At 74.4% G+C, this 57671-nt stretch carries 46 protein-coding genes and 1 riboswitch (2 of these 47 running past the window's edge); of the genes, 33 read left to right on the plus strand and 13 right to left on the minus strand.

Features of this window, described 5'->3' with window-relative positions; translation table 11 throughout:
• The 3 genes from AB0M43_RS01465 to AB0M43_RS01475 all read left to right on the plus strand — a co-directional run.
• Window positions 1-680, plus strand: the final stretch of a protein-coding gene (locus AB0M43_RS01465; RefSeq protein WP_363720056.1) for an AAA family ATPase. 2197 nt of this gene lie to the left of the window's left edge; only the last 680 of its 2877 coding nucleotides appear in the window; the start codon falls outside the window, past its left edge; its stop codon occupies window positions 678-680.
• A 132-nt stretch (window positions 681-812) separates the two neighbouring features.
• Complete coding sequence (locus tag AB0M43_RS01470; protein ID WP_363720058.1) at window positions 813-1640, plus strand: AfsR/SARP family transcriptional regulator; 828 nt, start codon at window positions 813-815, stop codon at window positions 1638-1640.
• A gap of 109 nt (window positions 1641-1749) precedes the next feature.
• Entirely contained in the window at window positions 1750-2895 is a 1146-nt protein-coding gene (locus tag AB0M43_RS01475) for a branched-chain amino acid ABC transporter substrate-binding protein (RefSeq protein WP_363720060.1), read from the plus strand.
• 216 nt (window positions 2896-3111) lie between these two features.
• Here AB0M43_RS01475 and AB0M43_RS01480 read toward each other — a convergent pair whose 3' ends face one another.
• A complete protein-coding gene (locus tag AB0M43_RS01480; protein WP_363720062.1) occupies window positions 3112-3729 on the minus strand; it encodes an NAD(P)H-binding protein in 618 nt (205 codons plus the stop codon).
• A gap of 111 nt (window positions 3730-3840) precedes the next feature.
• Between AB0M43_RS01480 and AB0M43_RS01485 the strand changes: the two genes are divergently transcribed.
• Window positions 3841-4185, plus strand: a complete 345-nt coding sequence (locus AB0M43_RS01485) for a helix-turn-helix domain-containing protein (RefSeq protein WP_363720922.1) — start codon at window positions 3841-3843, stop codon at window positions 4183-4185.
• Between the two features lie 285 nt (window positions 4186-4470).
• Here AB0M43_RS01485 and AB0M43_RS01490 read toward each other — a convergent pair whose 3' ends face one another.
• Window positions 4471-5055: a snapalysin family zinc-dependent metalloprotease gene (locus tag AB0M43_RS01490; RefSeq protein ID WP_363720064.1), complete on the minus strand. Its 585-nt coding sequence runs from the start codon at window positions 5053-5055 to the stop codon at window positions 4471-4473.
• A gap of 266 nt (window positions 5056-5321) precedes the next feature.
• On the opposite strand from AB0M43_RS01490, the gene AB0M43_RS01495 reads away from it, so the two are divergent.
• Complete coding sequence (locus tag AB0M43_RS01495) at window positions 5322-6215, plus strand: hypothetical protein (protein ID WP_363720066.1); 894 nt, start codon at window positions 5322-5324, stop codon at window positions 6213-6215.
• Window positions 6216-6287: 72 nt separating this feature from the next.
• Here AB0M43_RS01495 and AB0M43_RS01500 read toward each other — a convergent pair whose 3' ends face one another.
• Entirely contained in the window at window positions 6288-9728 is a 3441-nt protein-coding gene (locus AB0M43_RS01500) for a M28 family peptidase (protein ID WP_363720067.1), read from the minus strand.
• A gap of 270 nt (window positions 9729-9998) precedes the next feature.
• Here AB0M43_RS01500 and AB0M43_RS01505 point away from each other — a divergent pair, with 270 nt between their 5' ends.
• Window positions 9999-10916, plus strand: a complete 918-nt coding sequence (locus AB0M43_RS01505; RefSeq protein ID WP_363720069.1) for a hypothetical protein — start codon at window positions 9999-10001, stop codon at window positions 10914-10916.
• A gap of 46 nt (window positions 10917-10962) precedes the next feature.
• On the plus strand, window positions 10963-13968 hold the full coding sequence (locus tag AB0M43_RS01510) for a BTAD domain-containing putative transcriptional regulator (protein WP_363720071.1): 3006 nt from the start codon (window positions 10963-10965) through the stop codon (window positions 13966-13968).
• 75 nt (window positions 13969-14043) lie between these two features.
• Here the strand turns inward: AB0M43_RS01510 and AB0M43_RS01515 are convergent, their stop codons facing one another.
• Window positions 14044-14430, minus strand: coding sequence for a VOC family protein (locus tag AB0M43_RS01515; protein WP_363720073.1), 387 nt, complete (start codon window positions 14428-14430; stop codon window positions 14044-14046).
• A 344-nt stretch (window positions 14431-14774) separates the two neighbouring features.
• Here AB0M43_RS01515 and AB0M43_RS01520 point away from each other — a divergent pair, with 344 nt between their 5' ends.
• From AB0M43_RS01520 to AB0M43_RS01545, 6 genes are all read left to right on the plus strand, one after another.
• Window positions 14775-15458, plus strand: a complete 684-nt coding sequence (locus AB0M43_RS01520) for a hypothetical protein (RefSeq protein WP_363720075.1) — start codon at window positions 14775-14777, stop codon at window positions 15456-15458.
• A gap of 118 nt (window positions 15459-15576) precedes the next feature.
• On the plus strand, window positions 15577-16587 hold the full coding sequence (locus AB0M43_RS01525; RefSeq protein WP_363720077.1) for a hypothetical protein: 1011 nt from the start codon (window positions 15577-15579) through the stop codon (window positions 16585-16587).
• 139 nt (window positions 16588-16726) lie between these two features.
• Entirely contained in the window at window positions 16727-17059 is a 333-nt protein-coding gene (locus tag AB0M43_RS01530) for a helix-turn-helix domain-containing protein (RefSeq protein ID WP_363720079.1), read from the plus strand.
• Window positions 17060-17069: 10 nt separating this feature from the next.
• Window positions 17070-17327: a hypothetical protein gene (locus AB0M43_RS01535; protein ID WP_363720081.1), complete on the plus strand. Its 258-nt coding sequence runs from the start codon at window positions 17070-17072 to the stop codon at window positions 17325-17327.
• Entirely contained in the window at window positions 17328-17759 is a 432-nt protein-coding gene (locus AB0M43_RS01540; protein WP_363720083.1) for a hypothetical protein, read from the plus strand.
• 70 nt (window positions 17760-17829) lie between these two features.
• Window positions 17830-19317, plus strand: coding sequence for an alpha/beta fold hydrolase (locus tag AB0M43_RS01545; protein ID WP_363720084.1), 1488 nt, complete (start codon window positions 17830-17832; stop codon window positions 19315-19317).
• Here AB0M43_RS01545 and AB0M43_RS01550 read toward each other — a convergent pair.
• The gene (locus AB0M43_RS01550; protein WP_363720086.1) at window positions 19314-21668 is read right to left on the minus strand and encodes a GGDEF domain-containing protein; all 2355 of its coding nucleotides are present in this window, start codon (window positions 21666-21668) and stop codon (window positions 19314-19316) included. The genes AB0M43_RS01545 and AB0M43_RS01550 overlap by 4 nt on opposite strands.
• A gap of 241 nt (window positions 21669-21909) precedes the next feature.
• Here AB0M43_RS01550 and AB0M43_RS01555 point away from each other — a divergent pair, with 241 nt between their 5' ends.
• Entirely contained in the window at window positions 21910-23379 is a 1470-nt protein-coding gene (locus tag AB0M43_RS01555) for a hypothetical protein (protein ID WP_363720087.1), read from the plus strand.
• Window positions 23380-23422: 43 nt separating this feature from the next.
• The gene (hrpB, locus tag AB0M43_RS01560) at window positions 23423-25930 is read left to right on the plus strand and encodes an ATP-dependent helicase HrpB (protein WP_363720089.1); all 2508 of its coding nucleotides are present in this window, start codon (window positions 23423-23425) and stop codon (window positions 25928-25930) included.
• 93 nt (window positions 25931-26023) lie between these two features.
• Here hrpB and AB0M43_RS01565 read toward each other — a convergent pair whose 3' ends face one another.
• Window positions 26024-26896: a M23 family metallopeptidase gene (locus AB0M43_RS01565; protein ID WP_363720091.1), complete on the minus strand. Its 873-nt coding sequence runs from the start codon at window positions 26894-26896 to the stop codon at window positions 26024-26026.
• Window positions 26897-27060: 164 nt separating this feature from the next.
• On the opposite strand from AB0M43_RS01565, the gene AB0M43_RS01570 reads away from it, so the two are divergent.
• Complete coding sequence (locus AB0M43_RS01570; protein ID WP_363720093.1) at window positions 27061-29028, plus strand: BTAD domain-containing putative transcriptional regulator; 1968 nt, start codon at window positions 27061-27063, stop codon at window positions 29026-29028.
• A gap of 146 nt (window positions 29029-29174) precedes the next feature.
• On the opposite strand, the gene AB0M43_RS01575 is transcribed toward AB0M43_RS01570, so the two are convergent.
• Window positions 29175-30269 carry an N-acetylmuramoyl-L-alanine amidase gene (locus AB0M43_RS01575; protein ID WP_363720094.1) on the minus strand — a complete coding sequence of 365 codons (1095 nt, stop codon included), beginning with the start codon at window positions 30267-30269 and terminating at the stop codon, window positions 29175-29177.
• Between the two features lie 292 nt (window positions 30270-30561).
• Here AB0M43_RS01575 and AB0M43_RS01580 point away from each other — a divergent pair, with 292 nt between their 5' ends.
• The 4 genes from AB0M43_RS01580 to AB0M43_RS01595 are packed head-to-tail and all read left to right on the plus strand — an operon-like array spanning window position 30562 to window position 35417.
• Window positions 30562-31917, plus strand: coding sequence for a discoidin domain-containing protein (locus AB0M43_RS01580; protein WP_363720096.1), 1356 nt, complete (start codon window positions 30562-30564; stop codon window positions 31915-31917).
• Between the two features lies 1 nt (window position 31918).
• Window positions 31919-33115: an MFS transporter gene (locus AB0M43_RS01585; RefSeq protein WP_363720098.1), complete on the plus strand. Its 1197-nt coding sequence runs from the start codon at window positions 31919-31921 to the stop codon at window positions 33113-33115.
• The gene (locus tag AB0M43_RS01590) at window positions 33112-34053 is read left to right on the plus strand and encodes a hypothetical protein (RefSeq protein ID WP_363720100.1); all 942 of its coding nucleotides are present in this window, start codon (window positions 33112-33114) and stop codon (window positions 34051-34053) included. Before AB0M43_RS01585 ends, AB0M43_RS01590 begins: the two co-directional genes overlap by 4 nt.
• A 20-nt stretch (window positions 34054-34073) precedes the next feature.
• On the plus strand, window positions 34074-35417 hold the full coding sequence (locus AB0M43_RS01595; protein ID WP_363720102.1) for an NAD(P)/FAD-dependent oxidoreductase: 1344 nt from the start codon (window positions 34074-34076) through the stop codon (window positions 35415-35417).
• Here the strand turns inward: AB0M43_RS01595 and AB0M43_RS01600 are convergent.
• Together AB0M43_RS01600 and AB0M43_RS01605 are read right to left on the minus strand one after the other, a co-directional pair.
• Complete coding sequence (locus AB0M43_RS01600; protein WP_363720104.1) at window positions 35389-36504, minus strand: Xaa-Pro peptidase family protein; 1116 nt, start codon at window positions 36502-36504, stop codon at window positions 35389-35391. The two genes, AB0M43_RS01595 and AB0M43_RS01600, sit on opposite strands and share 29 nt — an antisense overlap.
• Window positions 36505-36514: 10 nt before the next feature.
• Complete coding sequence (locus AB0M43_RS01605; protein WP_363720105.1) at window positions 36515-37402, minus strand: hypothetical protein; 888 nt, start codon at window positions 37400-37402, stop codon at window positions 36515-36517.
• A gap of 83 nt (window positions 37403-37485) precedes the next feature.
• Here AB0M43_RS01605 and AB0M43_RS01610 point away from each other — a divergent pair, with 83 nt between their 5' ends.
• From AB0M43_RS01610 to AB0M43_RS01630, 5 genes are all read left to right on the plus strand, one after another.
• Window positions 37486-38175 (plus strand): SDR family oxidoreductase, encoded by a 690-nt coding sequence (locus tag AB0M43_RS01610; RefSeq protein WP_363720107.1) that lies wholly within the window; start codon window positions 37486-37488, stop codon window positions 38173-38175.
• A gap of 183 nt (window positions 38176-38358) precedes the next feature.
• Window positions 38359-40953: a class III lanthionine synthetase LanKC gene (gene lanKC, locus AB0M43_RS01615; protein ID WP_363720109.1), complete on the plus strand. Its 2595-nt coding sequence runs from the start codon at window positions 38359-38361 to the stop codon at window positions 40951-40953.
• Window positions 40954-40974: 21 nt separating this feature from the next.
• The gene (locus AB0M43_RS01620; RefSeq protein ID WP_363720111.1) at window positions 40975-41106 is read left to right on the plus strand and encodes a SapB/AmfS family lanthipeptide; all 132 of its coding nucleotides are present in this window, start codon (window positions 40975-40977) and stop codon (window positions 41104-41106) included.
• Between the two features lie 87 nt (window positions 41107-41193).
• A complete protein-coding gene (locus tag AB0M43_RS01625) occupies window positions 41194-42972 on the plus strand; it encodes an ABC transporter ATP-binding protein (RefSeq protein WP_363720113.1) in 1779 nt (592 codons plus the stop codon).
• A gap of 46 nt (window positions 42973-43018) precedes the next feature.
• On the plus strand, window positions 43019-44887 hold the full coding sequence (locus AB0M43_RS01630; protein ID WP_363720115.1) for an ABC transporter ATP-binding protein: 1869 nt from the start codon (window positions 43019-43021) through the stop codon (window positions 44885-44887).
• Here AB0M43_RS01630 and AB0M43_RS01635 read toward each other — a convergent pair.
• A complete protein-coding gene (locus AB0M43_RS01635; RefSeq protein WP_363720117.1) occupies window positions 44866-45468 on the minus strand; it encodes a response regulator transcription factor in 603 nt (200 codons plus the stop codon). The two genes, AB0M43_RS01630 and AB0M43_RS01635, sit on opposite strands and share 22 nt — an antisense overlap.
• A 94-nt stretch (window positions 45469-45562) precedes the next feature.
• Window positions 45563-46423 carry an SDR family oxidoreductase gene (locus AB0M43_RS01640; RefSeq protein ID WP_363720119.1) on the minus strand — a complete coding sequence of 287 codons (861 nt, stop codon included), beginning with the start codon at window positions 46421-46423 and terminating at the stop codon, window positions 45563-45565.
• Window positions 46424-46575: 152 nt separating this feature from the next.
• Between AB0M43_RS01640 and AB0M43_RS01645 the strand changes: the two genes are divergently transcribed.
• The gene (locus tag AB0M43_RS01645) at window positions 46576-48756 is read left to right on the plus strand and encodes an ATP-binding domain-containing protein (RefSeq protein ID WP_363720924.1); all 2181 of its coding nucleotides are present in this window, start codon (window positions 46576-46578) and stop codon (window positions 48754-48756) included.
• 42 nt (window positions 48757-48798) lie between these two features.
• Here the strand turns inward: AB0M43_RS01645 and AB0M43_RS01650 are convergent, their stop codons facing one another.
• Window positions 48799-49203, minus strand: a complete 405-nt coding sequence (locus tag AB0M43_RS01650; protein WP_363720121.1) for a nuclear transport factor 2 family protein — start codon at window positions 49201-49203, stop codon at window positions 48799-48801.
• A 66-nt stretch (window positions 49204-49269) separates the two neighbouring features.
• On the opposite strand from AB0M43_RS01650, the gene AB0M43_RS01655 reads away from it, so the two are divergent.
• The 7 genes from AB0M43_RS01655 to AB0M43_RS01685 all read left to right on the plus strand — a co-directional run bounded on the left by AB0M43_RS01655 (window position 49270) and on the right by AB0M43_RS01685 (window position 57210).
• Window positions 49270-50052, plus strand: a complete 783-nt coding sequence (locus tag AB0M43_RS01655) for a hypothetical protein (protein WP_363720123.1) — start codon at window positions 49270-49272, stop codon at window positions 50050-50052.
• 142 nt (window positions 50053-50194) lie between these two features.
• A riboswitch (cobalamin riboswitch) is annotated at window positions 50195-50412 on the plus strand.
• Between the two features lie 123 nt (window positions 50413-50535).
• Window positions 50536-52098, plus strand: coding sequence for an ABC transporter substrate-binding protein (locus AB0M43_RS01660; protein WP_363720125.1), 1563 nt, complete (start codon window positions 50536-50538; stop codon window positions 52096-52098).
• Complete coding sequence (locus AB0M43_RS01665) at window positions 52098-53039, plus strand: ABC transporter permease (RefSeq protein ID WP_363720127.1); 942 nt, start codon at window positions 52098-52100, stop codon at window positions 53037-53039. The genes AB0M43_RS01660 and AB0M43_RS01665 overlap by 1 nt, the downstream gene beginning before the upstream one ends.
• A 40-nt stretch (window positions 53040-53079) precedes the next feature.
• Complete coding sequence (locus tag AB0M43_RS01670) at window positions 53080-54834, plus strand: dipeptide/oligopeptide/nickel ABC transporter permease/ATP-binding protein (RefSeq protein WP_363720129.1); 1755 nt, start codon at window positions 53080-53082, stop codon at window positions 54832-54834.
• On the plus strand, window positions 54831-55505 hold the full coding sequence (locus AB0M43_RS01675) for an ATP-binding cassette domain-containing protein (RefSeq protein ID WP_363720131.1): 675 nt from the start codon (window positions 54831-54833) through the stop codon (window positions 55503-55505). The genes AB0M43_RS01670 and AB0M43_RS01675 overlap by 4 nt, the downstream gene beginning before the upstream one ends.
• Window positions 55502-56239, plus strand: coding sequence for a (2Fe-2S)-binding protein (locus AB0M43_RS01680; RefSeq protein ID WP_363720133.1), 738 nt, complete (start codon window positions 55502-55504; stop codon window positions 56237-56239). Before AB0M43_RS01675 ends, AB0M43_RS01680 begins: the two co-directional genes overlap by 4 nt.
• Window positions 56240-56295: 56 nt before the next feature.
• Window positions 56296-57210, plus strand: a complete 915-nt coding sequence (locus tag AB0M43_RS01685; protein ID WP_363720135.1) for a GNAT family N-acetyltransferase — start codon at window positions 56296-56298, stop codon at window positions 57208-57210.
• 37 nt (window positions 57211-57247) lie between these two features.
• Here AB0M43_RS01685 and AB0M43_RS01690 read toward each other — a convergent pair whose 3' ends face one another.
• On the minus strand, window positions 57248-57671 hold the end of the coding sequence (locus AB0M43_RS01690) for a tetratricopeptide repeat protein (RefSeq protein ID WP_363720137.1). 2744 nt of this gene lie beyond the right edge of the window; only the last 424 of its 3168 coding nucleotides appear in the window; the start codon falls outside the window, past its right edge; it ends in the stop codon at window positions 57248-57250.

Below are 57671 nucleotides of genomic sequence, written 5' to 3' on the forward strand. Positions count from 1 at the left end.
ACCTCGACGCCGTACTGGCCCAGGAGTCGCAGCACCCGTCGGCGTACCAGCTGGCCGGCGGGCGCGGCCTGCGGCTCCTGGTCGAGGCGCACGCCGGCCGCGCGGGCTGGCCCGAGTACGAGGACGTGGTGCGGTTCCCGTCGGCGGGGGTGCGGTGGAACCGGCAGTTCGTGCTGTTCGCGCGGGCGGTGCTGCTGGGCCGGTCGGGCCGGCCGGACGCGGCGGCCGAGGCGTTCGAGGAGGCGGTGCTGGTCGCGGAGCCGTTCCCGATGGCCGGGCAGCTGGGCCGCAGGCTGGTCGCGGAGGCGGCGATCACCGACGGCTGGGGTGAGCCTGCGGGGTGGCTGCGGTCCGCCGAGGAGTACTTCCACGGGGCGGGGGTGCCCGCCGTGGCCGGCGCGTGCCGTTCGCTGCTCCGCCGGATCGGGGCCCCGCGTCCGCACCGTCGGCGGGGCATCGACGCGGTGCCCGGGGAGCTGGCCCGGCTCGGGGTGAGCGTCCGCGAGTACGAGGTGCTCGTCCTGCTGGCCGGGTCGGTCGGCAACGTGGAGATCGGCCGGCGGCTGTTCATCTCGCCGCGCACGGTCGAGAAGCACGTGGCGAGCGTCCTGGGCAAGCTGGGGCTCGCCGACCGCGGCGCCGTCCCGGCCCGGGTGCGCGGACTGGTGCCGACCCCGTAGTTGGGGGCCGTGCCCCCATCGGCGGTCCGGTCCGGCGGACGGGACGGGGGGCTCCGACCGATGCCGGTACGCCCGCGCGCGACGAGGCTGGAGGGCGCGCGGCACCGAGCCGCGGGAGGAGGGCGTACCCGGATGATGGTCGAATTCGCGGTCCTCGGGCCGTGTGCCGTGACGGTCGGCGGCGTGCCCACGAGGCTGGGCGGGCCCCGGCCCCGGGCGTTGCTGGCCCGGTTGCTGATCGCCGGCGGCGCGGTGGTCGCGGAGGACCGGATCATCGAGGACGTGTGGGACGGCGCCCCGCCGCGCGGCCCGCGCCCGGCGCTGCACACCTGCGTGGCCGACCTGCGCAAGGCCCTGGAGCCCGGGCGGTCGCCGCGCCGGCCCCCGCAGGTGCTGGTCCGCAACGGTCCGGGCTACGCGCTGCTCGCCGGGAGCGGGTCCGTCGACGCCGTCCGGTTCGTCGAGGCGGCCCGGTCGGGCATGGCCGCCCTGGCCGGCGGGCGCCCGGACCTGGCCGTGACGCTGCTGGACGCGGCGCTGCGGCTGTGGCGGGGCGCGGCCTACGCGGACCTGGCGGAACTGCGGTTCGTCCGCGCGGAGGCGGAGGGTCTGGACGAGTGGCGGTCCCTGGTGCGGGAGGAGCGGGTCGCGGCGCTGCTGGCCCTGGGGCAGCACCGATCCAGTCTGGTCGAGTGCCGCTCGCTGGTCGCGGAGCACCCGTTCCGGGAGCGGGGCTGGGCACTGTGGGCGCTCGCGCTGTACCGCTGCGACCGCCAGTCCGACGCGCTCGCCGTGCTCCGGGAGGCCGCGTGCCGGCTCCGGGAGGATCTCGGGGTGGAGCCGGGGCCGGCGGTGGCGGAGTTGAACCGGCGGATCCTCGCGCACGATCCGGATCTGCGGTGGGAAGGGGCGGTACCCTACCCCGCGACGGCGTTGGCGCGATTCGTAACAGTTTGGTAGTGCCGACCGGCACACGGTTTCCCTCGGCGACGTTCACGGGTAGCTTCCCCGCCGTTACGGAAGGTCCCGCATCCCGTCGGGGGTCAACCACCGAGGAGGGCTCACAGCCTTGAAGCAGAGATTCGTACCGGCCGCCGTGGTACTCGCCGCCACCCTGGCCGCCACGGCCGGCTGCGTGCAGAACAGTTCGGACGGCAGCGCCGCCTCCGGCAAGGACTGCACGGTCAAGATCGCGTTCTTCGGCGCCCTGACCGGCCCGAACGCGGCACTCGGCATCAACGTCCGCGACGGGGCGAAGTTGGCGATCGATCAGTACAACGCGTCGCGGCAGGACACCTGCAAGATCGAGCTGGACAACCGGGACTCCCAGGGCGACGAGAAGGTGGCCCCGGGCATCGCCGACGCGGTGATCCCCGACCAGAAGATCATCGGTGTCGTCGGTCCGGCGTTCTCGGGCGAGTCCAAGGCGGCCGCCGGCAAGCTGTCCGAGAACGGGCTGACGATGATCACCATCGCCACGAACCCGAGCCTGTCCACCAGCGGCTGGAAGACGTTCCACCGGGCGCTCGGCAATGACGCCACCCAGGGGCCGGCCGCCGGACGGTACATCCAGAACACGCTGAAGGCGGAGAAGGTGTTCGTCGTCGACGACACCTCCGAGTACGGCAAGGGTCTCGCCGACGAGGTCCGCAAGGTCGTCCGGCCGGTGGCCACCGGTACCACCAGCAAGGGTCAGACGGACTTCTCCGCCCTGATCTCGGCCATCCGGGCCTCCAACGCCGACGCGGTCTACTACGGCGGCTACTACGCCGAGGCCGCGCCGTTCCTCAAGCAGCTGCGCGGCCAGGGCGTCAAGGCGGCCTTCGTCACCGGCGACGCCGTCAAGGACGACAAGTTCGTCGAGGGCGCGGGCAAGGAGGCCGCCGAGGGCGCGATCATCACCTGCCCGTGCGTGCCGCCGGAGAAGGCGGGCGGCACGTTCGCCGCGGACTTCAAGAAGGCGTTCGGCAGCGAGGCGGGCACCTACAGCGCCGAGTCCTACGACGCGGCCAGCATCTTCGTGGCCGGCGTGAAGGCGGGCAAGACGAACCGCAAGGACATGGAGGCGTTCGTCGACGCGTACAAGGGCAAGGGTGTGACCACGGACTTCGCGTTCACCCCGCAGGGCGAGATCGAGCTGTCGGCCGTCGCGGTGTGGGCGTACCGCGTCGAAGGCGGTCGGATCGTCGCCGTGGAGGAGATCCCGAAGGCCTAGGGTCGGGTCGGGCGGCGGGATCCCCGGTTCGGGGCCCGCCGCTCTTGCCCGTCAAGGTCCACACCGGACAAACCTCTGACGGGTACGTCGACCCGCGCCCGGGCGGTCACCACGTTCGCGATGCCGCCCCGGGTGCGGTCAGCCCGCTCCGCGCGGCCGGTGGGTCGGCGAGGCCGTCAGGCCCGCCTCGCACCCAGGGGTGGGTCCGCCCGGCGGTCAGGCCCGTTCCACGCCCACGTGCACCCCGTGCCGGCTCGGCCGGTCGATCTCGTCGAGGACGGCGACCGCCAGGTCCGGATAGGAGATCCGACTCGCCGCGTCGGCGGGCGCTATCCGGTACCCCCCGGTCCGGTCGGCTTCGTGGTCGAAGTCCCCGGCCGGGCTGAGCACCAGCCAGTCGACCCCGCCGCCGGCCCCGCGCAGCGCGTCGACGCCGGCCGCGTGGCCGAGGTAGAAGCTCCGCCACTCCCGCGGATAGTCCGGGGTGTCCATCAGCGGCACGCCGTCGGCGGTGGCCAGCACGGAGGCCAGCCCGACCACGACCAGCCGGGGCACCCCGGAGCCGGCCAGCGCCCGGGCCGCAGCAGGGAAGAACTCGGCAGGGTCCACAGCGAGGTCGGCCGCCGCGTGCACTGCGGCGTCCTGCCCGACGACCAGGGCCGCGACCGCCGCCGGGTCGGTGACGTCCCCGGCGACCACCCGCGCCCCGGCGGCTGCCGGATGCCGGGCCGGGTCGCGGACCACGGCGGTCACCTCGTGCCCCCGGCGCACGGCCTCCGCCACGGCCGCCCGCCCCGCCCGGCCGCCCGCGCCGAACACGATGATCCTGCTCATTTCCGCTCCTTCCCGATCCGGCGCCCGCCGCCGGCCCGATGTAAGGAAAGCTACGGACAAGGGCGGTTACCTCCGGGGTACCGTGTCCGGGTGGAGCCCCTCGACCCCGACATGTTCGACCCGGTCTGCCCGTCGGACCTGTCGCCGATCCGGATCGGCGACAAGTGGGGCGGCATGGTGATCCGCTGCCTGGAGGACGGTCCGCGCCGGTTCTCCGAACTGCGGGTCCCCCTGCGCGGCATCACCGCGAAGGTGCTGACCCAGGCCCTGCGCGGCCTGCGACGCGACGGCCTGATCTCCCGCACGGAGTACCCGGGCCCACCCCTGCGGGTCGAGTACGCGCTGACGGACCTCGGCCGGAGCCTGATCGCGCCGATGGACGCCGCGTGCGCGTGGACGGCCGCGCACTGGGACGAGCTGATCGACGCCCGGGAGGCCGTACCCGGACCGGTCTGACCCGACGTCACCACCAGGCATAACTCTGGAGTTATGGCCAGTTCGCATGCTCCGGCGGGCCCGAACTGTGTCAGGGTTTTCTCCCACAGGTCCTGTGACCGCCCTCACACCGCTCCCGGAGGTGCCACCGTGGCCGACCCGGCACGCCCTCGGGACGGTCACGGCCGTCGGCCACCGCCACCACGGGTCCCGCCCCCGGACGCGAGAAAGCCGACCGCCCTGCGGCGGCCGGCCCCTCCTCACCCCTCAGAGAGGTCTCTGCCGGTGCGAACAGTGCGCCACGGATCAGGCGTGGACGTGTTCGCGGTCCGGGCCCGGGTAACACTCGGCGGACCACTCCACGGCGGTGTCGCGGCCCACGGGTACCTCGGCGAGTCCGTTGGCGAAGCTCTGGTTGACCCAGTTCGCCTCCGCCGTGCTGGGATTGGAGTTGGTGCACGAGGTGCCCGCGCTGCCGCCCGACATGAGGATCGCGCAGTTGCCGTTGTAGTTGTCCCGCAGCCCGAGGGTGTGCCCCATCTCGTGGGTGACGACCCGCAGCGCCGAGTAGCCCTGGTTGATCTGCTGGACGTCGAGGTAGATGGTGCCGGAACCGTGCCCGATGGTGGCCCGGGACCCGCCACCGCTGACCACGTGGATCCGGATGTTCCCGGAGCCGCTGGCGCGGGACATCCGGATGTTGGGAACCCGGCTGTTCCAGATCCGGGCCGCCTGGTCGGCCTGGGCGCTGTACTGCCCGCCGCCGCTGTAGGTGATGGCCCGGACGTAGCCGGCGGACGGCGCGGCGGCGGCGGGAGCCGCCACCGCGACGAGGGGTACGGCGGCCACGGCCACCGCGAGCGTCAGCTGGGCGATCCTGCGAAGGAGCATCGTGTTTCTCCGTTCTGGGAAACGGGGCGGTCAGGCGGAAGCGCCGGATGCGATCGAATTCCACCGATGACCATCAGGGGCGGGCATGAGCGTAGCGACGAAAGCCGACACCACGAGACGTCGCGCGACAGCTGTGCGTCATCGCTGAACGCGGTGCCGGAACCCGCCGTACTGAGGTCGGAGTTCGGGCTCCTCCGGTCGCCGTATTGAAAGAACCTGGGAATTTCAAGCAACGCGCGAGTACCTGTCGAGATCGGAGGTTGGGCATGCGGCCGTATCCGAGCGCCCACGCCACATTCGGAGCGGCGCTGCGGGCCGCCATCGCCGACAGCGGCCTGACCCTGCACGCCGTCCGGGCGCGCCTCGCCCGCCGGGGGGTCCGGGTCGCGGTGGCGAGCCTCAGCTACTGGCAGTCGGGCCACAACCGCCCGGAGCGGCCGGAGTCCCTGCGCGCGGTGGCGGTGATGGAGGACATGTTCGGCCTGGTACCCGGCGCGTTGACGGGGCTGCTGGGGCCGTCGCGTCCGCGGACCGTGGCGCGGGTGGGCGGCGGTCGGTTCGCCGGACTGCCGAGCGGTCAGGCGGTCGCCGCGTTCGCCGACGAGATCCGCCGCGAGTCCGCCGGGGTGCGGATCCTGTGCACGGAGGAGGAGGCGGTGCTCTCGGCCGGCCGGACGTTGCGCGAGATCCGGACCCGGCTGCTGGGCCAGGTCCACGGCGCCGGGGTCGACCGGTGGGGTGTGGTGAGCTTCGCCGAGCCGGGACAGGACCTCGACGCGATCGGGGTCACGGCGCTGGAACACTGCAGGCTCGGCAGGGTGCGCAGATACCCCACGCAGCGGTTCGTCGGTACCGAGCTGCTGCTCGACCGCGCGCTCGTCCCGGGTGACACCTTCGTGATCGAGTACAGCGTGGTCGTCGGGCAGCGGTGCCCGGAGGGGGAGTTCTTCCGCGCGTTCGCCGAACCCACGGGGCTCTACGTGGCCCGGGTCCGCTTCGCCCCCTCGGAGCTGCCCGTGCGGTGCTACCAGTTCCACGCGCCGCTGCTGGAGGATTCCCGCGACGAACGGGAACTCCGCCTCACGGCCGGCCGGGTCGCGCTGCTGGCCACCCAGGACCCCGGGCCCGGGCTGCACGGCATCCGCTGGGAGTGGGAGTAGGGGACGCGCGCAGGGAAAGGGCCGACCGCGCAGCGGTCGGCCCTTTCCCTCTCCCCTCAGGAGGACCGGGGACTACACGGTGACCGACCAGGTGTCGAGGACCCCGTAGTCACCCGGGCCGTAGTCGGTGACGCCGAGCCGCCAGACGCCGCCCGCCGCGACGACGCCGACCGGCACGGAGTAGGTCCGCTGGCCGCCGAACTGGGTGCACGGGTAGTTGCCGGTACCCGGCGACTTCATGGTGTAGGTCATGCCGTTCGGCGCCATCAGGCTGATCCCGAGGTCCTCGGAACAGGTGTGGTTGATGGTCACCGAGACCTGCACCGGCGACGTCGCGGCGCCGCTCGCGTTGGCCATCAAGGAGCTGACGACCTGGTTGTCCATGATCTGGTAGTCGGTGTTGTTGGTGAAGGTGCGCCCGCTCGGCGGGGTCGTCGGCGGGGTGCCGTTGACGGTCAGGGTGTAGGTGGTGGTGTGCGACACCGCTCCGGCGCCGGTGATCGTGATCGTCGAGGTGCCCGGCGTCGCGTTGCTGGCCACCGCGAACGTCACGGAGGAGTTGGAGCCCGACTGGACCGACGACGGGTTGAACGACACGGTCACGCCGGACGGCGCCCCCGAGGCGCTCAGGTTCACGGTCTGCGCACTGCCCGAGGTGGTGGCCGTGGTGACGGTGGCCGTCACCGAGGAGCCCCGGTTCGCGCTCCCGGAGGCGGGGTTCACCGCGACCGAGAAGTCGTTGGTCGGGGTGGACGTGCCGACGGCGAGGTTCCAGATGGCGTAGGCGATGCCATCCGCGCCCCGGTTGAGCGCCGTGGCGTTGATGTTGCTGGTCGTGTCGCACGCCGCGTGGTAGCAGGGGTCGTACGCGGCGGCGGTGCCGCCCCACTTGCTCACCTGCGCCGAGGTCTTGCGGGCGGAGGCGCCGGTGGCGTACCCGCTGGTCGCGATGCCCGCGTTCTTGAACGAGGCGTCATCGGAGCGACCCTGGCCCTCGACGTTCTCCTCCGGCTGGAGGCTGAGCGAGTCCCAGTAGGCCTTCAGCGGCGCCGAGGTGGCCGTGGTGATGTTGTTGATGAAGTACCCGGCGTTGGTCGAGGCGATCATGTCGAAGTTGTAGTACCCCTTGATGGCGGTCTTCTGGGCCGCGCTCAGGGAGTTGACGTAGAACTTGGAGCCGTTGAGGCCCTGCTCCTCGTCCGTCCACCAACCGAACCGGACGTGCTTCGTCATGGTCGGGTTGGCACTGGCCAGGGCCAGCGCGCTCTCCAACAGGGCGGCCGAACCGGAGCCGTTGTCGTTGATGCCCGGACCCGCGCTCACCCCGTCGAGGTGCGCGCCGAACATGACCGTGTTGTTGGTGTCACCACCGGGCCAGTCCGCGATCAGGTTGTTCGACGGGTAGGTGCACGAGGAGCAATTCTGCTCGGTCACCGTGTACCCGGCGGCCTGGAGTTTGCCCTTCACATACGCCACGGAGGCCGTGTACCCGGCGCTGCCCGCCCGGCGGTTGTTCCCGTTCTGCGAGGCGATCGTGCCGAGCTGGGTCAGGTGCGCCTGCACCTTGGCGACGTCGATGTCGGGCACGGTCGGGTTCGGATTGCCGGTGCCCACGGTCAGGCTGTAGGTGGCCGTGTGGCTCACCGACCCGGTCCCCGTCACCGTGATCGTGTAGCTGCCCTGCGCCGTGGAGGAGCTGGTCGAGATCGTCATGGTGCTGTTGGAGCCGGACTGCACCGACGACGGGCTGAACGACACGGACACGCCCGACGGCGCCCCCGAGGCGGACAGGTTCACGGTCTGCGCGCTGCCCGAGGTGGTGGTCGTGTTCACCGTGGACGTGACCGACGAGCCCGGCTGGACGGTGCCCGAGCCCGGGTTCAGCCCCAGGGTGAAGTCGTTGCCGGGCGTGGAGGTGCAGTTCGGCTCGTTGGACTGGGCCGGCACGCTCACCGCGTCCCAGGCGGCCTTGACCTTCTGGTACTGGCCACAGCTCGGGTCGAGGTTCTTCGCCGAGGTGAGGGTGTTGACCCGCCACTTCGGGTACGTCATGCCCGAGGTCTTCGTCAGCATCGCGTTGTAGACGATCTTGCCGGCCGGCTGGATGCCGATCCCGGTCAGGGTGGTGCTGTTGCAGGTCGCGCTGACCGGCTGGCCGTTGGTCGGGTTGGTGCCCTCGGCGAGCAGGTAGAACCAGTGGTTCATCGGCCCGGCGGAGGCGTGCTCCGAGGACGGCAGGCTGGTGGAGTAGCAGTCGGGGTGTCCGGAGATCTTCGACGGCTTGTACATGTACCGGATCGGCCCGCTGCCCGACAGGTTGACCTTCTCGCCGACCTCGTAGTCCGGCGCGTCGGTCGCGTTGTTCAGGTAGTACTCGGTGAGCGCGCCGAAGATGTCGCCCACGGCCTCCTGGGTGTCGTGCCCGGAGATGCCGCCCGGGGTCTTGGCGTCGAGCCCGTGGCCGTACTCGTGCGCCACGACGTCGATCGCGGTGATCCACTGGTTCGCGTTGTTGCGGCCGAACACGACCCCGTCGGGGTTGCTGGTCTGGCCCCAGTACGCGTTGACCTCGGGCAGCCCGACCTCGGCGTCGACCCAGTTGCCGTTGCCGTCCAGACCGTTGCGGCCGTACCAGTTCTGCAGGATGTCCCACATGGCGGATCCCGCGTACAGGACGTCCACGCAGCCGGAGACCTTGTCCGTCTTGGACGTGCTGCCCCAGACGTCGTCGGTGTCGGTCAGCGCCGCGCTGGTGCTCGACGCGCTGGTGTAGTCCGTGCACTCCAGCTTCGGCCGGCTCGGGTGGCTCATCCGGTAGCTGCCGCTGGAACCCGACGTGCCGATGGTCAGGTTCGGTCCGCTCCAGATCCCGGTGCCCGTGCCCGCCGCGATCTCCTCGGTGGAGTGCGCGACCCTGCCGCTGGCGGCGTCGACGTACACGTTCTGCCGGGACGCCTGCCCGCCGTGGTGCCCGTCGCCGGTCGCGGTGCCCGACACCACCACGTGCCAGGCGAGGACGGGCTTCGGCTGGTTCAGCGTGAGCACCACCAGCCTCGGGTCGGTGGCGTGGTCGGCCCTGAGCAGATGGGTACGGGCCGCCGCGGCTGCCTGCTGGGCCCCGATCCCCGGCCGGGTGTCCACCGCGATCGGCGTGTCGCTGCCCGACACCGTGCTCAGCACCCGGCCGGCGGCGTCGGTGGCCACGACCGCGTCGCCGCCGACCACCGGCAGTCCCCGGTAGGTGCGGTCGTAGGACACGTAGTACAGCGCGGCTCCGGGGTCGCCCCCCGTGTAGACGGCCCGGCGGTCGAACTGCTCGTCGGGGCCCTTGCGCAGCGCGTCCAGCCCGCTGGAGGCGGCCCTGTCCGCGGCGGCGACGGCCAGCCCGACGGGATCGGCGGCCTGCGCGGTGGGTGCCTGCGCGGTGGACCAGGACAGCGCGGCGGCCGTCCCCGCGACCAGCGCGAGGGCCAGCCCCGCCGCCAGGGCCGGTGGCCGGGTTCTGTGTCTCATGGGGTGCTCCTTGGTGCGAGGGGGTCCATCCATGGAATTCCACCGATGGCCAGGTGAGGGTGAGGAGGAGCGTAATGACGGCCCCCGATACGGCAAGACGTCGAACGATCACCGTCAGTAGTCACTGAACGGTCGGCGGGGACTATTCCGGCGCGACGGTGAAACCCACCGCCGGAGAACGGGGAACCCGGACGCCCGTTGAAAAAACTCGGGATTTTCAAAGCTGCGCGGACCCGGCGCGCGGGACCATCATGGGAACGGAGGTTGACCATGCGACCACGGGCACCCGTCACGTTCGAGACCGCGCTGCGATCGGCGATCGGCGAGAGCGGCCTGACCCTGCACGCCATCCGGGGCCGCCTGGCCCGCCGGGGGGTACATGTCGGAATCGGCACCCTGAGCAACTGGCAGACCGGCCACAACCGCCCCGAACGGTCGGAGTCCCTGCGGGCGGTCACCGCGCTCGAGGAGCTGTTCGCCCTCGCCCCCGGCGCGCTGACGGCCCTGCTCGGCCCGCGTCGCGCCCGGGGACGGCAGGCCGTCGGGGCCACGGAGCGCCTCCGGTTCGACACCGTGCCGAGCGGCACCGCGATCGCGCGGATCGTCGGCGAGATCTGCCCCGAGATCCCCAACGACGTGCGGGTGCTGTACACCGAGGAGGAGGTCGTTCTCGGCGCCGGACGGATCCTGTCCGAGATCCGGACCCGGTTCCTGGCCCGCGCGGAGGTGAACGGGGTGGACCGGTGCTTCGCGGTGAACCTCGCCGAACCCGGCTACGACCTCGACACGATCCGCGTGTCCGCGGTGCGCAACTGCCGGCCGGGCCGGGTGCGCCGCGACCACGCCCAGTGGCTGGTCGGCACCGAACTGCTCCTCGACCGGGTCTACAACGCGGGCGAGACGTTCCTGATCGAGTACACGGCGGTCATCGGCCAGCCGATCGGCGACCACGAGTACTACCGCGCGTTCGCCCGCCCGATCGGGCTCTACGTGCTCCGGATCCGGTTCGCCCCCTCCGAGCCGCCCCGGCGGTGCCACCAGTTCCAGGCCGCGAACGCCGACCAGCCGCGCGGCGAACGGGAGCTCGCCCTGACGGACGCGCGGATCGCCCTGGTGGCGGCGCAGAACCCCGGGCGCGGGGTGGTGGGCGTCCGCTGGGAGTGGGACCCGGTCCCCCCGATCCAGTAGCCTGCACCTCCTCAGGCCAAGCCGCGTCGGGTACGGGAGGGCGATCGTGCAGTTCGGGATCCTCGGACCGCTGCGGGTCCTCGACGGTTCCGGGCCGGTCACGCTGGGCGCGCGCAACCTCCGGGTGCTGCTGGCGACGCTGCTGTGCCACCCGAACCGGGCCGTGGACACCGGCACCCTCGTGGACGCGATCTGGGAGACCACGCCGCCCAGGTCGGCCGCCAAGAACCTCCAGGTGTACGTCCACCAGCTCCGCCGCCGCCTCGGGGACGCCCGCGTGGTCCGGTACCCGCACGGGTACGGCGTCCTGGTCGGCGACGGCGAGCTCGACGCGGACGAGTTCGCGGCGCTGGCCGACCGTGGCGACCGGGCCGTGCGCGCCGGGGACCTGGAGCGGGGCCGGGCCCTGCTGGCCGAGGCCCTCGGGCTGTGGCGCGGGCCGGCCTTCGCCGACGTCGCCGAGGCCAGCGCGGTGCGGGAGTCCGTCGCGGGACTCACCGAACGGCACACCGGCGTGCTGGAGGACCGGATCGACGTCGACCTCGCGCTCGGCGCGCACCACGCGGTCATCGCCGAGCTGAACGCCCTCGTGCCGCAGCACCCCCTCCGCGAACGGCTGCGCGGCCAGCAGATGGTGGCCCTGTACCGGTGCGGACGCCCCGCCGAGGCGCTCCAGGCGTACCAGGAGGGCCGCAGACGCCTCGTCGAGGAGCTGGGCGTCGAGCCCACCGAGGAACTGCGCGCCATGCAGGTGGCCGTCCTCCGGGGCGTCGACCCGGGGCGCGGCGTCCAGGCCTCGGGAGCCCGGGCCCCGGCGGCGGACGCGGGTCCGAGCACCCTCCCCCGCGACATTCCCGACTTCACCGGCAGGGTCGAGGAACTCCGGCGGCTCGACGCGCTCTCGGCGGCACCCGGCGGCGGGGTCGTCGTCGTGGTCCGGGGCATCGGCGGCGTCGGGAAGACCGCGCTGGCCGTCCGCTGGGCCCGCACCGCCCGGGAACGCTTCCCCGACGGCCAGTTCCACCTCGACCTGCGCGGTCACGGGGACGGGGCGCCGGTCGGCTCCGGGGAGGCGACCCGGCTCCTGCTCCGGATGCTCGGCATGTCCCCGCAGGCCGTCCCGGACACCGACGAACACGCCACGGCCGTGTACCGGTCACTCGTCGCCGACCGGCGGATGGTCGTCCTGCTCGACAACGCGTCCACGGTGGACCAGGTCCGCCCCCTGTTGCCGGGCGGCTCCGGCAGCCTCGTCCTCGTCACCAGCAGGGCGCGGCTGGGCGGCCTCGTCGCCCGGGACGGGGCGCACCGCCTCGACCTCGGCACGCTCGCCGACGCCGAGGCGGTCGAACTCCTGGGCGACGTCGTGGGCCGGCAGCGGGTGCGCGCCGACCCGACGGCGGCCCTGGAACTGGCTCGGGCCTGCGGCAACCTGCCCCTGGCACTGCGGATCGCCGCCGCGAACCTCGTCGACGGCCGGCGGAGCCTCCGCGAGTACGCCGATGTGGTCGCGGGCGGGGAACGGCTCGACGCGCTGAGCGTGGAGGGGGACCCGCACAGCACCGTGCGCGCCGTGTTCGGCACCAGCCTCGACCGGCTCACCGGGGACACCGCCGTCCTGTTCCGCCGGATCGGACTGCTCCCCGTCGCGGAGGCGGGGCACTGGATCGTGCCGGTGCTCATCGGCTGCTCGGCGAGGGACGGCGACCGGTTCGTCGAGCGGCTGTCGGACGCCTCGCTGCTGACGGCGGGACGCGACCGGGGCCGGTTCGCGGTGCACGACCTGGTGCAGCTCTGCGCCCGCGAACACGCCGACCGCGAGGACGTCGCCGCGCTCCGGCGCTGCTACGAGGCGCTGCTGCGGGCCGCGCTGCGGGCGGACGCGGCCCTGCCCAGCAAGAACTACCCCACCCCGGCCTGGTCCGGCCCCGACGCCGCCGACTCCCCCGGCGACGCGGATCCGGCGGAGTGGCTGCGCGCCGAGTACGACCTGCTGTTCCGGGCCGCGCGGGACGCCACCCGGCGCGGCTGGCCGGACCTGGCGTGGCGGCTGGTCACGAGCATGACGAACTTCGCCGGGCACCGCAGCTACCTCAGCGAATGGACCGAGGTCGCCGAGGAGACGCTGGCCACCACCGGTGACCCGGAGGGCGTCGCCGCGCTCCTGCTCGGCCTCGGCGGGATGTACCAGGCGCGCGGCCAGCTCCCCCGGGCCTTCCCCCTGCTCCGGCGGGCCCGGCGGATGTTCGTCCGGGCCGGCCGTCCGGCGCTGGCCGCGACGGCGGCCACCCAGCTCAGCATGGCCTACCGGGCGACGGGCAACTGGACGGCCGCCCGGGCCGCCGTCAACTGGGCGATCCGGCACCTCGCCGACGTCCCGACCGCCGCCGCGCAGCGCGGCCTCGCCCAGGTCGCGCTCGGCAACCTGCTGCGGACGTCCGGGGCCGCGCCGGCCGTCGCGCTGGCGACGTTCGAGCAGGCGGTGGCCAGCATGCGGACCGCCGGCAACCGGGTCGGCGAGGCGAACGCGCTGGTCTGCCTGAGCCAGTGCCACGCCGCGCTCGGCCAGCTGGACGAGGCGCTGGCGATGTGCCGGACGGCGGTCGACATCCTCACCGGGGCGCAGGACCGGACGGGCCTGGTCATCGCGGCGTGCCACCTGGGCCGGACGTACCTGTCGATGGGTGATGTCGCCTCCGCCTGGACCCACGCCAGCAGCGCGCTGGACGCGGCCCGGGAGTCCAACCACCCCCACGGCCTGCGCACCGCGCTCGGGCTGGCCGGCGAGATCGCCGCGCGCCGGGGCGACGTCGACCTGGCCCTGCGGCTCCTGGGGGACGCGGTCGCGGCGGCGCGGTCCACCCAGTCGCCGGTCGCGACGGCCACGGCGCTCCTCCAACTCGCCCGCGCCCAGGTCGCCGCCGGGGACGTGCCGGCCGCGCTCACGACGGGCGGGGAGTGCGTGGCCCTGCATCTGGCGTGCGGGACCGGCAGGGAGCGGGAGGTCACCGACTGGCTGGCGACCCTCCGGGACGGGCGGTCGGGCGGCTGAGCCGGGGCGACACGCGGCGCCCGGTCCGTGCTCCGGCGTCCTGAACTGCGGCCGCGCGCTCGCGGCACCGCCGGGTCAGGACGGGGAGGCGTTCTGCCACAGGCCGACGGTGTTGCCCTCGCTGTCGGCGAAGTACCCGGTGAACCCCATCCCCATCACCTCCTGGCGGCCCTCCACCACCGTCCCCCCGAACTCCACGACCCTGGCCAGGGCGTCGTCGATGTCGGGCACCTCGATGGTCAGGACCGGGCTGGTCAGCGGGCCGCGCCTCGGGGCCAGGCCGCCGTTGATCGCGCCGGGCTCCGTCGGCCTGCCCTGCTCGTCGGACTCGACGGTGCCGGCCATGGCGTACTCCATGTCCGGGACGGCGTCGACCTTCCAGCCGAACGCGCGGGCGTAGAAGGCGCGGGCGCGGTCCTGGTCGTCGGTCGGAATCTCGAAATGTACTACTTTTCCGCTCATGATCGCATCGTAAACCGGGGCGGTCGGCTGGCGGGCGCGTTGCCGGGGTTCGGTCGTGGGCCGCCCGGAGGACGTGGCCGGCGCGCCCGTTCCGGTGCCGCCCGACAGGTGGCCGGCGCACCGGGCACGCACCGCTTCGCGCCCGATCCGGCCCCGGCGGGCACGAGGGGACCACCCCGGGGCACCAGGGGGCCGACCCCGGACACGAGCGGACCAGCCCCGGGCGCGAGGCGACCGGCCCTGGGCGCGAGGCGACCGGCCCTGGGCGCGGCATCGACGCCGCTCGTCGGACGGCCCGATTTCCGGTCCGGTCGCCACCCGCCAGGTATGGCAGGATTCCGTACATGATGGACTCTGGGATGCTCGTCTACCTCGTGGCCACGGTGATCGGCCTGGCGATGCTCAACGGCGTGATCTGGGCCTCGGCGACGATCCACGTGAACGGCAAGAACTCGGTGCTGGCCCTGCTCGGCTGCCTGGCGATCATGTTCAGTGCCCTGGTCTTCGCGTTCGGCTACCAGGTGGTCCGCGAGTTCACCGACCGGCAGACGGCCCAGGTGGCGACGTTCGCCCTGTTCGGATCGAGCGCCCTGTTCGGGCTGGTCATGCTGATGTGCGGCGCGTTGTTGCCGCGCCGGCCGGGGCCGTCGAACCCCCGGCCGTTCCCGACCCAGCCCGCGATCCCCGCCCAGCCCGGCTACCCGGGTCAGCCGGGGCCCGCCGCGCAGCCCGGATATCCGGGTCAGGCTGGACCCGCCGCACAGCCCGGCTACCCGGGTCAGCCCGGGTTCCCCGGTCAGCCCGGATTTCCGGCGTCCGCGGCACCGGCCCACACGTCCACCACCGGGCAACACCCGGTCCTCGCTCCGCACCCCGGCCCGGGGCAACCTCCGACGTCCGGGCCGCCCGCCACCGGACCGGCCTCCCCCTCCGGCCCGCAACCGGGTGCGGAACAGCCCGGTCCCTCCGGAGCGCGACCCGACCCCGGGGACACACCCACCCACCTGCTCCCGGGCCAGCCCACCTGAGGCGGCCCGACCCACACCCAAAGACCGCAGACATCGACGGGTACGAGGCCGGGGCCGCAATTCGGTGGTCTCTTCGGGGCGGACGGGCGATCATGGTGGGCATGGCCAGGTACCGGACGTGAGGTTGCCCCTGCAGGGCGGGCTGCCCCCGTCGGACGCGGTGGCCGGTGCCGTCGTGGAGATCGCCTGTGACGAGTCCGGGTTCTCGGGTACCAATCTGCTCGATCCGACCACCCCGGTGATCACGCACGCGAGTGTCGACCTGCGGGCCGACGAGGCGGCCGGGCTGATCGCGGCGCTGCGGTCGGGGTTCCGGTTCTCGCCGAACGAGTTCAAGTCCGGCCAGTTCCTCCGGGGTCCGGGGGCGGCGGAGGCGCTGGAGTGGTTCCTGGCGCGGCTGGCGGGCCGGGCCCACGTGCACCTGATCGACAAGGAGTACTTCCTCGTCACCCGGATCGTGGACCTGCTGCTGGCCGAGCCGACCTACGCGGCGGGTACCCGGCTGACCCAGGACCGCCGGCCCGCCGCCCTCGCCGTGTACCGGGCCGGGCGGGCCACCGGTCACCACTGGGCCGCCTTCCTGGAGGCCTTCGTCGACCTGGTCCGGACCAAGCGGCGGCCCCGGCCGGACGCCGGGGCGTTGGAGCGGTTCTTCGCGTCCCGCGACACGTTGGTGCGCGACGGACTCACCCCACGGGCCGCCGGCGTCCCGGACGGGCTCGCCCCGCAGGCCGCCGGGGTCCTCGACGGGCTCGACCGGGCCCGGGTGTGGGACATCCTGACCCGGCTCAGCGACGACGACCGGTCGGTGCCGCCCCCGCTGGAGCCGATGCTGCCGGCGCTCGCCGAGACGATCCTGTTCTGGAGCGCCGGACACCGACGGGTACTGGTGACCCACGACGAGCAGAGCGCCCTGACGGCGGGCCGACTCCGGCGCGTCCAGCAGGTACTGACCGACGGCGCCGGGCTGTCCCCGCTGGCCGGGCTGGTGATGGCCGACTCCCGCGACGACCCGCGGGTCCAGGTCGCCGACCTTCTCGCGGGCGTCACCCGCCGGCTGTCGGGGACTGTCGACGACGGGCCGCTGCGGCCGTTCCTGTCGCCGACGTCCCTGCGCGCCGTTCCGTAGTACCCCGCCACGGCCGGCCGGGACCCGTGCCGGGCCGCCGGCGATCCCCCGTCGACCGGGCCCGGACGAAGCCGGCGTGACGCAGTACCCCCCTGTTGAAGGTCTTGACGTGCTGTCATGTGTCAGAGATAGTTGACACATGACAGCAGGGGAGCCCATCAACCCCGGGGACCGGTTGCTGGCGATGTTGACGGCGCTGGCCAATCCCCACCGACTGCGGATCATCGGGGCGCTGGCCACCGGTGGACGCAACTACGTCAGCCAGCTCGCCCGCGAACTCGGCATCGGCCGGCCACTCCTGCACCTGCACCTGAAGAAGTTGCAGGACGCGGGGCTGGTCGTCAGCGAGCTGGAGCTGACCGAGGACGGCAAGGCCCGCAACTACTACGACGTCAGCGACTTCGCCCTGCAGCTGGACCCGGCCGCCATCGCCGCGTCGGCCCGGCACCTGACCGCCAAGCCCGACAAGTGAGGGAAACGCCATGTCCACACCCGTGTACTTCGCGACCATCGGCCTGTTCCTCGGCACGATCCTGGCCGTCTTCGCCATGCGGTACGTGGCCGCCAACCGGCGGGCGAAGGCCCAGCTGGCCCAGGAGCTGACCTACCGCGACCTGGCCGCCGCCGCGACGGCCACCCAGGCCGAGACCGCCGCCGCGGTCACCGCCGTCCAGGCGGGCCTCGCCGACATCTCCGCGCGCCTGGGCGCCATCGAGAAGACCCTGAAGGAGTTCGACTAGATGACGACCTCGACGATCGCACCCCCACCGGCGGCGACGCTGTCACCCTTACGCCTCAACCTGATGCGGGTCGGATACCTGATCCTCGGCGGCGGGCTCGCCGTGGTGAAGTGGCCCACCCTGCTGCACGCCGAAGACTGGACCCTGATGGGCGGCGTGGTCACCAGCATGCTCGTGGCGCTGTCCGTCCTGGCGCTCCTCGGGCTGCGGCACCCGCTCGCGATGCTCCCCGTGCTGCTGTTCGAACTGCTCTGGAAGGCGATCTGGCTCGGCTTCGCCGCCCTGCCGACGTGGATCGACGGGACCACGGACGCCGGCACCGCCGGGGTGGCCAGGGACTGCGCGTTCGTCGTCGTCATCGCCCTCGTCATCCCCTGGGACCACGTGTACCGGAAGTACCTCGCCGGCCCCGGGGACCCCTGGCGCCGGTAGCGCCCGCTGTACCCATCCCGGGTAGCAGGCGGTATGTCCGAGATGGACCCCCCGCGCATACCGTTGGATCATGAAGCGAAACGTCCTCACCGCACTCGCGGTCGGCGCGGGACTGCTGGTCACCGCGACCCCGGCCTCCGCCGCCCGCGACGACCTGGCCCGCTACCACCAGCAACGCCTGACCTGGGTCTCCTGCGCCGACCCGGCCCTCGACGCGGCCGGCGCCCGGTGCGCCGACGTCACCGTGCCGCTGAACTACGACGAGCCCCGGGGCCGCACCATCACCGTGGCCGTGTCCCGGCTGAGGTCACCCGAGCCCCGACAGCGCCGAGGGGTCATGCTGTCCAACCCGGGCGGCCCCGGCGGCCCGGGCCTGCGCACGATGCTCCAGATCCGGGCCAGCATGACCCCGCAGGTCCTGGCCCGGTACGACCTGGTCGGGATGGACCCGCGCGGGGTCGGCCGCAGCTCCCCGGTCGACTGCGGCTGGCCGGTGGCCTTCTCGATGCGCTCGGCCGGCGCGGACCGGGCCGGCTTCGACCGCGACGTGGCCCTCCAGGCCGACCTGGCCCGCCGGTGCGCCGAGCGGGAGGGCGACCGGCTGGCCCACATCACGACGCGCAACACGGCGCGGGACATGGACGTCGTCCGGGCCGCGCTGGGCGAGCGGAAGATCAGCTACTTCGGCCGGTCCTACGGCACGTACCTGGGCGCGGTGTACACCCAGATGTTCCCGGACCGTGCCGACCGGGTCGTCCTCGACAGCGCCGTCGACCCGGACCGCTACGGCCCCCGGATGTTCCAGGACCTGGGCGCGCCGAACGAGGCGGCCCTCGACGACTGGGCGGCGTGGACGGCGCGCCGCGATCCCGAGTACCACCTGGGCGCGACCGGGCCGCAGGTGCGCGCCCGCCTCCAGGGGCTGATCGACGGCCCACCGGTCACGGTCGGCGGCCATGTCGTCGACGAGCACGTGGTCGCGCTGCTGGTGTTCGGCCCGCTGACCGGCCGGCACCAGTACCCGCAGATCGCGGCGGACGTCCGCACCCTGGTCGACACGGCCGCCGGTCGGCCCACTCCGGCCAACCCGGCGTTGGCGGGCTCGCTGGACTACCTGCTGCGCTCGGGACCGGACGCCGGAGGTGACGCGCAGTCGGCCGTGCTGTGCGGCGACGTGGCCTACCCGCGCGACCCGGAATGGTACTGGCGCACCATCCAGCGGGTCCGGGCCACCCAGCCGGTGTTCGGGCCGCTGACCAGCAACATCACGGCCTGCGCGTTCTGGGCCGCGCCCCGGGAACGGGCGACCGTCGTGCGCAACGACCACCCGGCGCTGATCGTGCAGGCCACCGGCGACACCCGGACCGTCTACGGGCACGGCGTCGCCATGCACCGGGCCCTGACCGGCTCGCGACTGGTGACCGTGCGGGACGTGATGGCGCACGGCGTGTTCGGGTCCCTTCCCAACGCGTGCGTGGAGGGGGCCGTGAACACGTACCTCGCCACAGGCGCCCTGCCCAAGGCCGACGTGACCTGCCGGGACGACGCCGCCCGCTAGTCCCACTCCCAGAACAGGCCCCAGTCGCCGGGATCCACCCGCCCCACCGCCATCAGGGCGGTGTGGTCCCGGCCGATCGGCACCTCGCGCACCACCCGGATCGGCGAGTCCAGGGTGGGCTGGGTGAACTCGAAGCACCGCACCGGCACCGCGTCCGGGTGGAAGTGCACCTCGGCGACGAACTGCGCCCCGCCCACCGCGAACCCCCGGTGCCCCCGGTACTCGGACGCGCCGCCGGGGGCCATCGCCACCGAGTACTCGGCCATCATCACCTCGCCCCGGGCCAGCGGGGCGTCGAGGAGCAGCTCGGCGAGCATCACGCCGGACGGCTCGTCGAGGAGCACCCGGCCGGTGTGGCAGCCGCGCAGCCCCTTCACCTGGGGGCTCCGGCTGGCCAGGTCCTCCACCGCGAACATGACCCGGTACCGGTCGACCGCCGCCCGCGCCCGGCCGACGTGCGTCACCCGCAGCAGCGACTCCGCGCCCGCGGCGTCCAGCTCGTAGACGTCGTGCACGCTGAGCCACTCGACGGCCGGGTTCAGCGGCAGGCCGGGCAGCCCCAGTTCGCGCAGCAGCCGCCCCACCACCTCGTGCTTCTCCAGGACCTGTTCGAACGGCACCGGGTCGGGCCGCCGCCGGTACCTGCCGAGCCCGGCCCGGAGCGCGAGCAGGCCGGCCAGCGTGCCCGGCGGCTCGCCGAGGACCTTCTCCAGGACGGCGACGGCCCGGGTGGTGTGGGAGCTACGCGGGGCGGCCAGGCCGCGCCGCCACCGGCTGAGCATGCCCAGGGTGACCGCCACGTCCTCGGCCATCAGCATGCCCTGGAGCTGCTCCAGGCTCAGGGACCGCCGTTCGATCGCCTCGTCCAGCACGTCGGCGAACGTCCGGACCGCGACGGGCGGCCGGCGGATCCGGGCGGCGCTGTCCTTCGCGCGGAGCATGGCGGCGTCGGCGACCCGCAGCGCCTCGTCGGGCGGGCGGTTCGCGTCGTAGCGGGCCAGGCCGTAGCTGAGGGCGACGGGGGTGCCGGGTACCAGGCCCGCCCACTCGTAGCCGGCCATCGTGTCCGAGAGCCGGCCGGCCACCCGCTCGGCCTCGGACAGTTCCGTGCCGGGCAGCACGAGGACGAACTCGTCGCCGCCGTAGCGGGCCAGGTAGTCCCCGGCCCGCAGGCCGCCGGTCAGGATCCGCCCGACCTGCTGGAGGACCAGGTCGCCGACCGGGTGGCCGTGCCGGTCGTTGACGCCCTTGAAGCCGTCCAGGTCGGCGACGCACAGCACCCCGTGCCCGCCCCGGGCGCCGGCCAGGTACCGGTCGAGATGGCGGCGGTTCGGCAGGCCGGTCAGCGCGTCGGTGTGCGCCTCGCCCGTGGTGTGTTCGAGGTCGCGGCGCAGCTCGTCCTGTTCCAGGGTGGCCGTCACCCCTTCCAGCAGCAGTCCGGGCAGGGCGCGGGCCGGCCCGGTGATCTGCGCGGCGACCTGCCGGTCGGCCTCCCGGGCCCGGCGTTCGTCGCCCGCTGCGGCGTGGGCCAGCGCGCGCAGCCGGGGGACCTCGGCGGGACCGACGGGGCACGCGGCCGGGTCCAGGGGCTCCAGCCACCGCAGGGCCGCCGGGCCGTCCCCCTGGGCGATGGCCCGGCACGCCTCGCCCAGCGCGGTCAGGTAGCTCCCGTCGGCGCGGACCGTGCCGTCCGCGGTCCCCTCCCCCAGGGCCGCGAGCCGCAGACCCGCGTACTCCACGAAGGGTTGTTCCTGGGGCAGGACCCCGCGCAGCGCCGCGATGTCCCGCAGTGCGGCCGCGCACCCGGCCGGGTCGCCCGCGTGGTCCAGGGCCAGCGCCCGGCGGGTCAGCACCCACGCGGCGACGTACCTGCGCGGGTTCAGTCCGGCGCGCTCCGCCATGCGGGTGGCCAGCTCCGCGGTGAGCGCCGCCTGGTCGTGGAACCCGGCCAGGGAGTACACCGCCGCCTGTTCCCGCAGGATCAGCACCCCGGGCCGGCCCGGTTCCGGCACGGCGTCGAGTGCCTGCCGGCCCCGCACCAGACGCACCAGGGTCTCCTGCACCACCCCCCTGTCCAGGGCCGCCCTCGCCGCGAGGGTGTGGAACCGGGCCTGGACGATCCGGTCGCCGGACAGTTCGACGAGTTCGGTCAGCTCGGCCAGCACGCGCTCGTGCCCGCCGCCGCCCAGCCGCAGCAGGCCGGCGAGTTCCAGCAGCAGCAGCCGGGCGCGGTCGGCCGGCACCACCGCGCGCGGGAGCACGGCACGCACCTGCGCGACCAGACGCGCCGGGTCGTCCTCCGGCAGCCCTTCCAGTCGCCTGATCCGGGCAGACAATGTGTGATCGGGCAAATAGCGCATCCTTTGCAGCTGAGCCGGCCGAGCGGACCCGGTCACCGACCGGCCCCACCGATCCACTCTCCCATCGTCGGGCCGCTCCCGCCGCCGAAGCTCCCGGCCCGCCGTCCTCACGTGGCGTGACGGCCGGTAGTGCGCCCGTCCAGCCCGGCGGCCCGGCCGCGCGAAACGGGACTGCGCACGGTGACGTCGTGGCGCTAGCATCGGTCGCCACCCGCACTCAGAAAGGCACGACGTGACCCACCCCCAGGACCAGCCGGATCCGTGGTCGGCACAGGGCGACCCCGTCATCGGGTACGAACAGCCCGCCGCCCCCGGCTTCGCCCCGCCGGCCCCGCCGCCCGCCCCGCCCCGCCGGAGCCGCACGGCACTGTTCGTCGCCCTCGGGGTCACCGTCGCCGTACTCCTCGGCGGTGGCGCGTTCGCGGCCGTCCGGCTGTGGACCGCGCCCACCGGGGTCGAACCGGAGCAGGTCATGCCCGGCACGGTCGCCGCGTTCGCCCGGATGGACCTCGACCCGGCGCTGAGCCAGCAGAAGCAGCTGCTGAACCTGGTGCGCAAGTTCCCCGGCCGCTCGGGCAGCACCGCCGACGTCAAGCGCGACCTGCTGGAGGAGGCCGACATCCCCGGCCTGACCTACGACGCCGCGAAGCCCTGGCTGGGCGACCGGCTCGGCGTCGCCCTGTGGAAGACCGACGGCGGCTACGTCACCCTGTACGCGCTGGCCAGCACCGACGACGCGAAAGCCAGGAAGGCGCTGACCGGCGCGCAGGCGAACTTCGAGCTGACCGACGGGTACGCCCTGATCGCCGTGCCCGTGGGTTCCGCGACCGCGCGGACCGCCGCGCACGACGCCGTCCGGGTGTCGAAGAAGCTGGCCCAGACGGACGCGTACACCGCCGTGGTGCGGAAGTTGCCCGCCAACCAGGTCGCGATCGGCTGGGCGGACGGCCCCGGTGTCCTGGCGGCCGGCAAGTCACTGCAGGAGGGCTTCCCCGCCACCACCCTCGACGGCCAGACCGTCGGCCAGGTGGCGCTGGGGCTCCAGGCCGTCCCCGACGGGGTGGAGCTGCGCGTCGCCCAGAGCGTCCCGCCCACCGTGGTGCCGAAGGCCGACCTGGTCAAGCAGCTGGAGACCCTGCCGGGCAACGCCGTCGTCGCGGCCGTCGTCCAGCCGCTCACGGACAGCCCCGACGTGCGCAAGGCCCTCGACAACTCCCTCGACCAGCAGGTCGACGCCCAGCTCGGCGCCCTGAAGGGCCTGCTCGACAAGGAGACCGTCGACGCGATGCTCGGCGGGATCAAGGGCCTGTTCGGGGCGACCCTCACGGTCGCGGTCACCGACCTGGCGCACCCGGCCGGGCGGCTCACCGCCGACGGTCCCGACGCGGAGACCGCCGGCCGGCTGCGCGGCGTGCTCGGCCTGTTCGGGTCGATCCTCAAGGTCGAGGGCGCGGGGCAGAAGACGACCGTCACCTACGGCTCCTACCAGCCGCAGGGCACGCTCGCGGACAACGAGGTGTACCGCAGGGCGATGGCCGGGCGGCCCGCCACCACGTCCGTGGTCGCCTACGTGGACCTGCGCAAGGTGTTCGCGGCGAGCACGTCGATGACCGAGAAGGAGCGCGAGGACCTGGCGCCGGTCCGGGCGCTCGGGGTGATGGTGGGCGCGGACGGCGCGGTCGTCCGGCTCGTCATCGAATAGCGGGGCGGGCCCGGGGCACGGCCCCTCGTGCGAAGCTGTCGGCATGCTGCCGCCGCCGGGACCGGACACCGACCTGCCGATCCGGGCGGTGCTCGCGTCCCTGCTGGGTGCTTTGGAGCACCACCACGCGGGGGTACTGGTCGCCCCGCCCGGTACCGGCAAGACGACCCTGGTGCCCCTGGCCCTGGCCGGCGCGGTGACCGGGAAGGTGATCGTGGCCGAGCCCCGCCGGGTGGCCGCCCGGGCCGCCGCGCGCCGGATGGCGGCCCTGCTGGGCGAGCGGGTCGGCGAGTCCGTCGGGTACGTGGTGCGCGGCGAGCGCAAGGTCGGCCCCCGGACCCGGATCGAGGTCGTCACGACCGGAGTGCTCGTCCGCCGGCTCGGCCGGGACCCGGACCTGCCCGGGGTCGGGGCGGTGATGCTCGACGAGTGCCACGAACGGCACCTGGACACCGACCTGGCCCTGGCGTTCACCGTGGACGTCCGCGCGGCCCTGCGCCCCGACCTGTGGCTGCTGGCCACCTCCGCGACCGCCGAGGCCGACCGGCTGTCCCGGGTGGTCGGCGGGCCGGTGGTGTCGGCGGACGCGGCACTGCATCCGGTGCGGACGGTGTGGTGCCCGCCCGACCGGCCGATCCCGCCGCCGCACGGGCTGCGGGTCGATCCCCGGTTGCTGGACCATGTCGCGGCCACGGTCCGGCGGGCGCTCCGCGAGGCCGAGGGCGACGTGCTGGTGTTCCTGCCGGGGGCGGGCGAGATCGCGGGGGTCGCCGGGCGCCTGGCGGGGCTGACCGACGGGACCGGGCCCGTGGAGATCGTCACCCTGCACGGGCGGCAGGCGGCCGGTACCCAGGACGCGGCCCTGCGGCCGAGCGCGCACCGCCGGGTCGTCCTCGCCACGGCGGTGGCCGAGAGCAGCCTCACCGTGCCCGGGGTGCGGATCGTGGTGGACGCCGGCCTGGCCCGTTCGCCCCGGATCGACCTGGCCCGGGGGCTCGGCGCACTGGTCACCGGCCGGGTGTCGAAGGCGTCGGCCACCCAGCGCGCCGGCCGGGCGGGCCGCGAGGCGGAGGGCCGGGCGTACCGGTGCTGGTCGGAGGGCGAGCACGACCGCCTCCCCGCGCACGCCGAACCGGAGGTGGCCGTCGCCGACCTGACCGCCTTCCTGCTCGAGCTGGCCTGCTGGGGCAACCCCGGCGGCGTCGGACTGGAACTACTGGACCCGCCGCCGGCCGCCTCGGCGGAGGTGGCCGGGGCGACGCTGCGGGCGCTCGGCGCGGTCGACGACGCCGGACGGGTCACGCCCCGGGGCCGGGCGATCGCGGCCGTCGGCGCGCACCCCCGGCTGGCCCGGGCCCTGCTCGACGGGGCCGGGCTGGTCGGCGCGCGCCGGGCGGCCGAGGTGGTGGCGCTGCTGTCGGAGGAGGCGCACACGACCGACGACCTGGCGGCGGACTGGCGGCGGCTGCGGGACGACGTGGACCGCGCGGCGACGGCCCGCTGGCGCGACGAGACCCGCCGCCTGCTGCCGGAGGAGCCGACCACCGGAGCCCGGGGACGGGACGCGTGGGTGCCCGACGAGGCCGCCGCCGGGATCGTCGTGGGCCTCGCGTTCCCCGAGCGGCTCGCGCGGCTCCGCCGGGCCGGTGGCCGGGAGTACCTGATGGCCGGCGGCACCGGGGCCGACCTGAACGAGGGCTCCCCCCTGACCGGCCTCCCCTGGCTCGCCGTCGCGACCGCCGACCGCCCGACCGGCCGCGCGTCGGCCCGGATCCGGCTCGCCGCCCCGCTGGACGAGGCCACGGCCCGCGAACTCGCCGGCCCCCTGGTCCGCACCGAGGAGCAGGTCACCTGGGCCGACGGCGACGTCGTGGCCCGCCGGGTGGAACGGCTCGGCGCGATCGTCCTGGTGGAGCGCCCCCTGCCGTCCCCCGATCGCGAACTGGTCGCCGAGGCGCTGCTCATCGGCCTGCGCAAGGAGGGGCTGGGCCTGCTCGACTGGTCGCCCGCCGCCCGGGCCCTGCGCGACCGGCTGGCCTGCTGCCACCGGGCGCTCGGGGGGCCGTGGCCGGCCGTGGACGACGTGTCCCTTCTGGAGCGGGCCGGCGAGTGGCTCGGACCGGAGCTGCGCAAGGCGACCCGGCGGGGCCAGCTGGCCCGGACCGACGTGGCCTCCGCGCTGCGCCGCCTGGTGCCGTGGGCGCAGGCGGCCCGGCTCGACCAGGTGGTCCCCGAGCGGTTGGCCGTCCCCAGCGGGTCGATGGTGCGCCTCGACTACGCGGACCCGGCCGCGCCGGTACTCGCCGTGAGGGTCCAGGAGGTGTTCGGCTGGGCGGCGTCGCCGACCGTGGCCGAGGGCCGGGTGCCGGTCGTCCTGCACCTGTTGTCCCCCGCCGGGCGGCCGGTCGCGGTCACCGCCGACCTGCCGTCGTTCTGGCGGAACGCGTACCCGCAGGTCAGGGGTGAGTTGCGGGGGCGGTACCCCCGGCATCCGTGGCCGGAGGACCCGACCACCGCCCCGCCGACCCGACGGGTGACGCCCCGGAAGTAGGCGCGCCGGTGCGCCGTGGGCCCGTCGACGGACCCACGGCGCGGTCGGGACGGGACGGGCGTGGCCCCTCAGCCCCCGCCCGTCACCCGGCCACTAGCAGTGCTCGAAGCCCGACGTGTAGCTCGAGCCGCCCGCGCTGCCGCCCCACTTCACGCAGTTGGGCGAGGTGCGCACCACCGGGCCGGCGTACTCGGTGAAACTCCCCGAGTCCGTGGTCCGCGACGCGCCCTGTGGTTCCAGGAACGCGCTGGTGGCGGTACCCGTGCCGACGCTGGACATCTTCAGGGTCACCGCGCAGTTCTGCGAGGTGGAGCCCTTCCAGAGCAGGTTCGCCGTGCCGGCGGTGCCGAGCTTCACCGAGTCGGTCATCTCGAACCCGGCCCCGCACACGGTCGCCGGGTCGCGCTGGGTGGCGCAGTTGTTGCTGGTCGGGGTGGAGTTCGGGTAGCCGAACGTCGAACCGTTGAACACGGCCTTGATGATGTGCGACTGGGAACGGTCCGGGTAGCGCACCTCGAAGTGCAGGTGCGGGGAGATGCCGTTGCCCGGCTTGCTCGTGTTGCCGACGGAGCCGATGGCCTGGCCGCGCAGGACGGACTGGCCGGCGGTCACGGCGCGCTTGTTGAGGTGCGCGTAGTAGGTGTAGTAGCCGCCGCCGTGGTTGAGGACGACGAGGTTCCCGTACCCGTTGACGGAGCCCTGGTGGGCCGAGACGTCGACGGTGCCGGCGGCGGCCGCCACGACGGTGTCGCCGAGGTCGGCGTTGGCCGAACTCCCCCGGTTGAAGTCCAGCTCCCAGGAGACGTGGGCGCTGCTGTTGTCGCTGTCGCCGTTCCAGGCCTGTCCACAGGGGAACGGCATCTGGAACGCCGGGGCGGCCGCCGAGGCGGGTTGGCTGGCCAGGAACACGCTCGACAGGCCGACGATCAGGGCGGCTGCGGCTCGCAGCGCCGGGCGGAGGCGCATGGTGGGCTCCTTTCGCGCGGTGGGTCCGCTGCTGCGCGGGGTGCGCCCAGCCTCACGCCCGGACCTCCAGGCGACCTCCAGAATTCCTCCACCCGACACTGGTCCGGAAGATCCGCCCCCGCTAGGCTCAGCCCCATCGATCATGAATCGTGGGTGATGTGTCGATGTCGGACGGCTTCGAACTGCGGATCCTCGGCCCGTTGGAGCTGGTCAGGAACGGGGTCCTCGTCACCGTCGAGGGCCGCAAACCCCGCCAGCTGCTGGCCACCCTCGCCCTGCACCACGGCCGCACCGTGTCCGTGGACCACGCCGTCGAGGTGCTCTGGCCCCAGCGGCGGCCCCGGTCGGCGGTGGCCAACGTGCACACCTACGTCAGCTACCTGCGCGGCCTGCTCGGCGACGAGCGCCTGCACCGCCAGCCGCCCGGCTACCGGCTCCAGCTGGGCGACGGCGAGCTGGACGCGGCCCGGTTCGACGCCGCCGACCCGGACGCGCTGCGCCTGTGGCGGGGCGAACCGCTGGAGAACCTGCCGCCGTGCCCGCTGTGGGCCCCGGAGGTGGACCGGCTCGTCGAGCGCTGGCGGGGCATCCGGCAGGCCCGGGCCGCCGTCGACCCCGCCGGCCGGCTGGAGGACCTGCGCGCCCTCGTCGACGAGGATCCGCTGCGCGAGGAGTCCTGGCTGCTCCTGATGACCGCGTTGGAGGCCACCGGCCGGCGCGCCGAGGCCCTGGCCGCCTACGCCCGGGCCCGGCGCGGGCTCGCCGAGGAGCTGGGCGTCGAGCCCGGCGAGCCGCTGCGGGCCCTGCACCGGTCGCTGCTGCTCCGCGACGAGGTGCCCCTGCTCGCCGGTGCCGACCGGCTCGACGCGGAGGCCACCGGCGTGCTGCGCGGCCTGGCCCAGCTCGGCCTGGGGCCGGTGCCCGGCTGGGTGGTCGGCGCGCTGTCGGACCGCACCTCCTGGCGGCCGGTGCTCGAAGCCCTGCACACCCATCGACTGGTACGCGGCCACGGCGCCGACAGTCTCGGCCAGCCCCGGTACGCGCTGCCCGTCCTCGTCGGGCTGCTCGCCCCGGACCTGCCCGGCGTCCCCGACCACGCGGCCGTGCGCCGGGTCCTCGGCGGCTACCTGGAACTCGCCGACCGGGCCGCCGCGTCGCTGCCGCCCCCGGTGTTCGGGCCCGGGGTCCGGGTCGCCGCGCGCTGGCCGGTGCCCGGCGGCGACGCGCTGACCGCCGACCCGGTGGCCTGGTTCGCCGCCGAGAGCGGGGCCCTGGTGGCGGCGGTCGGGCTGGCGGCGCGCGGCGGGTACGCGGACCTGGCCTGGGAACTCGCGCACGCCCTGGTGCCGTGGTGCGACCTGGTCGGGCGGACCACCGACTGGGAGCGCACCGCCCGGGCCGCGCACGCCGCGTGCCGGCGGGCCGGGGACCTGCTCGGCGAGGCGGTCACGCTGCGCGACCTGGGGCAGGTGCACCTCTACCGGGACCGGTACTCCGCGGCGACCGAGGCGTTCAGCCGCTCCCGGCTGCTGTACGCGCGGCTCGGCAACCCGCGCGGCGAGGCCGGGGCCCTGGCGGGGCTGGGCGCGGTGCACCGGATCCGGGGCGAGCTGGACGCCGCGTACGACTGCCTCCGCCTCGCCCTCGCCTACTACGTGGCCGCCGACGACCGGCACGGCCAGGCGTACGTGCACGGCGCGCTCGGCATGGCCCTCCGCGTCGGCGGGAACCTGCCGGCGGCGGCCGGGGCGCTGCGGACCGGCCTGCGGCTCGCCGGGGAGGTCGACGACACGCACCGGACCGCGCACCTGACCCACCAGCTCGGCCTGCTGCGGCTGCGGTCCGGGGACCCGGCGGGGGCGCGGGCGGCGCTGGTGGCGGCGCTGGACCGGTTCGCGGCGCTCGGGGACGCGCACGGCGAGGCGTACTGCCTGACGGACCTGGCCGGGTTCGAACGCGGGGACGCGGCGGTGCGGCTGCTGACCCGGGCGTGGGAGATCTTCGAGCGGATCGGCGACCGGCGGGCCCAGGCGCGGACGGCGCGCCGGCTGGGCGAGTTGCACACGGGCGGGTCGCTGGCGGCGGCGTACACGTCGGAGGCTCTGCGGTTGCAGTCGACGGTGGACTCCTAGCCCCCGCTCCGTCGGGCGGCCCGGACGCCCGGTCGAGCGGGGTGACCTCCCCGCGCCCAGGGGCGGCGGGACGGGGACCGGTCGGTTCAGGAGCCCGAGGCCGACCCACGGCCGGATGGGTGCCCCCACCCGGCCGGCCCCTGGCGTCAGACCCGGGTGACCCGGACCGCGTCGGCGATCACGTACTGGGTGCCCGACGTCCACCGGCTCACCGCCACGAGGTCACGCGCCCCCGCCCCGAACGCGAACGTCCCCAGGTCCCGCCACCCGCCCCCGCCGACCTGCTGGTTCACGGTCACGGTCCGGCTGCCCCCGGAGGCGAACACCACGAACGGGGTGGCCGCGTTGTAGCCGGGGTCGGCCGGGTACCAGGTCTCGACCCTGTAGTTCGCCGCCGCCGGCAGGGTGGCCGAGAAGTAGGCGGCGTCGCTGGCCCCGACCGGGGTGGCGAACCGGTAGTCGCCGCCGTGCCGCTGGGCGGAGAAGCTGGACACGTCCCAGGCGGCCGACGCCCGGAAGCCGGCGGACGCGTTGTCGACGACGACCGAGAACGCCGGGGTGCCGTTGAGCCGGGCCGCCACGTCGAGGCGCAGCTGCGGGAGCCTGGCGTAGAACGCGTCGCCGGGGCAGCTGGTGGACACGTAGTCGCGGTGCCCGTAGATCTTCGTCGGCGCGATCGCGTACTTCTCGCAGATGTACGCGCACAGGCCGACCAGCGCGGTCCACTGGGCGGTGGTGGGCGTGGCCGAGGTGTAGGTGCCCTCGTTCTCGATCCCGATCGCCTGGTTGTTCTGCCCCGGGCAGTGCGCGCCGACCACCATGCCGTTGCCGCTGGTCAGGTGGGCGAGGCTGAAGTGCCGGCCCTCGGTGACGTACCCGCCCCGGCTGACCGTGAGGTGCTGGCCGGTGTCGGACCAGTGGTTGCTGTCCATGTGGAAGTTCTGGATGGCCCGGGCCAGGGAGTGGGCGTGCGCCTGGGAGTAGTCGGTGACGTTCGGGGTGGCGGTGTGGTGGATCAGGATCTTGTTGGCGTCGGTGCTGATCTCGGTGAGCGGGTCGGCCGGCGGGCGGGCACCCCAGGCGGCGCAGCTGGCGATGGCGGGCGCGGGCACGGCCGCCGAGGCGGGGCCCGCGAGTTCCAGGCCGCCGACGGTGGCGCCGGCGCCGAGCGCGACGGCGCCCCGGAACACGGACCGGCGGGACAGGGCGGCGGTGAGGGGGGCGCGGTCGGGGTCGGACATGTTTCCTCCATGGAGGAGTAGGGACGGATGACCGCCCCGCGCAGCGCCACCCTTTCTATCAGCGATCTTGGATGGACTCAAGGGTGCCAATTGATAGTTAGACTACTTGACAAATAATGCCATGATCCGCTGTGATCGACCCAACGGCTCGGCGCGGCCTCCCCCCGTGAGGTGACGCGCTCAGTACGAAGCACTGACCCGGCCGTCGGTGGGCCCCTGCGCCCGCCGAGCCACAGCCCTCCCCATGGGGGCGGTGGGGTCCGTCCGCGTTTCCGCTGACCAGGAGGCAGACGTGTTCCGTTTGCGCCATACCGTCATACCCATCACCCTCGTCGCGGCCCTGCTAGGCGTCGGGGTCACCGCCGCCGAGGCCGCCGACCCGCTGCTGTCCCGCGACAAGCCCGCCACCGCGTCGTCGGTGGAGTCGTCCAGTTACTCCGCCAACAAGGCCGTGGACGGCACGACCAGCACCCGGTGGGCCTCCCAGGAGGGCCACGACCCCGAGTGGCTCCAGGTGGACCTCGGCGCGGTGTCCGCCGTGTCCCGGATCAAGGTGGTCTGGGAGGCCGCCTACGCCAAGAAGTACACGTTCGACCTGTCCAACGACGGGACCAACTGGACCCGGGTGCACACCACCACCGACGGCGACGGGGGTACCGACGACCGCACCGGCCTGTCCGGGGCCGGCCGCTACGTCCGGGTGAACGGCACCCAGCGCGGCACGTCCTACGGGTACTCGATCAAGGAACTCGAGGTGTACGGCACCACGGGCCCCGGCCCGTCCCCGAGCCCCTCGGCCAGCGCGAGCCCGACCACCGGCCCGACGGCGTCCCCCTCACCGGGCGGCGGCTCCTTCGTCGTCGCGGCGGCCGGGGACATCGCCGACCAGTGCACGGCGTCCTCGTCGAGCTGTCAGCACCCGAAGACGGCCAAGCTCGTGACGAACATGAACCCCAAGTTCGTGGTCACCATGGGCGACAACCAGTACGACGACGCGCGGCTGTCGGACTACAAGTCCTACTACGACACCACGTGGGGCGCGTTCAAGGCCAAGACCCGGCCCGTGCCCGGCAACCACGAGACCTACGACCCGGCGGGCTTCGAGGTCGGCTACAAGGGCTACTACGGCTCCATCGCCTTCCCCCAGGGCAAGAGCTACTACAGCTACAACGAGGGCAACTGGCACTTCGTCGCCCTGGACTCCAACCTGTTCGACACCCCCGAGCAGCTCAACTGGTTGAAGGCCGACCTGGCCGCCAACACCAAGGGCTGCATCGCGGCGTACTACCACCACCCGCTGTTCAGCTCCGGTGAGCACGGCAACGACCCGGTCAGCAAGCCGGTGTGGGACGCGCTGTACGCGGCCCGCGCCGACCTGGTCCTCAACGGACACGACCACCACTACGAGCGGTTCGGCCCGCAGACCCCCACGGCGCAGAGCAACGCCAACGGCATCGTGGAGATCCTGGGCGGCATGGGCGGCGCGCCGCCGTACGCGATCGAGAACGTGCAGCCCAACAGCCTCAAGCGGATCACCGGCAAGTTCGGTGTGCTCAAGCTGAACTTCACGGACACGACGTTCACCTCGACCCTCATCGGGGCGGACAACAGCGTGCTGGACACCAGCCCGACGTACACCTGCCACTGATATGTACGTCGCACTCGACCGGGACGCGCGTCGCGCGTCCCGGTCCGGGCGGGTCGCCGGCACGGTGCTCGTGCTCGGCACGGTCAGCCTGGTCACCGACATCTCCTCCGAGATGGTCACCGCCGTCCTGCCGCTCTACCTGGTGCTCGGGCTGGGACTCAGCCCCCTCCAGTTCGGCTTCCTCGACGGGCTGTACGGGGGCGTCACCGCCCTCGTCCGGCTCGCCGGGGGCCGGGCGGCCGACCGCTGGCAGCGGCACAAGCTCGTCGCCGGGATCGGCTACGGACTGTCCGCGCTGTCCCGGTTCGGGTTCCTGGTGGGCACCATGCCCTGGCTGGTCGGGGCGCTCGTCGTCGACCGGGCCGGCAAGGGCATCCGGACCGCGCCCCGCGACGCGCTGATCACCCTCAGCTCGCCGGCCGGGGCGCTGGGCCGGGCGTTCGGGGTGCACCGGGCGATGGACACGGCCGGGGCGCTCCTCGGTCCGCTGGTCGCGTTCGCGATCCTCGCGGTGGCGTCCGGCGGGTACGACGCCGTGTTCGTGGTCAGCGGCTGCATCGGCGGCTTCGGGGTACTGCTGCTGGCGCTGTTCGTCAAGGAGGCCCCCCGGATCGCCCGCGAGGCGGTGGCCGCCCGGGTCACGGCCGGGCCGGCGGTGCGGCGGATCTGCCTGACCGCCGCGCTGCTCGGGGTCGTGACGGTCGCCGACCCGTTCGTCTACCTGGTGCTCCGCGACCGGCTCGCGCTCCCCGACACGTACTTCCCGCTGCTGCCCCTCGGCACGGCGGGGATCTACCTGGCCCTCGCCGTACCCGCCGGCATCCTGGCGGACCGGTTCGGCCGGCGCACCGTGTTCCTCGCGGGGCACGGAGCGCTCGGGCTCGCGTACCTGCTGCTGCTCTCGCCGTTGGCCGGCGCGGGCCTGCTCGTGGCGACCCTCGCCCTGCACGGGGTGTTCTACGCGGCCACCGACGGCGTGCTGATGGCGCTGGCCGGCCCGCTGTCGACCCCCGAGCGCCGGACCGGGACCCTCGCCCTGGTGCAGACGGCGCAGGCGGTGGCCCGGTTGTTCTCCTCGGTGCTGTTCGGCGCGGCGTGGACCGGTTGGGGGCTGACGGCCGCGCTGGCCGCCGCCGCCGTCGGGCTCGTGCTCGCGCTGGCCTGCGCCCCGTTCCTGCTGCCGAAGGAGGTCCCGTGAGGACCCGACTGTGGATCGCCCTGGCCGCGACGGTGGCGCTGGTCGCCGTCGCCCTGGGGTACACCGTGCACGCCGCCCGCCGGGTCACGGCCGGGGGCGCGGCGCTGACCCTGGACGCCGGGGCCACCCTGTTCCGGGGGCCCGACGGCCGGGTGTCGGCCCGCACCCCGGAGGGCGGCGTAACCGTCGGGGAGCGCACCTGCGACCGGTTCTCGGCGGCGTCGGGGGTCGGGCTGTGCCTGGTCGTGCAGCCCGGCGCGGTGGCGACCACCACCGCGATCGTCCTGGACGGCTCGCTGCGGGAGACCCGGCGGATCCAGCTCGCCGGCATCCCCAGCCGGGCCCGGGTGTCGCCGTCCGGCCGGTTCCTGGCGTGGACCACGTTCACGACGGGTGACTCCTACGCCGCGGCGGGCACGTTCTCCACGGCCACCGGCATCCTGGACGGCCGAACCGGCAACCTGGTCACGAACATCGAGAACCTCCAGTTGTACGTGGACGGGCAGCGCTACCACGCGCCCGACGTCAACTTCTGGGGCGTGACCTTCTCCGCCGACGACAACACGTTCTACGCGACCGTGGCGACCAGGGGCCGCACCCATCTCGTGAAGGGCGACTTCGCCGGGTGGCGGGTCGAGACGGTGCGGGAGAACGTCGAGTGCCCGTCGCTGTCGCCGGACGGCCGGCGGGTCGCGTACAAGAAGAAGGTCGGTTCGGGGTGGCGGTTGCACGTCCTGGATCTGTCCACCCTGGCCGACACTCCCCTCGCCGAGTCCGCCGAGGTGGACGACCAGGCGGTCTGGTTCGGCGACACCACGGTCGGCTACGGCCGGGCCGGGACGGTGTGGACGGTGCCGGCCGACGGCTCCGGCGCGCCCACCCGCCTCGTTGAGGGAACCTCACCTTCCCCCGCGCTGGCGGCTCCACAAACGGGGTGAGAGGGCATAACATCGGTGCAATGGTGACCACTTCGGATCAGACTGCTGTCGTGATCGGAGCCGGGATCGCCGGCCTGTCCGCCGCCCGCGCCCTGGCCAACCACTTCGGCCGGGTGGTCGTCCTCGACCGCGACCGGCTCCCCGACGCCGCCGACCCCCGCCGGGGGGTGCCGCAGGGCGGGCACGGCCACGTGCTGCTGCTCGCCGGGCTGCGGGCCCTGGAGGAACTGTTCGGCGACGTGACCGAGGAGCTGCTGGCCGCCGGCGCGAGCGCGTTCGACGCCGGGCTGGGGCTGCGGTTCCACCGGTTCGGGTACAGCTGGCCGATCGACGAGCCGCTGGGGCTGCGGCTGGTGTCGTTCAGCCGGCCGCTGCTGGAGCTGACCCTGCGCAACCGGGTGACCAAGTTGCCGGCCGTCGAGTTCCGCGACACGGTGGCCGTCACCGAACTGACCGGCGCGGACGGCCGGGTCACCGGGGTCCGCCTCGACGACGGGACGACGATCGACACCGGCCTGGTCGTCGACTGCACCGGCCGGGGCTCGCGCTCCGACCGCTGGCTGGGCGCGCTGGGCCACGAGGCCCCGAAGGTCACCGAGGTCAAGATCGGCGTGGGGTACGCGAGCCGGCTGTACCGCCGCTCCCCCGACGACCTGGCCCAGGGCAACGCCGTGCTCGTCGTGCCCGCCCCGCCCCACGAGCTCCGGGTCGGCCTGGCGCTGCCCGTGGAGGGCGACCGCTGGGTGGTGACCCTGGGCGGCTGGCACGGGGCGTACCCGCGCGACGAGGCCGGCTTCCGCGAGCACATCGACCTCCTGCCGCACCCCGACCTGGCCCACCTGCTCGCCCGCAGCGAACCCGTGTCGGAGATCGTCTACCACCAGTTCCCGTCGAGCCGGCGGCGGCACTTCGAGGACCTGGCCGCCCCGCCCACGGGCTACCTCGCCCTCGGGGACGCGATCTGCAGCTTCAACCCCATCTACGGCCAGGGCATGACCTGCGCGGCCCTGGAGGCCCTCGAACTCGACCGGCTGCTGGCCACCCGGCGGACGGTGACCGCCGGACTGTCCACGGAGTACTACCGGGCCGCCGCCCGGACCATCGCCACCCCGTGGCGGTTCGCGGTCGGCGGGGACTTCGCCTACCCGCTCACCGAGGGCCCCCGGCCCCGGGCCATCGGTTTCCTCAACTGGTACACCCGCAAGATGCAGGAGGCCGCAGGGGTGGACCTGGGCGTGCGGCGCATCTTCACCTCCGTGCAGCACCTGGTCACCCCGCCTTCCGTCCTGCAACGGCCGGCGATGATGTGGAAGGTGTTCTGGGCGGCCCGGCGGGCTACAGCACGACGAGCTCGCGCCCGGTGACGTTCAGGCGCTCGCCGCCGTCCGGGGTGCACACCACGATGTCCTCGATCCGCGCGCCGTGCCGGCCCGGCAGGTAGACGCCGGGCTCCACGGAGAACGCCATCCCCGGTTCCAGGGGCCGGGTCGAGCCGGCCACGATGTACGGCTCCTCGTGGGTCTCCAGGCCGATGCCGTGCCCGGTCCGGTGGATGAACCGGTCCCCGTAGCCGGCGGCGGTGATCAGGTCGCGGCCGACCGCGTCGAGCGCCTCGGCCGTCAGCCCGGGCCGCACCGCCTCGGTCTGGGCGGTCTGGGCGGCGAGCAGCACGGCGTAGTACTCCAGGAAGTCGGCGGGCGGGGCGCCGACGGCGTAGGTGCGGGTGGAGTCCGAGCAGTACCCGTCGGGCATCGTGCCGCCGATGTCCACCACCACCGGGTCACCGGCCCCGATCACCCGGTCGGACACCTCGTGGTGCGGGCTGGCCCCGTTCGGGCCGGACGCGACGATGACGAAGTCGACCCGGGCGTGCCCCTCCGCGAGGAGGGCCTCGGCGATGTCGCGGCCCACCTCCCGCTCGGTGCGGCCCGCGCGCAGCCAGTCGGCCATCCGGGTGTGCACCCGGTCGATGGCCGCCCCGGCCCGGCGCAGCGCCGCGACCTCCGCCGGGGACTTGCGCATCCGCAACCCGTGCAGCAGCGGCCCCGCCAGGCCCTGTTCGGCCCCGGGCAGCGCGGCCCGGAAGCCGAACACCTTCTCCGCCCACATGTGGTCGTCCACGGCGACCCGGCCGACGCCCCTGGCCAGCCGGCCCGCGACCAGCGCGTACGGGTCCTCGGTCTCCGCCCAGCCCGCGATCTCGATGCCCAGCCCACCGACCGGGGACGCCTCGGCGGCCGGCTTCTCCAGGCGGGGCACGACGAGGAACGCCTCGCCCTCGGCCGGCAGCACCAGGCAGGTGAGCCGTTCCAGCGGCAGCGCCTCGTACCCGGTCAGGTAGCGCAGGTCGGGGCCCGGGGAGACCAGCAGGGCGTCGTACCCGGCGGCGACGGCGGCCGCGCGGGCCCGGTCGAGCCGGTCGGCCGGGTACAGCTCAGCGTCGTGGGTCACGGCCCCCAGCCTAGTGACCGGTGGCCGGGGAGACGGCCGTTTCGGGCGCCAACCGCACGGCGCTCACCGTGAACGGGGCCCGGGCCGTGCCCTCCCGACCGGCGAGGAACTGCGAGTTGACCAGCAGGAACCGGCCGTCGAGGTGCGCGATGGTCGTCGGGTGGTCGGCGGCGGGCCGGTCCCAGCGGTGTGTGATCCGCCCGGACCGCGCGTCGGGGGCCAGCTCGATCCGGCTGACGTAGAAGGCGACGTCGCCCTCCAGGAGTTCGGCGTTGTCGCAGGTGTACAGCGCGCCGTCGACGAGGACCATGCCGTCGGCGGCCAGTTCGCCGTCGAGGGTGACGTGCTCGGCGGCGCGGGTGGCCACGTCGACCCGCCACAGCACCTCGGTGCCCTGGGCGGCGATCAGCAGGGTCGCGCCGTCGTGCACGGCGACGATCCCGTTCAGGTAGGGCAAGTCCTCGGCGGCGCCCAGGACCAGCCACTCCTCGGCCTCGCCGATCTCCGCCCCGACCGGCACCCGCCACACGACGGGCCGCTCGGAGTCGGTGACGTAGGCGTACTCGCCGACGACGAACACGTCGTTGAGCAGGGTCAGCTCCGCCGGCACCCGGCACCGCGCGACCAGGGCGCCGCCCGCCAGGTCGTAGGCGAACAGGTAGCCGGTCCGTGAGCCGCAGACCAGCAGCCGGCCGTGCCCGTCGACGGCCATGCCGAGCGCGCCGGTCCGGCCGTCGGCGCCCGCGGGCTGCCACACCTCCAGCTCGGGGCGGTCCGTGTGGCCCCGGTAGACGGTGCCCTGCCGGGCGCTGGACACGTAGAAGCTGCGGCCGTCGGGGCCCTCGGTGATGCCCTCGGGAAACACGTCCTCGCCGGGCAGTACGTAGTCTGTGGTCACAGCCGGCGATGCTAGTCCTACCGCCCGACAACTGCCACGGTGTTGCCAGGACCCGACCCGGGACGGCTGGCAGGATGGGTGCCATGGCGAACTCACTGCTCACCGGGGCGACCGGCGGGATCGGCACATTCATCGCGCGCAAGCTGCACGACCGGGGGGACAACCTGTTCTTGCTCGGGCGGGACGGGGCCGCGCTCGAAGCGCTGGCGAAGGAGTTCCCGGGTACGGAGGTGCTGGTCGCCGACGTGGGGAACCCGGCGGAGCTCGCCGGGAAGCTGGCGCACCGGCTGCCCGCCCGGCTCGACGCGCTCGTGCACTGCGCCGGCGCCGTCGAACTGGGGCCGGTGGCCGAGCTGGGCCCGGACGTGTGGCAGACGATGCTGACGGTGAACCTGGCCGGGCCGGCCGAGCTGACCCGGCTGGCGCTGCCCGCCCTGCGCGCGGCGGCCGGGCACGTGGTGCTCGTCAACTCCGGCGCGGGCCTGGCGGCGCACGCCGGGTGGAGCGCGTACGCGGCGAGCAAGTTCGGGCTGCGCGCGCTCGCCGACGCGCTGCGCGCCGAGGAGCACGGCAACGGGGTCCGGGTCACGAGCGTCTACCCGGGGCGGACCGCGACGGCCATGCAGGAGAAGGTGCACGCGCAGGAGGGCGCGGACTACGAGCCGAAGGAGTGGATCCAGCCGGAGAGCGTCGCCACGGCCGTCCTCGCGGCGCTGGACCTGCCCCGGGACGCGGAGGTCACCGACCTGACGGTGCGGCCCGGGCTGCGGTAGGTCTATGGAGGACAGTGGTCCGCGTACCGTTGGAAGTGCTTTTCTAAACGCGTTTCCGGTTGTGAAATATCCACGAATCATCGGTGAGCATTTCATATCCGGCACATGACGGAGTGCACTGTTCCGCCGTGTCCATCCCCCGAATGATGGAACTCGATACCACAGTCGAGGGATCGAGGCGGCATGGCGCAACGGTACGAGGACTACTGCGTGGCGGATCGGACCTTCTACGACGCCACCGGCTCGGCGGCGACCGCCGGGCAGTCCTTCGCCACCGCCGACCGCCCGCTCCCCGAGGGCTGGGCCCGGGCGGAGCAGGAGGACTGGCTGGTGTTCCGCCGGCCGGCCGACCCGCTGCCGGCCCAGGGCTGGAAGATCCACGCGTCGGCCACCCGGGAGAACGCGGACCGGGTCCTCGACGCGGTCTGGGAGTACTGCGTGCCGCGCGGGATCGGCTTCAAGTTCCTCCGCTCCCCCGACGCGCTGTCGGCGCGGGTGTCGAAGAACGCGCCGCGCGGCCACAGCGGCAAGCTCGTCACCATCTACCCGGCCGACGACGCCGCCTGCGAGGCGATCCTCACCGCCCTCGGCGCGGAGCTCGACGGGGAGCCCAACCCGGCCATCCTCACGGACCTGCGCTGGGGTTCCGGGCCGCTGCACGTGCGCTACGGGGCCTTCACGCACCGGTACCTGGTGGCCGCCGACGGCGAGCGGGTGCCCGCGATCGCCGCCCCGGACGGCACGCTCGTCCCCGACCGGCGCGATCCGGTGTTCCACGTGCCCGAGTGGGTCACGCTGCCGGCGTTCCTCGCCCCGCACCTGGCCGCGCGCAACGCCGTGCACGTCGCGGACCTGCCGTACACCATCGACGGAGTGCTGCACTTCTCCAACGGCGGCGGGGTGTACACCGGCAAGGACACCCGGACCGGCGCGCGGGTCGTGCTCAAGGAGGGCCGGCCGCACGCGGGGCTCGACTCGCACGGGCACGACGCGGTCCGCCGGATCGAGCACGAGCACGCGATCCTCCGCCAGCTCGACGGCGTCCCCGGCATCCCCCGCGCCCTCGACCTGTTCACCCTCGGCGAGCACCGGTTCCTGGTGATGGAGCACGTCGACGGCGTCGTGCTCAACAGGGCCATCGTCGCGCGGTACCCGCTGACGGACCCGGCGGCCGGCGCCGGGGACCGCGCCCGGTACACCGACTGGGCCCTGGACATCCAGCGCCAGGTCGAGGAGACCCTCGCCGCCGTGCACGCCCGCGGCGTGGTCTACGGCGACCTGCACCTGCTCAACATCCTGGTCCGCGACGACGACACCGTGGCGCTGCTCGACTTCGAGGTCGCCACCCAGGTCGGGGACCCGGTCCGCGCCGGCCTGGGCAACCAGGGCTTCGCCGCGCCGCGCGGGATCACCGGCGTCGACCGCGACCTGTACTCCCTGGCCTGCCTGCGCCTGGCCCTGTTCCTGCCGATGACGAACCTGCTGTGGCTGCACCGGCCGACGGCCCGCCGGCACGCCGAGACGATCCAGGACCATTTCCCGGTACCGCCGTCGTTCCTCGCCCGCGCCGTCGACGTCATCGCGCCCCCGGAACTGCCGTCGGCCCCCGTGGCCCGGATCGAACCCGACCCCGCCGGCTGGCCCGACCTGCGCGACGGCCTGGCCCGCGCCATCGTGGCCAGCGCCACGCCCGGCCGCGACGACCGGCTGTTTCCCGGCGACATCGCGCAGTTCCCGCTCGGCGGCCTGGGGCTCGCGCACGGCGCGTCCGGCGTGCTGTACGCGTTGTCGACGACCGGGGCCGACCGGCACCCGGAGTTCGAGGACTGGCTGGTCCGGCACACCCGCGACCCGCACCCCGACACCCGCCTCGGCCTGTACGACGGCCTGCACGGCGCCGCCTTCACCCTCGACCACCTCGGCCACCGGCAGGCCGCCCTCGACGCCGTCGACGTGTTCCTCGGCGAGAAGTGGCACACCCTGGGCACCGACCTGTTCGGTGGCCTGGCCGGCGCGGGCCTCAACCTGCTGCACCTGGCCGACCGGACCGGCGAGCCCACGCTGCGGGTCGCCGCGCACCGGGCCGCCGCGCTGGTCGCCGAACGGCTGGGCGAGACCGCCGACGGCGGCACGACGAGCGGCGGCAGCGAGCCCTACGCCGGGTTGATGCGCGGCGGGGCGGGGCGGGCGTGGCTGCTGCTGCGGACCTACGACGACACCGGCGACCCGGCGTTCCTGGAGCACGCGGCCGTGGCCCTGCGCCAGGACCTGCGGCGGTGCCGGGTGCGCGGGAACGGGGTGCTGGAGGTCGACGAGGGCTGGCGGACGAACCCGTACCTCGACGTGGGCAGCGTGGGGCTCGGCATGATCCTCGACGAGTACCTGGCCCGGGCCGCCGACGAGGAGTTCGCGGCCGCCAGCCGGGGCGCGCAGCTGGCCGCCCGGTCCCCGATGTACGTCCTCCCGGGCCTGTTCACCGGCCGGGCCGGCGTCCTGCTCTACCTCGCCGGCCGCTCACCGGAGCCCCGGACCGACCCCGAGGTGGCACGCCAGGTCCGCGCCCTGAACTGGCACGCCCTGCCCTACGGCGGCGGGACGGCCTTCCCCGGTACCGCGCTGCTGCGGCTGTCCATGGACCTGGCCACCGGCACCGCCGGCGTGCTCCTGGCCCTCGGCGCGGTCCTGCACGACACGCCCGCGCACGCGCCGCTGCTCGCCCCCGGTCGACGCCCCGCGTCGACCCCACAGACCCCCGCGCCGACCGGCGCGGGTCACTGAAATCCCTCTAAGGAGATTCCCATGGTGCTTCTCGACCTGCAGGGCATGACCACCGCTCCCGAGCACGGCGGCGGCCACGGTGGCCACGGCAGCACGCTGAGCGTCACCCTGTGTGGCCACGGCAGTGGCCTGAGCGTCCTGATCTGCGACTAGTACCGACCAGTACCACCCCGCACGCAGAGCCGTGGCCCCGGACGATTGTCGCTCGTCCGGGGCCACGGCCCGTACCGAGGAGTGTAGGTGAACCAGCCCGGTGGGAGCGCGCGTCGCGGCGGTTGGCTGCCGGTGATCGGGGTGACCGCACTGGGCGGGGCGGGGGCCCGACTGGGGCTGCCGTGGATCCTCGGGAACGCGGTCGACGCGCTGGTCGGCACCGCACGGCCCACCGGCCCCGCCGGGTTCTCCTGGACCACCTGGGCCGTGATCGCCGTCGTCGTGGCCGTGGCCTGCGACCTCGCGGGCTCCTACGCCGGGGCCGCCTCGGTCGCCGACACCACCGCCCGGCTGCGCCGCCGCCTCCTCCGGCACATCCTCGACCTCGGACCCGGCCGCGCGCGCCCCTTCGCCCCCGGCGACCTGTCCACCCGGTTGACCTCCGCCGCCGCGTCGGCCGCGCACGCCGGTCCCAGCCTCGTCCTGCTCGCCGCCGCCGTCGTGCCCCCGGCGGGCAGCCTCGTCCTGCTGGCCGTCCTCGACCCGTCGCTGGCCGTGGCCTTCCTGGCCGGCCTCGGGCTCGTCGCTCTCGTGCTGCGCGCCTTCACCCGGCGGACCACCGAGGCCGCCCTGCGCTACCAGGAGACCCAGGGTGAGCTGGCCGGCCGGCTCGCCGAGGCGCTCACCGGGGCCCGCACGATCGCCGCCGCCGGCACCGTCGACCGGGAGGAGACCCGGGTGCTGCGTCCGTTGGCGGAGCTGCGCCGGCACGGGGTGCGCGCCTGGCAGGTCCTCGCCCGGACCAGCGCCCAGGGCGCGCTCCTCGGGCCGCTCGTCCTCGTCGCGGTGCTCGCCGCGGGGGGACTCGCGCTGGTCGACGGCCGGATCACGGCGGGCGAGCTGTTCGCCGCGAGCCAGTACGCCGTCCAGGGTGCGGGGCTCGGCGGGCTCACGGGGTTGCTCGGGCGGCTGGCCCGGGCCCGGGCGGGAGGTGGCCGGGTGACCGAGGTCCTCGCGGTCCCGCCGACCGTCCACGGCACGCGGTCGCTGCCCGCCGGCCCGGGCCGTCTCCAGTTCCTCGACGTCACCGTCCACGGCGGACAGACCTCGCCGCCCGCGCCCGGTGCGGACCGGTCGGGGCCTGTCGCCGCCGATTCCTCCGCCGGCCCGGCACCGGTCGGATCCGGGGCCCCGGCGTTGCTCAACGGGGTCGGGGTCCCGGCTCTGCTGGACAGGGTCACGCTGGATCTGCCCGGGGGTGCCGCCGTGGCCGTCGTGGGGCTGTCGGGTGCCGGTAAGTCGGTGCTGGCCGCGCTCGCCGGCCGGTTGCGCGACCCCGACGCGGGCACCGTCCTCCTCGACGGCGTCCCCCTCCCCGAGCTACCGCACCCCGCCCTGCGGGCGGCTGTCGCCTGCGCCTTCGAGCGCCCCGTCCTCGTCGGCGACACCGTGGCCGACGCCGTCGGCATGGGCCGGCCCCTCACCCACGTCCTCGCGGCCGCCCACGCCACCCGCGCCGCCGAGTTCGTCACCCGGCTCCCCCGGGGCTACGGCACCGCGCTCGCCGCCGCGCCGATGTCCGGCGGCGAAGCCCAGCGGCTCGGCCTGGCCCGCGCCTGGCACGCCGACCGGCTGCTCGTCCTCGACGACGCGACGTCCAGCCTCGACATGGTCACCGAGATGCGGATCAGCCGGACGTTGACGGAGGACCACGGGCACCGTACCCGTCTGATCGTGACCCACCGGGTGTCGACGGCGGCCCGGGCCGACCTCGTGGTGTGGCTGGAGGCCGGCCGGGTCCGCGCCGTCGGCCCGCACGAGACACTGTGGCCGGACGCCGACTACCGGGCGGTGTTCCCGACATGAGCGGCAGGTCGTTGAGCCCCGGGTTCCGGACGCGGGGGCGCGCGTCGTGAGGCGCGAGCTGCGCTACGCCGGGCGGTCCCTGCGGCGGCGGGCGACCTGGGCGTTCCTGGCCTGGTCGGTGCCCGAGGCGCTGCCCGCCGCGCTGTCCGGGCTGGCCGTCGCGCGCGCCGTGGACACCGGTTTCCTCGCCGGCCGGCCGTGGGTGGGACTGGCCTGGCTCGGCGGGCTGCTCGCCGCCGCCGGGGTCGGCGCCCTCGGGGCCCGGCAGGTGTACCTGCGCCTCGGCGACCTCGTCGAACCGTTCCGGGACGACCTGGTCCGGCTCGTGGTGCGCGGCGCGCTCCGCCGGGGCGTCGCCGGCCGCCCGGACGACGGGGCGGTCGCGCGGCTGACCCACCAGGTGGAGATCGCCCGGGACACCTACGCGGGGCTGGTCGTCGTCGTGCGCGGCTTCGTCGTCACCGCCGCCGGGGCGGCCGTCGGGCTGGCCTCCACGGCGCCGGTGATCCTGCTGCTGGTCGGGCCGCCGTTCCTGCTCGGGCTCGGCGCGTTCCTGACCACGCTCGGGGTGGCCGCCGGCCGGCAGCGCGCGTACGTCCGGTCCGACGAGCGGCTGTCCAGCACGGCCGGCACGGTGCTCGCCGGGCTGCGGGACGTGACCGGGAGCGGCGGCGAGGAGTACGCGGCGGCGCTGGTCGGCGGGCCCGTCGGCCACCAGGCGACGGCCGAGCTGGCCCTGGCCCGGGTCGGCGCGCTGCGGACCCTGTGCTTCGCGGTCGGCGGCTGGGGACCGCTGCTGGCGCTGCTCGCCGCCGCGCCGTGGCTCGTCGGCCGGGGCCTGACCGCCGGGGCCCTGCTGGGCGGGCTGACGTATGTGCTGGTCGGGCTCCAGCCCGCGCTGGGCGCGCTGGTCGACGGGCTGGGCGGCAGCGGGCTGCGGTTCGTGGTGACCCTGGGGCGGATCCTGGACGCGGCGGCGTCGGCGGAACAGCCCGCACGCCCGGGGCCCGCCGCCGGCCGTGTGGCGCCATCGGAGGGGTACCCGGCCCCGACCCGGCCGGGCGCAACGGCCGGGAACGCACCCCGGTCGGCCGCTTCGGACCGGATCCCGCGATCGACCGGGTACGCCATCGCCGTGCGCGGCCTCACCTTCGCCTACGGCCCGCACTCCCTGCCGGTGCTCCGGGACCTGCGCCTCGACGTGCCCGAGGGCGACCACCTCGCCGTCGTCGGCCCGAGCGGGATCGGCAAGTCCACCCTGGCCGGCCTTCTGTGCGGCCTGCTCCCCCCTGACGCCGGCACCGTGACCGCCCCGCCGACCGACCGGCGCGTCCTGATCCCCCAGGAGGCATACCTCTTCACGGGTACCGTCGGGGAGAACCTGCGCTACCTGCGCCCGACCGCCCCCGACGCGCTGCTCGACGCCGCAGTGGCCGCGATCGGGGCCACCGACCTGGTCACCCGCCTCGGCGGCTACCCCGGCACCGTCACCCCGGGCGCGCTGTCCGCCGGGGAACGCCAACTTCTCGCCCTGGTCCGGGCGTACCTGGCCGATGCGCCCGTCGTCGTCCTCGACGAGGCCACCTGCCACCTGGACGCGGCGGCGGAACGGCGGGCCGAGGAGGCGTTCGCGGCGCGCGGCGGCACGGTGGTGGTGATCGCGCACCGGATCAGTTCGGCGCTGCGGGCCCGCCGGGTGCTGGTCCTCGACGGGGTGACCGCCGCGCTCGGCGACCACGACACGCTCCTGGCGACGTCCCCCCTGTACCGCGAGCTGCTCGGCCACTGGCACGCCGACCGGTCGGGGTCACCGGACGCGGACGGACCCCGCCAGGCGCCGCCCTCGACGCGGGCCACGGCCGTCGACGGGGCCGGGCGCACCCCGCCGGCCGCTCAGACCCAGCCGGCGTCCTGAGCGATGCGGATGGCCTCGATCCGGTTCCGGCCGCCGATCTTCGACACCGCGCTGGAGAGGTAGTTGCGCACCGTGCCCGTACTCAGGAAGAGCTCCGCCGCGATCTCCCGGGCCGGGGCGCCGTCGACGGCCTTGCGGAGCACCTCCCGCTCGCGGGTCGTGAGCGGGTTGTTCTCGGCCGACAGGGCGGCCACCGCGATCTCGACGTCCATCACCGGCTTGCCGAGCGCGAGCTGCCGGATGCCCTCGACGAGCTGGCGGGGCGAGGCGTCGGTGGCCAGGAAACCGACCCGGGGCGCCAGCCGGGTGAGGGTGACGCCGATGGTGGCGCAGGTCCGCCGGTCGACCAGGACCAGGATCCCGGCCCCGGGCAGCCCCTCGCACAGGGTCACGCACAGCTCGTCGACCTCCACGGTCCCGGGCAACGCGATGTCGAGCACGACGACATCGGGCCGCTCACGGAGGGCGACGTCGAGGATCTCCTCGCCACGGCCGACCTCGGCCACGACGACCAGGTCGCGTTCCCGGGCCAGCATCGCACCCAGTGCTCCCCGCCAGAGCGCCCTCTCGTGTCCGAGCACCGTGCGAATCAACGAACCCCCAAGTCGGTCACTCCCCGTGCCAATCTCCTCTTTCCCCAGCGTAGTCATGGCATAGCAACCAGTCGATTGTCGACTATCCGACCACCTCGGGAGGTTTGACGGAACGTGAGCCCAGGAGCTGCGACAGCGTGGTCGCCGGGCGGCCGGAGAGCCGGGGAACGGCGTCGCTGACACCCGCGAGTTCCCCGGCCGCGATCGCCGTGTACGTGCTCACCCACGCGTCGAGCTGCCAGTCGGGCGCGCCGTAGGAGGCCCGGGACGCGTACGCCTCCGGGACGGTCTCCGGGTGGTAGGTGACCGTCCGGCCGGTCCGGGCGGTCAGGACGGCGGCGACCTCGGCGAGGGTCAGCGCCTCCGGGCCAGTCAGGTCGTAGGTCTCCCCGTCGTGCGCGGCCGGGTCGGTGAGCACGGCGGCGGCGCACGCGGCGATGTCGTCCTGCGCGACGGCGGCCACCCTGCCGTCGCCGGCCGGCCCCCGGATCACGCCGTCCTCGCCGACCATCCGGGGCAGGAAGTCGAGGTACAGGTTGTCCCGGAGGAACGTGGACGCGAGCCCGGAGGCGCGGATGTGCCGTTCGGTGGCCCAGTGGTCCCGGGCGAGGGTGAACGTCGCGTCGGGGCTCGCGCCGTGGAAGGAGACGTAGACCACCCGGCGGACCCCGGCGGCCGCCGCCGCGTCCACGAACGTGAAGTGCTGGTCGCGGCGGTCGGGGGCCTCGGCGGCGGAGACCATGAACACCGTCTCGACGCCGTCGAGGGCCCGGCGGACGGCCTCCCCGTCCCCGTAGGAGGCCACGGCGAGTTCGACGGACAGGTCGGGGGCGCGGGCGGGGTCGCGGACCAGGAGGCGCAGCGGCAGGCCGGCCGCCGCGAGCAGCCGGGCGACCCGGCCACCGAGCTGCCCGGTGGACCCTGTGACGGCGAGAGGAGTCATCACACCACCGTAGCGACGGGGCATGGCTATACTGGGAAGTTCGTGCAACAAAAAAGAACCGCGTCAAAAGCGGTTCTGGCCATGACGGTACCAAACAAGGAGTTCGCTTGTCAACTGCCGCCGACTTCCGTGAGGAGCAGGACTACCTGTCCATGCTCTACGGCCAGCTCGACACCCTGCGCGCCCAGGCGCAGGACCGGCTGGCCACCGCCCTGCACTACACGCCCGGCGGCACGCCGCAGAACCGCTCCGAACGCGACTCCGCGAGCGTCCTCTACACCGACCAGGTCGTCGAGTTCGGCGCGCTGGAGCACGGCCTGTGCTTCGGCCGCCTCGACCTCGACGACGGCACCGTCCGGCACATCGGCCGGATCGGCCTGTTCGACGCCGGGGGCGAGCACGCGCAGCTCCTGATGGACTGGCGCGCCCCGGCGGCCCGCTCGTTCTACCTGGCCACGGCCGCCGCGCCCGACGGGGTCCGCCGCCGCCGGCACATCCGCACCCAGGGCCGCTGGGTCACCGAACTCGACGACGAGGTCCTGGACCTGGCCGAGGCCGCCCGCGAGGACACCGAGGTCGGCATCGCCAGCGAGGCGGCCCTGTTCGCGGCGCTCGACGCCCGGCGGACCGGCCGGATGCGCGACATCGTGGAGACCATCCAGGCCGAGCAGGACGTGATCATCCGCTCCGACATGGGCGGGGTGCTCGTCGTGCAGGGCGGCCCCGGCACCGGCAAGACGGCCGTCGCCCTGCACCGGGCCGCGTACCTGCTCTACACGCACCGCGAACAGCTGTCCCGGCACGGCGTACTGATCATCGGGCCGAACCCGACGTTCCTGCGGTACATCTCCCAGGTGCTGCCGTCGCTGGCGGAGACGGGCGTGCTGCTGCGTACCCCCGGCGGCCTGTTCCCCGGCGTGACCGCCACGGCGGCCGAACCGGCGCACGTCGCCGAGGTGAAGGGCCGGCTCGTGCTGGCCGAGGTGCTGGCCGGGGCGGTCGCCGACCGGCAGCGCGTCCCCGACGAGCCGATCGAACTGACCTACGACCGCGAACCGCTCTGGCTGGACCCGGTCACCTGCGACCGGGCCCGGACCCGCGCCCTGGGCACCGGCCGCCCGCACAACCTGGCCCGCGCGGTGTTCACCGACGACGTCCTCGACGCCCTGGTCCGCCAGGCCGCCGACCGGATCGGCGCGGACCCGCTGGGCGGCGACAACCTGCTCGGCCCCGCCGACCTGGTCGAGATCCGCGAGGAGCTGGCCGCCGACCCGGAGGTGGCCGCGACCCTCGAGGAGCTGTGGCCGGACCTGACCCCCGAACGCCTGCTCGCCGAGTTCTACGCCGACCGCGACCGGATCGACATCGCGGCCGGCGACCTGCTCACCCCCTCGGAGCGGCTGTCGCTGTACCGGCCCGGCGGCGGCTGGACCCCGGCCGACGTCCCGCTGCTGGACGAGGCCGCCGAGCTGCTCGGCGAGGAGGAGGTCGTCGAGGTCGCCGGCCCGGCGGTCGACGCCGACTATGCCGAGGGCGTGCTCGACATCGCACTCGGCTCCCGGTCCATCGACCTGGAGGACGAACTCGACCCGGAACTCCTCCTCGCCGCCGACGTCGTCAACGCGGGCCAGCTCGCCGAACGCCAGGAGGACGCCGAACGGCTCACCGCGGCCCAGCGCGCGGCGGCGGACCGGACCTGGGCGTTCGGGCACATCATCGTCGACGAGGCGCAGGAACTGTCCCCGATGACGTGGCGGCTCCTGATGCGCCGCAGCCCCAACCGGTCGATGACGCTCGTCGGCGACGTGGCCCAGACCGGCGACCTGGCCGGCACGGCCTCCTGGCAGGGCGCCCTCGGCGGGTACGTGGCCGAGCGCTGGCGGCTCGCCGAACTGACCGTCAGCTACCGCACCCCGGCGGAGATCATGGCCGTGGCCGCCGACGTCCTCGCCGAACTGGATCCCGCGTTGACCGCGCCGCGTCCGGTCCGGTCCGTCGGCGTCGAGCCGTGGGTGGAACAGACCGGGGACCTGGCGGGCCGGGTCGCGGCCCTGGTCGCCGAGGAGGGCGCGCACGGCCGGGTCGGGGTGATCGTGCCCGAGAGCCGGGTCGAGCTGCGGGCCGTCGGCGGCCGGGACCAGGTGCTGACCGTGCGCGACGCGAAGGGGCTGGAGTTCGACTCCGTGCTGATCGTGGATCCGCAGGCGATCCTGGACGAGTCGCCGCGCGGGCACAACGATCTGTACGTGGCGTTGACGCGGTCGACGCGGCGGCTCGGGGTGTTGTGCCCCGGGGAGGTGCCGGAGGTGCTGCGGGCGCTGAAGCCGCGCTGACCTGACCGGGGTCGGGGGTCCCACCCTCCGGCCCCCGGGCGGTCAGTCGCCGGTGGCGGTGGCCTGGGACCACACGCACCGCCACCGGCCGGCCGCCCCGTCGTGCCGGTAGCAGTCGAGGTGCCACGCGCTCAGCGCCCTGTACGGGCCGCCGTCGATGGCGATCTCGATCGCGGACCGGTACCGCACGACCGCGACGCCGTCGCCGGCGAGCACCTGGATCGGCGTCACGGCCTCGAATCTGCGGTAGTCGATCGAGCCGTCGGCGACGCCTCCGAGGTAGAACGCCCTGTCCCACTCGCCGCCGCCCGGATTGACCAGCAGGAAGTCCTCGGCATGCAGCTCGTCCAGGAGCACGGTGTCGGCCGCCACCAGCGCGGCGAGCCGCCGCCGTTCCTGCTCTCCCAGCCGGTCCGCGTCGATCGTGTCCCCCGTGGTGTCAGCCATCCGGCAACCCTATCCCCGCCGCCCCGGGGCGCGCCCGGATCGGGAAATGTCGGTACTGTGGCGGCCATGGTCACGGTCTGGATCGGCGGCGGCACCGGCTCGGGGAAGACGACACTGACCCGGATCCTCGCCGGTCGCCACGGCCTGCGGGTGTTCCCCCTGGACGCGTTCTGGCACAGCCACGAGGCCCGGTTGCCGGAACCGGAGCGCAGCCCCGACGACCAGTGGCTCGGGCTGACCCCGGTGGAGCAGGCGGCCGAGTTCGAGGCGCTGGCCCGCAAGCGCTGGCCGCTGGTGCTCGCCGACCTGGCGGCGCTGCCGGCGTCGCCGCCCGTGGTCGTCGAGGGCCCGCAGGTGCTGCCGGACCTGGTGCCGGACGGCGACGCGGCCGTGTTCCTAGTCTCCACGGCGCCGTTCCAACGCTCGGTGCTGGAGCGTCGACCGCTTCCGCCCACCGCCGACGCCCACCGGGCACTGGAGAACCGGATCGAGAAGGACCGGCGCTACGGAGAACGGGTCGCCGCCCTGGCCGCCGCGCGCGGCTTTCCCGTCGTGACGGTCGACGGCACCCTTCCGGTCGAGGAGATCCTGGCCGCCGTCGAGGGGGTGCTGCCGGGGATCGTCGGGCTCGACGTGGAACCGGCGGACCTCCGGGCGGCGCGGCGCTGGGAGAACGGCGTGGTGGCGGACAACATCCGCACCTGGCTGGGCACGGCGCACGTCCCGCCGGTGGCCCCGACCGGCTACCCGTTCGCGTGCGAGTGCGGCGCGCGGGGCTGCGATGCCCAGGTGGTCCTGCCGCTGGCCAGCTACGAGGCCGCGACGCGCCTCGTCGCCCCGGGGCACTGACGTCACCGTGCCGAGCGGAAGGCCCGGGGTCTGACGCACCGGGCAGCCCCGGCCCGGGACGGAGCATTGCGGACGGTGACAGATACTCCACAAGAGGTGACGGGTGTGAGTCACTCGCTATCCCGGCCGGAGCGGGGTGTGTATGCTCCTGCTCGCCAACGGTACGCCCCCTCCCGCACGGCGGTGGGCGTGGCAACAGGGAACCCGGTGTGAATCCGGGACTGCCCCGCAGCGGTATGTGGGAACGACCGCCGTCAACAGCACTGGGACGCCACGTCCTGGGAAGCGGCGGCCACTAGGCAGCGTCTGTCGGCGCACCGCCCACGAGTCCGAATATCTGCCGTCGGTGCACGCGCCCAACGCGCGTGCCGGTTCCGGGTCTCGTGGGAGGGGCCTCGCCGACGCCGTGCCGCGCCCTGGGCCGGTCCACGCGTGGTCTCCCGCCGACCCGGCTTGCGTCGGATCTCGCGAGGGAGAGCGGCAATGCGGATAGGCAGTAGAGGCAGACTTCTGGTGGCCGTGCTCGGCCTGGCCCTGGGGGCCTCGGCCTGCACGGGTACGTCGACGGACAAGCCGGTCGACGGCAAGGTCACGACGTTGACGATCGCGACGAGCTTCGCGGTCAAGGATCTCGATCCGCTGGAGAGCGGGTTCTGGGCGCCGGAGTTCGGGTTCGGCGCGCTGCTGATGAAGCCGGTCGCAGGGGGCAAGCTGGTCCCGTGGCTGCTGGAGTCGGCACCGGCCCAGGCGGGTCCGACGACGTGGACCCTGAAGCTGCGGCCGAATCTGACCTTCCAGAACGGCAAGCCGCTCGACGGGGCCGCGCTGGCCGCCGCGATGACGTTCAGCCTGACCGACAACAGTTCGGTGAAGCCGATGTTGCCGGGGGCCACCGCGAAGGCGGACGGGCCGTTGACGGTCACGCTGACCACGGCCAAGCCGACGTCGTACGTGCCGAGTCTGCTCGCCCACGAGTCGATGTTCCCGATCTTCGACCACGCCGGGTACCTGCCGGTGAAGGGGAAGCCGGCCGAGCTGATCGCGGCGAGGATCTGGTCGGGGCCGTACACGGTCACCGGGCTGACCTCGGAGGCGATGACGATGACGCCGACCCCCGGGTACACGGTGTCGACGCCGAAACTGGAGAAGTTGACCGTCCGGTTCATCCCCGACGCGCAGGCCCGGATCCTGGCCGTGCAGCACGGGGAGGCGGACCTGGCGCTGTACCCGCCGACGTCCGCCGCCCGGGAACTGCAGGGTCGGGCCGACGCGGTGTTCCTCAACCAGGCCGCCGGTACCGCCGCCGAGGGTTTCCAGTTGGTCCTCAACCCGCGCACCGGCCCGCTGGCCGAGGTGGAGGTCCGTAGGGCGCTGTCGCACGCGATCGACTACGGCCAGCTCGCCACCCAGGTGATGAACGGGCTGTACGACACGTCGGTCGGCTTCTACCCGGCGTTCCTGCCGTACGCGGCCAGGAACCAGACCTTCGACCAGGCGAGGGCGAACACGCTGCTCGACGCGGCCGGCTGGGCGAAGGCGGCCGACGGCACGCGGGCGAAGGCCGGCAAACCGTTGGCGTTCACGCTGCTCACGTACCCGCAGCAGCCGGACTCGAAGACCGTCGCGGTGGCGGTGCAGGCGCAGTTGAAGACCGTCGGGTTCACGGTCGAGGTCCGCCAGATCGACGACGTGACCGCCACGGTGAAGCAGCCGGCCGGCTGGGACGCGGCGGTGATGGGCAACGGGGCGATCGACTGGACCCAGACCGACCCGGTGACCCCGATCATCGCGAACTTCACCCCGGGCGGGGACAACAACTACGGCGGGGTCGACGATCCGGAGCTGACCCGGCTCGCGGCGCAGTTGGCGGAGACGTTCGACCCGGCTGCCAGGGACACGTTGATGGCCCGGGTGCAGCAGATCGTGATCGAGGAGAAGGTGTACAGCCTGTACCTGGCCCTCAAGCGGGTACCCGTGGTGGCCTCGCCGAAGCTGCGCGGCTACGCGGTACCGCCCGTGGCCCTACTGTGGGTCGACGCGTACTGATGCGGCACACGGTCCTGCGCCGGATCGGCCAGGCCGTGCTGACCCTGCTGGTCGGCAGCGTCCTGGTCTGGGCGCTGCTGGCCCTGGCGCCGGGCGATCCGGCGCACCGGGTCCTCACGGCCAACGGGGTCGCCCATCCGACCGAGGAACAGGTGCGGGCCAAGCGGGTCGAGCTCGGGCTGACCGGCGATCCGGTGACCCGGTACGGCCGCTGGCTGGCCGGCGCGGCGCGCGGCGACTTCGGCACGTCCTGGGCCACGAGCCGGCCGGTGGCCGACGAGCTGGGTCAGCGGCTGCCGGCCACGGTGCGGCTCACCGTCGTCGCGGTCGGACTGTCGCTGGCGGCGGCCCTGCTGCTGGGCACGGTCGCCGCCGTCACCGCGGGCCGGTGGCCGGACGCCGCGATCCGGCTGCTGTCCTCGGCGGTGCTGGTCCTGCCCGGGTTCGTGGTCGGGCTCGCGCTGCTGCACGTCGTGGTGCTGCGGCTGGGGCACTTCCAGATCATCACGGACGGGAGCTGGGCGACGGTGGGGCTGCCGGCGCTCACCCTGTCCCTGGGGACCGCCGCCGCGTGGTCGCGGCTGCTGCGCGCCGAGCTGTTGCGGGCCGGGGGCGCGCCGCACGTGGAGGTGGCCACGGCGCGGGGTGCGCGCAGGTGGCGGCTGCTGGTGGTGCACGACCTGCCGGGGGCGCTGGTGCCGTTCCTGACCGTGGTCGGGACCGGGGTGGCCGCGCTGCTCGGCGGGGCGCCGATCGTGGAGACCGTGTTCACGTGGCCGGGGGTCGGCCGGTACGCGGTGCAGGCGATCACGGCGCGGGACCTGCCGGTGGTGCAGGCGTACACCCTGCTGGCGATCGCCGTGTATGTCGCGGTGTCGCTGGTGGTGGACCTGGTCGCCGTCGCCGTGGATCCGCGCCTGGCCCGGGCGGGTGCGCGGTGAGGCCGGCGGCTTCGCCGCTGTCCCGGGCGGGTGGTCGGCGGTGACCCGGGGCATGTGGACCGGCGTCGGGATCGCGGTGGCCGTCGTCGCCCTCGCCGTCGCGGGCCCGGGCCTACTCGGGGTGGACCCCGACCTGCCCGACTACGCCCGCCAATTGACCCCGCCCGGCGCGGACCACTGGCTCGGTACGGACCAGTCCGGCCGCGACCAGCTGGCCCGGACGCTGGCCGGCCTGGGGAAGTCCCTCCAGGCGGTACTCGTCGTGTTCGCTCTCACCACGGCCATCGGGATCACCGTCGGCGGCCTGGCCGGCTACCTGGGCGGGGTCGTCGACGCCGTGGTCGGCCGGGTGATCGACGCGCTGCTCGGCCTGCCGTCGCAGATCGTCGCGCTCGCGGTCGTGGGCGCCCTCGGCGTCGGCTCCACGCATCTGATCCTGGCGATCGTCGCGTCCGGTTGGGCGTATCCGGCCCGGATCGCGCGCGGGGCCGTGCTGGGCAGCGACCGCCGGTTGGACGTGACCGCCGCGCGGCTGGCGGGCATCGGGAGGATCCGGATCCTGTTCGGCCACGTGCTGCCCGGGGCGACGACGACGGTGCTGGTCGCGGCCACGACGACGGTCGGCGAGACCACCCTGACCCTGGCGGGCCTGTCGTTCCTCGGCCTGGGCGCCCAGCCGCCGACCGCCGAGCTCGGCCAACTGCTCGCCGACAGCCAGGGCTCCCTGGTGAGTTCGCCGTGGCTGCTGATCGGCCCCACCGTGCTGATCGCCGCGATGGTCGCGTCCGCGATGCTGATCAGCGACGCCCTCCGCGACGCCGTCGACCCGCGACCGCGCCCCGCCCGCCCCCGCCGCAACCCCAAGGTCACGACCACACAGGACATTTCGGGGGTACTGAGCGCCACGGACCTCGTCGTCACCTACCCCGACGGCACCCGGGCCGTGCGCGGCGTCTCGTTGACGGTCGCCGCCGGTGAGTGCGTGGCCGTCGTCGGCGAGTCCGGGTGCGGGAAGACGACCCTGGCCCGCAGTGTCCTCGGCCTGCTGCCCGCCGGGGCCACGCTCGCCGGCACCCTGGCCGTCGACGGCACCGACGTGGCCGGCCTCGACCGGCGGGGCCTGCGCCGGCTCCGGGGCCGGGTGGTCGGCTACGTGGCCCAGGACCCGTACGCGGCCTGCGATCCGTTGCGGTCCGTCGGGCACCACGTCGGCGAGGCGTGGCGGCACCACGGCCGGCGGCCACCGCGCGGGGAGGTGGTCCGGCGGGTCGACGCGCTCGGGATCGCCGACGCCGCGGACCGGCTCACCGAACGGCCGTACCGCTGGTCGGGGGGCATGTTGCAGCGGGCCACCATCGCGGCGGCCGGCGCGCACCAGCCGGTACTGACCATCGCCGACGAGCCGACCAGCGCCCTCGACGCGCACCTCGCCGACGACATCCTCGGCACCCTGCGCGCCTCCTGCAGGTCGCTGCTGCTGATCAGCCACGACCTGCGCCTCGTCGCCCGGCACGCCGACCGGATCGTCATCATGTACGCCGGCCGGATCGTCGAGACCGGCCCCACCGCCGAGCTGCTGGGCAACCCGCGGCACCCGTACACCCGCGCGCTGCTGGCCGCCACCCCGCGACCCGGCGGCGACCCGGTGACCGCGTTGCCCGGCACTCCCCCGGCTCTGCGGGGCGAGCCGGGCCCGGGCTGCGCCTTCGCGGACCGGTGCGCCCGGGTCACCGACGGGTGCCGGGACCGCGAGCCGGTACTCGTCGGCGGGGTCGCCTGTTGGGAGGAATCGTGACCGCCGTCGTGACCGCCGTGGACGTCACCCGGGGCTACCCGACCCGCCACGGCCGGATCCGCGCCGTCGACCGGGTCAGCGTCACCGTCGCGCCCGGCGAGATCCTCGGGATCAGCGGACCGTCGGGCTCCGGCAAGTCGACGCTGCTGCGCCTCCTGGCCGGGATCGAACGGCCGGACAGCGGCACCGTCCACTACGCCGGCCAGCCCGCGTGGCGCCGGTCCCGGGCGGCCGGCTACCCGCGCCCCGGTTACGTGATGCCGATCTTCCAGGACCCGCACGCGAGCCTCGACCCGCGCTGGCCGATCTGGCGCAGCCTCACCGAACCGCTGACCGCCCCGGGCCGGCCCCGGACGGACGGCGCCGGGCTGCGCGCCGTCGCCGCCGAGTGGCTCGAAAGGGCCCGGCTCGGGCACCTCGACCCCACGGCGCGGCCCGGGCAGCTGTCCGGCGGACAGTGCCAGCGGATCGCGATCGTCCGCGCCCTCGTCGCCGGTCCCGCGCTCGTCGTCGCCGACGAGCCGACCGCACGGCAGGACGTGATCACCGCCGCCGCCATCACCGAACTGCTGGCCGAGGCGGCCGGCCACGGCACCGCGCTCGTGGTCGTCAGCCACGACACCGTCTGGCTCGACACCCTCGCCCACCGCACCCACCGGATGGACCCGTGACCGCCGTACCCCGCGAAGAGCTCTTCGACGTTCTGGCCGCGATCGCGGTGGTGCCCAGGTACACCCTGCGCACCGGACCGGACGGGCCCGGCTGGAGCACCGTGCGGCAGCTGTGCGCCGCCGACGCGACCACCGACCGGCTGATCGACACCGTGGCCCGCCGCTTCGCGATCGGCACGCCCCGGGTCGCCGGCTCGTTCACCATCTTCGGCTACGCCTCGCGCCTGCTGGGCCCGGTCGTCGCGGCGCTCGCCACCCGGGGCGTGCTGCTCGACGTGCGCCCGGACCGGGTCCGCTGGCGCTACGAGCCGACGGACGGCTTCCAGTTCCTGCTCACGGAGCCGGCCGGCAGCCGCCCCCTGGACGACCGGGACGTCGGACGGTGGTGGGCCGACCTGATCGACGGCCACCTCGGCCCGGTGGTCGACGCGGTCCGCGCGCGGGCGCCCGGGGCGGCCGGCATGCTGTGGGGCAACGTCGCCGCCTCGGTCGCGGGGGCGCTGGACACCGTCGCCCGGACCGGCCCGACCCCGGTGGTGGACTGCGGGCCGCTCCTGGACCACGGGCCGCTCGCCGGTGCGGGGACGTTCACGGCGCACCGGGGGCGGAGCTTCTACGTCCGGCGCAGCTGCTGCCTGCACTACCAGATCCCGGCGGGCGGCAAGTGCGGCGACTGCGCGCTGCTCAGACCCGCCGAGCTGCGCGTGCGGTGGGACGCCGCCCTGGAGGCGTGACGGCAACGGCCGGAAAAGGGTTGGCGCCACGGCGGTCGGGCACTGAGACTGGCCCCATGACAGCCCTCCCCGCCGGACACACCCTCGGTCGGCCCACCCCGCACGACGTGGCCGACATCCTGGTGATGCTGCACGCCAGCGACATCGCCTCGATCGGCGCGCCCGAGTTCGACGAGTCCCAGGTCCGCGAGATCCTCACCGCCCCGGACTTCGACCCGGCCCTCGACGCCTGGCTGGTCCGGGACCCCGACGGCCGGGTGGTCTGCCTCGGCTACCTGGAGCCGGAGGAGAACTCGGTGTTCTGCGAGGTGTACCGGCACCCCGACTCCGTCGGCGACGCCCACCGCCCGGTGCTGGACCTGCTGCTGGCCCGGTGCGCGGAGCGGGCCCGGGCCGCCGGGCACCCGGAGCTGGTGGTCCGCGCTGGCGGGGTGCCGGGCACCGAGGAGTGGTGGCTCGCGGCCCTGGCCGGGGCGGGCTTCGCGTTCGAGTACCAGAGCGCGCGGATGAGCCGGGCGCTGACCGGGGCGGAACAGGCGCCCACCCCGCCGGCCGGGGTGGTCGTCCGGCCGATGGCCAGCGGGGAGCTGGAGGAGTTCCACGCGGTCATGGTCGAGGCGTTCGCGAGCGCCCGGCGGCCGTACGCGGCGGACGACTCCGGGCAGTGGGACGACTGCCTGGTCTGCGAGGTCGACGGCGAGTGGGCCGCCGCGCTGCGCTCCACCGACCAGCGGGCCGACCGGGACGAGGGCTGGGTGAAGCTGCTCGGCGTGCGCCCGGCGCACCGGGGCCGGGGGCTGGGCCGCCTGCTACTGGAGACGGCGTTCGCCGGGCACGCGGCGCGCGGCCGGACCGCCACCGGGCTGGGCGTGGACACCTCCAACCCGACCGGCGCGTACCAGCTGTACCAGTCGGTCGGGATGACCACCGCCTACGCCGCGAACATCTGCCAGCTCACCGTCCGGGTCTGACCCCGCTGCCCGTGCCGGCCGGCAGCGTGGGCACAGATCAGCGCAGGTCCTGGTCGGCGAGCCTGGCCCGCAGCTCGTGGGCCTCGACGACGCCCATCTCCGTGTAGGCCCGCAGCGCCCGGTCCCAGTGCGGCCGGGCGCGGGCCGGCTGGCCGAGGGCATGCCGGGCGTGCCCGATGCCCTCGTGCGCCTGGGCCTGCTCCATGAGGCCGCCGGTCCGCTCCGCGATCTCCAGGGCGGCGGTGTGCCGGTCCAGCGCGGCCCCGGCCTCGCCCCGCCGCAGGTGCGCGGAGCCCAGGCCGTTGAGGGACTGGGCCTGGAGGTTGCGTTCGCCGATCTCGCGGCCGAGCGCGAGGGCCTCCTCGTGGTGGGCGATAGCCTCGTCGTAGGCGCCCAGTCGTTCGTGGACGGTGCCCAGTCCGCTGAGCGACTGCCCCTCGGAGGCCCGGTTGCCGATCTCG

The organism is Longispora sp. NPDC051575 (assembly GCF_040681875.1).
Taxonomy (GTDB): Bacteria; Actinomycetota; Actinomycetes; order Mycobacteriales; family Micromonosporaceae; genus Longispora.

What these genes read in the sequence shown, in the direction of transcription:
- AB0M43_RS01470 (WP_363720058.1), top strand. Translation starts at nt 813, where the DNA reads ATGATGGTCGAATTCGCGGTCCTCGGGCCGTGTGCCGTGACGGTCGGC.
- AB0M43_RS01480 (WP_363720062.1), bottom strand. Translation starts at nt 3,729, where the DNA reads ATGAGCAGGATCATCGTGTTCGGCGCGGGCGGCCGGGCGGGGCGGGCG.
- AB0M43_RS01485 (WP_363720922.1), top strand. Translation starts at nt 3,841, where the DNA reads ATGTTCGACCCGGTCTGCCCGTCGGACCTGTCGCCGATCCGGATCGGC.
- AB0M43_RS01490 (WP_363720064.1), bottom strand. Translation starts at nt 5,055, where the DNA reads ATGCTCCTTCGCAGGATCGCCCAGCTGACGCTCGCGGTGGCCGTGGCC.
- AB0M43_RS01495 (WP_363720066.1), top strand. Translation starts at nt 5,322, where the DNA reads ATGCGGCCGTATCCGAGCGCCCACGCCACATTCGGAGCGGCGCTGCGG.
- AB0M43_RS01500 (WP_363720067.1), bottom strand. Translation starts at nt 9,728, where the DNA reads ATGAGACACAGAACCCGGCCACCGGCCCTGGCGGCGGGGCTGGCCCTC.
- AB0M43_RS01505 (WP_363720069.1), top strand. Translation starts at nt 9,999, where the DNA reads ATGCGACCACGGGCACCCGTCACGTTCGAGACCGCGCTGCGATCGGCG.
- AB0M43_RS01515 (WP_363720073.1), bottom strand. Translation starts at nt 14,430, where the DNA reads ATGAGCGGAAAAGTAGTACATTTCGAGATTCCGACCGACGACCAGGAC.
- AB0M43_RS01520 (WP_363720075.1), top strand. Translation starts at nt 14,775, where the DNA reads ATGATGGACTCTGGGATGCTCGTCTACCTCGTGGCCACGGTGATCGGC.
- AB0M43_RS01530 (WP_363720079.1), top strand. Translation starts at nt 16,727, where the DNA reads ATGACAGCAGGGGAGCCCATCAACCCCGGGGACCGGTTGCTGGCGATG.
- AB0M43_RS01535 (WP_363720081.1), top strand. Translation starts at nt 17,070, where the DNA reads ATGTCCACACCCGTGTACTTCGCGACCATCGGCCTGTTCCTCGGCACG.
- AB0M43_RS01540 (WP_363720083.1), top strand. Translation starts at nt 17,328, where the DNA reads ATGACGACCTCGACGATCGCACCCCCACCGGCGGCGACGCTGTCACCC.
- AB0M43_RS01545 (WP_363720084.1), top strand. Translation starts at nt 17,830, where the DNA reads ATGAAGCGAAACGTCCTCACCGCACTCGCGGTCGGCGCGGGACTGCTG.
- hrpB (WP_363720089.1), top strand. Translation starts at nt 23,423, where the DNA reads ATGCTGCCGCCGCCGGGACCGGACACCGACCTGCCGATCCGGGCGGTG.
- AB0M43_RS01565 (WP_363720091.1), bottom strand. Translation starts at nt 26,896, where the DNA reads ATGCGCCTCCGCCCGGCGCTGCGAGCCGCAGCCGCCCTGATCGTCGGC.
- AB0M43_RS01570 (WP_363720093.1), top strand. Translation starts at nt 27,061, where the DNA reads ATGTCGGACGGCTTCGAACTGCGGATCCTCGGCCCGTTGGAGCTGGTC.
- AB0M43_RS01575 (WP_363720094.1), bottom strand. Translation starts at nt 30,269, where the DNA reads ATGTCCGACCCCGACCGCGCCCCCCTCACCGCCGCCCTGTCCCGCCGG.
- AB0M43_RS01585 (WP_363720098.1), top strand. Translation starts at nt 31,919, where the DNA reads ATGTACGTCGCACTCGACCGGGACGCGCGTCGCGCGTCCCGGTCCGGG.
- AB0M43_RS01595 (WP_363720102.1), top strand. Translation starts at nt 34,074, where the DNA reads ATGGTGACCACTTCGGATCAGACTGCTGTCGTGATCGGAGCCGGGATC.
- AB0M43_RS01610 (WP_363720107.1), top strand. Translation starts at nt 37,486, where the DNA reads ATGGCGAACTCACTGCTCACCGGGGCGACCGGCGGGATCGGCACATTC.
- lanKC (WP_363720109.1), top strand. Translation starts at nt 38,359, where the DNA reads ATGGCGCAACGGTACGAGGACTACTGCGTGGCGGATCGGACCTTCTAC.
- AB0M43_RS01620 (WP_363720111.1), top strand. Translation starts at nt 40,975, where the DNA reads ATGGTGCTTCTCGACCTGCAGGGCATGACCACCGCTCCCGAGCACGGC.
- AB0M43_RS01640 (WP_363720119.1), bottom strand. Translation starts at nt 46,423, where the DNA reads ATGACTCCTCTCGCCGTCACAGGGTCCACCGGGCAGCTCGGTGGCCGG.
- AB0M43_RS01645 (WP_363720924.1), top strand. Translation starts at nt 46,576, where the DNA reads ATGCTCTACGGCCAGCTCGACACCCTGCGCGCCCAGGCGCAGGACCGG.
- AB0M43_RS01650 (WP_363720121.1), bottom strand. Translation starts at nt 49,203, where the DNA reads ATGGCTGACACCACGGGGGACACGATCGACGCGGACCGGCTGGGAGAG.
- AB0M43_RS01655 (WP_363720123.1), top strand. Translation starts at nt 49,270, where the DNA reads ATGGTCACGGTCTGGATCGGCGGCGGCACCGGCTCGGGGAAGACGACA.
- AB0M43_RS01660 (WP_363720125.1), top strand. Translation starts at nt 50,536, where the DNA reads ATGCGGATAGGCAGTAGAGGCAGACTTCTGGTGGCCGTGCTCGGCCTG.
- AB0M43_RS01665 (WP_363720127.1), top strand. Translation starts at nt 52,098, where the DNA reads ATGCGGCACACGGTCCTGCGCCGGATCGGCCAGGCCGTGCTGACCCTG.
- AB0M43_RS01685 (WP_363720135.1), top strand. Translation starts at nt 56,296, where the DNA reads ATGACAGCCCTCCCCGCCGGACACACCCTCGGTCGGCCCACCCCGCAC.